At 31.6% G+C, this 57,671-nt stretch carries 56 protein-coding genes and 1 pseudogene (2 of these 57 cut by a window edge); 30 read left to right on the plus strand and 27 right to left on the minus strand.

Annotation, left to right across the window (positions count from 1 at the left end; genetic code table 11):
- Window positions 1–572 carry the final stretch of an IS4 family transposase gene (locus tag SM9_RS09220; RefSeq protein WP_058739858.1) on the plus strand. It extends 742 nt beyond the left edge of the window, so the window shows 572 of its 1,314 coding nt (coding positions 743–1,314); its start codon lies off the left edge, out of view; the stop codon is at window positions 570–572.
- A 325-nt stretch (window positions 573–897) separates the two neighbouring features.
- The gene (locus SM9_RS09225; protein WP_058739859.1) at window positions 898–1,623 is read left to right on the plus strand and encodes a DUF4012 domain-containing protein; all 726 of its coding nucleotides are present in this window, start codon (window positions 898–900) and stop codon (window positions 1,621–1,623) included.
- Between the two features lie 88 nt (window positions 1,624–1,711).
- On the opposite strand, the gene SM9_RS09230 is transcribed toward SM9_RS09225, so the two are convergent.
- Genes SM9_RS09230 through SM9_RS09255 form a run of 6 tightly spaced genes read right to left on the minus strand, consistent with a single transcriptional unit; the run spans window position 1,712 to window position 6,298 of the window.
- Window positions 1,712–2,368, minus strand: coding sequence for a flavodoxin family protein (locus tag SM9_RS09230; protein WP_058739860.1), 657 nt, complete (start codon window positions 2,366–2,368; stop codon window positions 1,712–1,714).
- A complete protein-coding gene (gene sucC / locus SM9_RS09235) occupies window positions 2,365–3,480 on the minus strand; it encodes an ADP-forming succinate--CoA ligase subunit beta (RefSeq protein WP_058739861.1) in 1,116 nt (371 codons plus the stop codon). The genes SM9_RS09230 and sucC overlap by 4 nt, the downstream gene beginning before the upstream one ends.
- 12 nt (window positions 3,481–3,492) lie before the next feature.
- Window positions 3,493–4,038 (minus strand): 2-oxoacid:ferredoxin oxidoreductase subunit gamma, encoded by a 546-nt coding sequence (locus SM9_RS09240; RefSeq protein WP_058739862.1) that lies wholly within the window; start codon window positions 4,036–4,038, stop codon window positions 3,493–3,495.
- Complete coding sequence (locus SM9_RS09245) at window positions 4,038–4,895, minus strand: 2-oxoacid:ferredoxin oxidoreductase subunit beta (RefSeq protein WP_058739863.1); 858 nt, start codon at window positions 4,893–4,895, stop codon at window positions 4,038–4,040. The genes SM9_RS09240 and SM9_RS09245 overlap by 1 nt, the downstream gene beginning before the upstream one ends.
- Complete coding sequence (locus tag SM9_RS09250) at window positions 4,896–6,026, minus strand: 2-oxoacid:acceptor oxidoreductase subunit alpha (protein WP_058739864.1); 1,131 nt, start codon at window positions 6,024–6,026, stop codon at window positions 4,896–4,898.
- 8 nt (window positions 6,027–6,034) lie between these two features.
- Window positions 6,035–6,298 carry a 4Fe-4S dicluster domain-containing protein gene (locus tag SM9_RS09255; protein ID WP_083495894.1) on the minus strand — a complete coding sequence of 88 codons (264 nt, stop codon included), beginning with the start codon at window positions 6,296–6,298 and terminating at the stop codon, window positions 6,035–6,037.
- Window positions 6,299–6,436: 138 nt separating this feature from the next.
- On the opposite strand from SM9_RS09255, the gene SM9_RS09260 reads away from it, so the two are divergent.
- On the plus strand, window positions 6,437–6,928 hold the full coding sequence (locus tag SM9_RS09260; protein ID WP_058739865.1) for a fumarate hydratase C-terminal domain-containing protein: 492 nt from the start codon (window positions 6,437–6,439) through the stop codon (window positions 6,926–6,928).
- 27 nt (window positions 6,929–6,955) lie between these two features.
- Here SM9_RS09260 and SM9_RS09265 read toward each other — a convergent pair whose 3' ends face one another.
- Window positions 6,956–7,690, minus strand: coding sequence for a peptidylprolyl isomerase (locus SM9_RS09265; protein WP_058739866.1), 735 nt, complete (start codon window positions 7,688–7,690; stop codon window positions 6,956–6,958).
- A gap of 143 nt (window positions 7,691–7,833) precedes the next feature.
- Between SM9_RS09265 and SM9_RS09270 the strand changes: the two genes are divergently transcribed.
- Entirely contained in the window at window positions 7,834–8,928 is a 1,095-nt protein-coding gene (locus SM9_RS09270) for a DUF763 domain-containing protein (protein WP_058739867.1), read from the plus strand.
- On the opposite strand, the gene SM9_RS09275 is transcribed toward SM9_RS09270, so the two are convergent.
- Together SM9_RS09275 and cobS are read right to left on the minus strand one after the other, a co-directional pair.
- Window positions 8,925–9,464, minus strand: coding sequence for a tRNA (cytidine(56)-2'-O)-methyltransferase (locus tag SM9_RS09275; RefSeq protein ID WP_058739868.1), 540 nt, complete (start codon window positions 9,462–9,464; stop codon window positions 8,925–8,927). The two genes, SM9_RS09270 and SM9_RS09275, sit on opposite strands and share 4 nt — an antisense overlap.
- Window positions 9,465–9,476: 12 nt before the next feature.
- On the minus strand, window positions 9,477–10,259 hold the full coding sequence (cobS, locus tag SM9_RS09280) for an adenosylcobinamide-GDP ribazoletransferase (RefSeq protein ID WP_058739869.1): 783 nt from the start codon (window positions 10,257–10,259) through the stop codon (window positions 9,477–9,479).
- 526 nt (window positions 10,260–10,785) lie between these two features.
- Here cobS and SM9_RS09285 point away from each other — a divergent pair.
- Window positions 10,786–13,161: a carboxypeptidase regulatory-like domain-containing protein gene (locus tag SM9_RS09285; RefSeq protein ID WP_058739870.1), complete on the plus strand. Its 2,376-nt coding sequence runs from the start codon at window positions 10,786–10,788 to the stop codon at window positions 13,159–13,161.
- A gap of 47 nt (window positions 13,162–13,208) precedes the next feature.
- Here the strand turns inward: SM9_RS09285 and SM9_RS09290 are convergent, their stop codons facing one another.
- Window positions 13,209–14,252 (minus strand): phosphatidylglycerophosphatase A family protein, encoded by a 1,044-nt coding sequence (locus SM9_RS09290; RefSeq protein ID WP_058739871.1) that lies wholly within the window; start codon window positions 14,250–14,252, stop codon window positions 13,209–13,211.
- 4 nt (window positions 14,253–14,256) lie between these two features.
- The gene (locus tag SM9_RS09295; RefSeq protein ID WP_058739872.1) at window positions 14,257–14,943 is read right to left on the minus strand and encodes a hypothetical protein; all 687 of its coding nucleotides are present in this window, start codon (window positions 14,941–14,943) and stop codon (window positions 14,257–14,259) included.
- A 76-nt stretch (window positions 14,944–15,019) separates the two neighbouring features.
- Between SM9_RS09295 and larC the strand changes: the two genes are divergently transcribed.
- Together larC and queC are read left to right on the plus strand one after the other, a co-directional pair.
- A complete protein-coding gene (gene larC / locus SM9_RS09300; RefSeq protein WP_058739873.1) occupies window positions 15,020–16,192 on the plus strand; it encodes a nickel pincer cofactor biosynthesis protein LarC in 1,173 nt (390 codons plus the stop codon).
- On the plus strand, window positions 16,185–16,862 hold the full coding sequence (queC, locus tag SM9_RS09305) for a 7-cyano-7-deazaguanine synthase QueC (RefSeq protein WP_058739874.1): 678 nt from the start codon (window positions 16,185–16,187) through the stop codon (window positions 16,860–16,862). Before larC ends, queC begins: the two co-directional genes overlap by 8 nt.
- Window positions 16,863–16,889: 27 nt before the next feature.
- Here the strand turns inward: queC and SM9_RS09310 are convergent, their stop codons facing one another.
- From SM9_RS09310 to SM9_RS09320, 3 genes are all read right to left on the minus strand, one after another.
- The gene (locus SM9_RS09310) at window positions 16,890–17,660 is read right to left on the minus strand and encodes an SDR family NAD(P)-dependent oxidoreductase (protein WP_058739875.1); all 771 of its coding nucleotides are present in this window, start codon (window positions 17,658–17,660) and stop codon (window positions 16,890–16,892) included.
- A gap of 327 nt (window positions 17,661–17,987) precedes the next feature.
- Window positions 17,988–19,697, minus strand: a complete 1,710-nt coding sequence (oadA, locus tag SM9_RS09315; RefSeq protein ID WP_058739876.1) for a sodium-extruding oxaloacetate decarboxylase subunit alpha — start codon at window positions 19,695–19,697, stop codon at window positions 17,988–17,990.
- A gap of 127 nt (window positions 19,698–19,824) precedes the next feature.
- The gene (locus SM9_RS09320) at window positions 19,825–20,919 is read right to left on the minus strand and encodes an inositol-3-phosphate synthase (protein ID WP_058739877.1); all 1,095 of its coding nucleotides are present in this window, start codon (window positions 20,917–20,919) and stop codon (window positions 19,825–19,827) included.
- 116 nt (window positions 20,920–21,035) lie between these two features.
- Between SM9_RS09320 and SM9_RS09325 the strand changes: the two genes are divergently transcribed.
- The 3 genes from SM9_RS09325 to SM9_RS09335 all read left to right on the plus strand — a co-directional run bounded on the left by SM9_RS09325 (window position 21,036) and on the right by SM9_RS09335 (window position 25,074).
- Window positions 21,036–21,878: a UbiA family prenyltransferase gene (locus tag SM9_RS09325; RefSeq protein ID WP_058739878.1), complete on the plus strand. Its 843-nt coding sequence runs from the start codon at window positions 21,036–21,038 to the stop codon at window positions 21,876–21,878.
- A gap of 9 nt (window positions 21,879–21,887) precedes the next feature.
- Window positions 21,888–23,447 carry a glycosyltransferase family 39 protein gene (locus tag SM9_RS09330; RefSeq protein ID WP_157064723.1) on the plus strand — a complete coding sequence of 520 codons (1,560 nt, stop codon included), beginning with the start codon at window positions 21,888–21,890 and terminating at the stop codon, window positions 23,445–23,447.
- 109 nt (window positions 23,448–23,556) lie between these two features.
- The gene (locus tag SM9_RS09335) at window positions 23,557–25,074 is read left to right on the plus strand and encodes a hypothetical protein (RefSeq protein ID WP_058739880.1); all 1,518 of its coding nucleotides are present in this window, start codon (window positions 23,557–23,559) and stop codon (window positions 25,072–25,074) included.
- 199 nt (window positions 25,075–25,273) lie between these two features.
- On the opposite strand, the gene SM9_RS09340 is transcribed toward SM9_RS09335, so the two are convergent.
- The 4 genes from SM9_RS09340 to SM9_RS09355 form a co-directional block, all read right to left on the minus strand.
- The gene (locus SM9_RS09340) at window positions 25,274–26,605 is read right to left on the minus strand and encodes an IS4 family transposase (protein ID WP_083495895.1); all 1,332 of its coding nucleotides are present in this window, start codon (window positions 26,603–26,605) and stop codon (window positions 25,274–25,276) included.
- Window positions 26,606–26,961: 356 nt separating this feature from the next.
- Complete coding sequence (locus tag SM9_RS09345; protein ID WP_058739882.1) at window positions 26,962–27,663, minus strand: tetratricopeptide repeat protein; 702 nt, start codon at window positions 27,661–27,663, stop codon at window positions 26,962–26,964.
- A 22-nt stretch (window positions 27,664–27,685) separates the two neighbouring features.
- A complete protein-coding gene (locus SM9_RS09350) occupies window positions 27,686–28,705 on the minus strand; it encodes an N-acetylneuraminate synthase family protein (RefSeq protein ID WP_058739883.1) in 1,020 nt (339 codons plus the stop codon).
- Window positions 28,706–28,713: 8 nt separating this feature from the next.
- Window positions 28,714–30,384, minus strand: a complete 1,671-nt coding sequence (locus tag SM9_RS09355) for a cytidylyltransferase domain-containing protein (RefSeq protein ID WP_058739884.1) — start codon at window positions 30,382–30,384, stop codon at window positions 28,714–28,716.
- Window positions 30,385–30,469: 85 nt separating this feature from the next.
- Between SM9_RS09355 and hypD the strand changes: the two genes are divergently transcribed.
- The 4 genes and pseudogenes from hypD to SM9_RS09375 all read left to right on the plus strand — a co-directional run.
- Window positions 30,470–31,516 (plus strand): hydrogenase formation protein HypD, encoded by a 1,047-nt coding sequence (gene hypD / locus SM9_RS09360; protein WP_058739885.1) that lies wholly within the window; start codon window positions 30,470–30,472, stop codon window positions 31,514–31,516.
- A 4-nt stretch (window positions 31,517–31,520) separates the two neighbouring features.
- Window positions 31,521–32,228, plus strand: a complete 708-nt coding sequence (locus tag SM9_RS09365) for a phosphoglycolate phosphatase (RefSeq protein WP_058739886.1) — start codon at window positions 31,521–31,523, stop codon at window positions 32,226–32,228.
- A gap of 4 nt (window positions 32,229–32,232) precedes the next feature.
- Window positions 32,233–33,540 (plus strand): TldD/PmbA family protein, encoded by a 1,308-nt coding sequence (locus SM9_RS09370; protein WP_058739887.1) that lies wholly within the window; start codon window positions 32,233–32,235, stop codon window positions 33,538–33,540.
- Window positions 33,541–33,608: 68 nt separating this feature from the next.
- Window positions 33,609–33,926, plus strand: a pseudogene (locus SM9_RS09375) (SseB family protein); the annotation flags it as partial.
- A gap of 6 nt (window positions 33,927–33,932) precedes the next feature.
- Here SM9_RS09375 and SM9_RS09380 read toward each other — a convergent pair.
- The 3 genes from SM9_RS09380 to SM9_RS09390 are packed head-to-tail and all read right to left on the minus strand — an operon-like array spanning window position 33,933 to window position 35,907.
- Window positions 33,933–34,184 (minus strand): hypothetical protein, encoded by a 252-nt coding sequence (locus SM9_RS09380; RefSeq protein ID WP_058739889.1) that lies wholly within the window; start codon window positions 34,182–34,184, stop codon window positions 33,933–33,935.
- Window positions 34,185–34,194: 10 nt separating this feature from the next.
- Window positions 34,195–34,656 carry a GyrI-like domain-containing protein gene (locus SM9_RS09385; protein WP_058739890.1) on the minus strand — a complete coding sequence of 154 codons (462 nt, stop codon included), beginning with the start codon at window positions 34,654–34,656 and terminating at the stop codon, window positions 34,195–34,197.
- Window positions 34,657–34,683: 27 nt separating this feature from the next.
- On the minus strand, window positions 34,684–35,907 hold the full coding sequence (locus tag SM9_RS09390) for a molybdenum cofactor synthesis domain-containing protein (protein WP_058739891.1): 1,224 nt from the start codon (window positions 35,905–35,907) through the stop codon (window positions 34,684–34,686).
- Window positions 35,908–36,017: 110 nt separating this feature from the next.
- Between SM9_RS09390 and eif1A the strand changes: the two genes are divergently transcribed.
- The 3 genes from eif1A (at window position 36,018) to rhuM (ending at window position 38,538) form a co-directional block, all read left to right on the plus strand.
- Window positions 36,018–36,323 carry a translation initiation factor eIF-1A gene (gene eif1A, locus SM9_RS09395; RefSeq protein ID WP_058739892.1) on the plus strand — a complete coding sequence of 102 codons (306 nt, stop codon included), beginning with the start codon at window positions 36,018–36,020 and terminating at the stop codon, window positions 36,321–36,323.
- 31 nt (window positions 36,324–36,354) lie between these two features.
- A complete protein-coding gene (locus tag SM9_RS09400; RefSeq protein WP_058739893.1) occupies window positions 36,355–37,128 on the plus strand; it encodes a serine protein kinase RIO in 774 nt (257 codons plus the stop codon).
- A gap of 378 nt (window positions 37,129–37,506) precedes the next feature.
- Window positions 37,507–38,538, plus strand: a complete 1,032-nt coding sequence (gene rhuM / locus SM9_RS09405) for a RhuM family protein (protein ID WP_058739894.1) — start codon at window positions 37,507–37,509, stop codon at window positions 38,536–38,538.
- Between the two features lie 184 nt (window positions 38,539–38,722).
- On the opposite strand, the gene SM9_RS09410 is transcribed toward rhuM, so the two are convergent.
- Window positions 38,723–39,058: a HepT-like ribonuclease domain-containing protein gene (locus SM9_RS09410; RefSeq protein ID WP_058739895.1), complete on the minus strand. Its 336-nt coding sequence runs from the start codon at window positions 39,056–39,058 to the stop codon at window positions 38,723–38,725.
- The gene (locus SM9_RS09415; RefSeq protein WP_058739896.1) at window positions 39,048–39,341 is read right to left on the minus strand and encodes a nucleotidyltransferase family protein; all 294 of its coding nucleotides are present in this window, start codon (window positions 39,339–39,341) and stop codon (window positions 39,048–39,050) included. Before SM9_RS09415 ends, SM9_RS09410 begins: the two co-directional genes overlap by 11 nt.
- A 290-nt stretch (window positions 39,342–39,631) precedes the next feature.
- Between SM9_RS09415 and SM9_RS09420 the strand changes: the two genes are divergently transcribed.
- Both SM9_RS09420 and SM9_RS09425 read left to right on the plus strand, forming a co-directional pair.
- The gene (locus SM9_RS09420; protein ID WP_058740348.1) at window positions 39,632–40,573 is read left to right on the plus strand and encodes a bile acid:sodium symporter family protein; all 942 of its coding nucleotides are present in this window, start codon (window positions 39,632–39,634) and stop codon (window positions 40,571–40,573) included.
- A 350-nt stretch (window positions 40,574–40,923) separates the two neighbouring features.
- A complete protein-coding gene (locus tag SM9_RS09425) occupies window positions 40,924–42,084 on the plus strand; it encodes a KamA family radical SAM protein (protein ID WP_083495896.1) in 1,161 nt (386 codons plus the stop codon).
- A gap of 70 nt (window positions 42,085–42,154) precedes the next feature.
- Here SM9_RS09425 and SM9_RS09430 read toward each other — a convergent pair whose 3' ends face one another.
- On the minus strand, window positions 42,155–43,444 hold the full coding sequence (locus tag SM9_RS09430; RefSeq protein ID WP_058739898.1) for a dicarboxylate/amino acid:cation symporter: 1,290 nt from the start codon (window positions 43,442–43,444) through the stop codon (window positions 42,155–42,157).
- A gap of 81 nt (window positions 43,445–43,525) precedes the next feature.
- Here SM9_RS09430 and SM9_RS09435 point away from each other — a divergent pair, with 81 nt between their 5' ends.
- From SM9_RS09435 to SM9_RS09470, 8 genes are all read left to right on the plus strand, one after another.
- On the plus strand, window positions 43,526–44,074 hold the full coding sequence (locus SM9_RS09435) for a GNAT family N-acetyltransferase (RefSeq protein ID WP_058739899.1): 549 nt from the start codon (window positions 43,526–43,528) through the stop codon (window positions 44,072–44,074).
- A gap of 523 nt (window positions 44,075–44,597) precedes the next feature.
- Window positions 44,598–45,536 (plus strand): tetrahydromethanopterin S-methyltransferase subunit H, encoded by a 939-nt coding sequence (mtrH, locus tag SM9_RS09440; RefSeq protein ID WP_058739900.1) that lies wholly within the window; start codon window positions 44,598–44,600, stop codon window positions 45,534–45,536.
- 280 nt (window positions 45,537–45,816) lie between these two features.
- Window positions 45,817–46,437: a KH domain-containing protein gene (locus SM9_RS09445; RefSeq protein ID WP_058739901.1), complete on the plus strand. Its 621-nt coding sequence runs from the start codon at window positions 45,817–45,819 to the stop codon at window positions 46,435–46,437.
- Window positions 46,438–46,751: 314 nt separating this feature from the next.
- Window positions 46,752–48,452: a DNA topoisomerase VI subunit B gene (gene top6B, locus SM9_RS09450; RefSeq protein WP_058739902.1), complete on the plus strand. Its 1,701-nt coding sequence runs from the start codon at window positions 46,752–46,754 to the stop codon at window positions 48,450–48,452.
- A gap of 8 nt (window positions 48,453–48,460) precedes the next feature.
- Window positions 48,461–49,558, plus strand: coding sequence for a DNA topoisomerase IV subunit A (locus SM9_RS09455; protein ID WP_058739903.1), 1,098 nt, complete (start codon window positions 48,461–48,463; stop codon window positions 49,556–49,558).
- Window positions 49,559–49,659: 101 nt separating this feature from the next.
- The gene (locus SM9_RS09460; RefSeq protein ID WP_058739904.1) at window positions 49,660–49,932 is read left to right on the plus strand and encodes a metal-sensing transcriptional repressor; all 273 of its coding nucleotides are present in this window, start codon (window positions 49,660–49,662) and stop codon (window positions 49,930–49,932) included.
- Between the two features lie 60 nt (window positions 49,933–49,992).
- Window positions 49,993–51,861: a heavy metal translocating P-type ATPase gene (locus SM9_RS09465; protein WP_058739905.1), complete on the plus strand. Its 1,869-nt coding sequence runs from the start codon at window positions 49,993–49,995 to the stop codon at window positions 51,859–51,861.
- A gap of 32 nt (window positions 51,862–51,893) precedes the next feature.
- Complete coding sequence (locus SM9_RS09470; RefSeq protein ID WP_058739906.1) at window positions 51,894–52,106, plus strand: heavy-metal-associated domain-containing protein; 213 nt, start codon at window positions 51,894–51,896, stop codon at window positions 52,104–52,106.
- A 111-nt stretch (window positions 52,107–52,217) separates the two neighbouring features.
- On the opposite strand, the gene SM9_RS09475 is transcribed toward SM9_RS09470, so the two are convergent.
- On the minus strand, window positions 52,218–52,928 hold the full coding sequence (locus tag SM9_RS09475; RefSeq protein ID WP_058739907.1) for a DUF4013 domain-containing protein: 711 nt from the start codon (window positions 52,926–52,928) through the stop codon (window positions 52,218–52,220).
- Between the two features lie 236 nt (window positions 52,929–53,164).
- On the opposite strand from SM9_RS09475, the gene SM9_RS09480 reads away from it, so the two are divergent.
- Window positions 53,165–54,181 (plus strand): phosphorylating glyceraldehyde-3-phosphate dehydrogenase, encoded by a 1,017-nt coding sequence (locus SM9_RS09480; RefSeq protein ID WP_058739908.1) that lies wholly within the window; start codon window positions 53,165–53,167, stop codon window positions 54,179–54,181.
- A gap of 10 nt (window positions 54,182–54,191) precedes the next feature.
- Here the strand turns inward: SM9_RS09480 and SM9_RS09485 are convergent, their stop codons facing one another.
- Window positions 54,192–54,536 (minus strand): hypothetical protein, encoded by a 345-nt coding sequence (locus SM9_RS09485; protein ID WP_058739909.1) that lies wholly within the window; start codon window positions 54,534–54,536, stop codon window positions 54,192–54,194.
- 214 nt (window positions 54,537–54,750) lie between these two features.
- On the opposite strand from SM9_RS09485, the gene SM9_RS09490 reads away from it, so the two are divergent.
- Window positions 54,751–55,587, plus strand: a complete 837-nt coding sequence (locus tag SM9_RS09490; protein WP_058739910.1) for a TIM barrel protein — start codon at window positions 54,751–54,753, stop codon at window positions 55,585–55,587.
- Here the strand turns inward: SM9_RS09490 and SM9_RS09495 are convergent.
- Complete coding sequence (locus SM9_RS09495) at window positions 55,584–56,657, minus strand: metallophosphoesterase (protein ID WP_058739911.1); 1,074 nt, start codon at window positions 56,655–56,657, stop codon at window positions 55,584–55,586. The genes SM9_RS09490 and SM9_RS09495 overlap by 4 nt on opposite strands.
- Before the next feature lie 82 nt (window positions 56,658–56,739).
- On the opposite strand from SM9_RS09495, the gene SM9_RS09500 reads away from it, so the two are divergent.
- Window positions 56,740–57,671: the 5' portion of an AAA family ATPase gene (locus tag SM9_RS09500; protein WP_058739912.1), read on the plus strand. It continues 187 nt past the right edge of the window; only the first 932 of its 1,119 coding nucleotides appear in the window; its start codon is at window positions 56,740–56,742; the stop codon falls past the right edge of the window.

A 57,671-nucleotide genomic window follows, 5' to 3' on the forward strand; every position in this document is an offset into this window, starting at 1 on the left:
TAAAAAAATTCCACAACCCCTCATTAAAAGAAGAATATGGAAAAGAAGAACATCTAAATCTAAGAATACTAACCATTGAACTAGATAATGGAAAAACAGAAACATTATTAACAAACATTTTCAATAAAGAGTTCCAAATCGAAGATTTTAAAGAACTCTATAATTTACGCTGGGGAATCGAAACCAACTACAATACAATGAAAAACAGACTAAACATCGAAAATTACAGCGGCAAAAAAAGAATAACAATAGAACAAGACATATATTCAAAATTCCTAAAATATAACGTCTTTCAACATTACGAAAACTACTTCAACCTACTAATAAACAGAACGCAACGACAAAAAGGAAAACTTGGACTCTTCAAGGTAAATCAAGCACACTTAATTCGAAAATTAAAAAAATATTTGCCTATAATGATTTTAAACCCAACACCAGAAATAATACGAACTTACACAAAAAATCTGATAATTTCCTGCACGAAATCCCCAAACAAATCCACGAAAAAACAGACAACAAAAAGAAACCCTAAAAAACAGAGAAAATTCAATCTGAACTACAGACCAACATAAAAGGAAAAAAATATGAAATTAAAAATTAGGTTGACGGCATTGAAAATTTTTTAATAAGATATATGATAATTAATCAATTTATATCAAAAGTTGAATGAATGTTAAAATTAAAATTTTACAAAGATCACCGCATTATATTAAGAAACTGATAATGAAATACAATTTTTAAGCATTTAATTAATTTTTTATTTTACAAAAAAATAGAATTAAGGTTTTATTAAAAAAAGATTTATATAATTTAATCTAAATAGTATTATTAGTAAAAATATTTTACTCATTATTAAATTAATCAATTAATTCATTAAACTATAGGAATGTGAATTAAATGAAGAGAACTAAAAAACTAATTATAGCTATCCTTATTGTTATCCTTATAGGTCTACTAACAATAATTGCTGGCGCATTATTTGTTGGACCAAGTTTAACTGAAGAAAGCAAAAATGTACTTGTTTTAGCATCAGATAAAGGAGAACAACCAAATGGTGCAGTAGATATGGCATTTATGGTTCATTTAGAAAATGGTACTATTGCTAATTATACACCAATATATCCAGGAGGTATGACACACCCTTCACAATCAGAACCTGCGGGAACAGGGGTTGGTGGAAGAATGCTTCTACACGACTGTCTTTGGGATGGTGTGAAACCAGGTATGAAGTATGCTAGTGAAATTGTGGAATATAATACAAAAATGCATGCTGATGCAGTAGTTATTGTTTATACTGATGGAATAGATGCAATCATTAAGTCTATTAGTCCACTTAAAGTGGATGGTGTTGAAACTAACCTAAGTGCAGAAGATATTATTCGTGAAAACGATGCATATAACGGATATCCGGGTAACGGCAATGTTCAAGGAAACATGTCTAGAGGAGATGCAGTAATGGTTCTTGTTAAAGCACTTGCAGAAGCAGCTAAAGATCCTACTAAGAAAAATACAATGGTTCAAACTGCTTTAGACCAATATTCTAAAGGTAATATTATAATGACCCCAGAAGGATCATTTACAAGAATGCTTGCCACAAAAGGATTTGAAAATTTAGCGAATTGATGTCTTTAAAGAATAATTTCTTTAAAGAACTTTTTTATTTTAAAAACTTTTTTATAAAATTTATATATGTGATGGATTAATTAAAAAATTAGTCGCATGCTTTTTTTGCAATATTTTGACCAATTTCAAATGCGAATTGTAAATCTTGAGGAAATTGAGTTTCACGAATATGTCTTCTTTCTTTTTCATCAAAAATATCAGAAACATATCTTGAATAATCTTTAAATTGATAAGTTTCATGAACATAGAGATGTTCAGGTTTTGTAAAAATTCTTTCTAAAGTACTTTCATATTTATCAAAGAGTTCATGATAGCCCATCCTATAAGAAGCTTCATCATTAACATTCATTGTATAAATACATGCCAAAGGCATTCTTTTGTGATTAACTGTTTCAACATTACTGTACACTAGAAAAGGAAACATGAACCTTTCCAAAAAGCATCTCATATTCCCAGTCAAATCACCAAAATAAACTGGTGAGCCTAAAATTACACCATCTGATTGTGTAACCTCATTTAATATAGGTTTAAAATCATCATTATAGACACAACGTCCATAATGACGACCATTTATTCTTTTACAAGCAAAACAACTTTTGCAACCATTAAACGGAATATCATATAAATCTATTCTTTCAACTTCGGCCTCTGGAAGAATAGATTTAATTCCTTCTAAGGATTTATCCAGTAATTGTGCTGTATTAAAAGTTTTTCTAGGACTGCCGTTTATAGCAAAAAATTTCATTCTTTAGCCTTTAGTTCATTGCACAAATCAACTGCCTTTTTAGCAGCATTTTCCATTGAAATTTCGTATGGAATTCCTGCTTCCTCAAGAAGTTTTTGGCCTTCTTCTTCATTAGTTCCTGTTAATCTGATAACTATATGCACTTCCCTATCTGCTTGTTTTAATGCATTGATGACACCGCGTGCAACATCATCCGCTTTGGTAATACCACCTAAAACATTTAAGAATACCACTTTAACAGGATCATAATTTAATACAATATTTAATGCCTGATTAATAACATGTTCGGAAGCTCCACCACCGATATCTAAAAAGGTTGCCGGTTCTCCACCATTAAGCTTAATCATGTCCATAGCAGTTAGTGTTAAACCTGCACCATTACCAATTACAGCAATGTCTCCATCCAATTTAACGAAGTCAACTGCTTTTTTCTTATAATGCAACATGTTAACTAAATCCTGATGTCTGTATAAAGCATCATTTTCAACTTCCAATTTAGCATCAGCAGCGATTAAGCCATCAGGAGTCAATACTAACGGATTGATTTCAGCAATTTCACAGTCATATTTGTCAAAGACATTATATAGTTTCCAAATTACGTCACCCATAGGACCTATCAATTCAGAAGGAACTTCCATTTTACGTGCAATTTCACGAGCTTCATATGGCAAGAAATCAATTAAAGGCTGTGGATAATATTTAATGATTTTTTCAGGATTTGTTTTTGCAAGATTTTCAATTTCAACTCCACCCTCCTTACTTACCATAATAAGTGGTCTTCTTTCAGACCGGTCTATTGAGATACTTAAGAAATATTCCTGTTGAATATCAGCTTTTTCTTCAATTAATAAATGCTTTACTTTTTCGCCTTTTATTTCCATTCCTAAAATTTCATCAGCAACTTTTAAAGCTTCACCAGGATTATCTGCAAATTTTACACCACCAGCTTTACCTCTACCACCAGTTAAAACCTGTGCCTTTAACACAACTGGTACTCCCATTTCTGAGCATATTGCTACAGCTTCTTCGGGAGAGTATGCTACATGTCCTTCAAGAATTTTAATTCCTTCCTTATTGAATACCTTTTTTGCTACATTTTCGAAAAACTTCATTTTAACACCTAATTAAACTAAATTATATCCTGCCTCAAAAGCCTTAATATTTTTTTCTTCGGTTCCTGCGGGAACACTATCTTTAATTGCTTCAACAGCAGCATTTTCAGATATAATACCTGTAATTTTTGTAATTGCTCCCACCATAACAATATTAGCAACGATTTTAAGGCCGATTTCGTCATTTGCTGTTTTTGTTGCGGGAGCCTCATAAACTTTAATGTTATGTTGGTCTATGAAATCACGTACATCTTCCACATCAGTGGTGCCTGGATCAACAATTAAAGTACCGTCATCCTTTAAATCAACAATATATTTGATTAAAGCCTCATTAGACATTGCTACCAATATATCTGGACTTTGTACTTTTGGATAATCGATTTCATCATCACTGACAACGACTTCACATTTTGAAGCTCCTCCACGAGCTTCAGGACCATAAGATTGAGTTTGAACAGCTTCATTTTCATCAAAGATACTTGCAGCCTTACCCAAAATAATTCCTGCAAGAATTACTCCCTGACCTCCAAATCCACCTATTCTTATTTCAGTTCTCATTATAATTCCTCTTCATATGCTGAATTGATTAAAGTTTTTTTACCAAATTTCTCTTCACTGATTCTTTCAATATTTTGTGTAAACTCCTCTCTTTGGGAATTAGCAAATTCACCAACAACTATTTTTCCTTCCAAGTCTTTTTTCCTCATCCTATCAGCAGAGGATTTGAATACAGTATTCATTTTTAAAGTTACAGCCATAGCTGTTGGAGTTCTAAGTTTATTTTTACGACCATAATAAGTTGGACATTGAGTTACAACTTCAATGAATGAAAAACCAGGATTTTTTAAACCGTCCTTAATAGCTGTAACCAAACTTTCAATTTGAATTGTAGTCCATCTTGCAGAGTAGGTAGCACCTGCAGCAGCTACAAGTTCAGCCAAATTGAATGGAGTATCCATATTTCCATATGGTGCAGTAGTTCCGAAACTACCTTTAGGAGAAGTAGGGCTGATTTGACCCCCAGTCATACCATAAATATTATTGTTAATACATATTACGGTTAAATTAATGTTTCTTCTTGCGGCATGGATTAAATGATTACCTCCAATAGATGCACAGTCACCATCACCAGTGAATACAACAACATCCAAATCCTTATTGGCAGTTTTCAAACCGGTTGCAAAGCTTAAAGCTCTACCGTGAGTAGTGTGCAATGAATCACAATTCATATAACCCGGAATTCTTGATGAACATCCGATACCTGAAACCATTGCAATATTATCAAAGTCCATTTCTGCTTTTTCCATACCTTGAAGGAAAGCATTCATGATAGTTCCATTTCCACATCCCGGACAGAATATGTGAGGCAATCTGTCTTCTCTCATATATGGAGTAAATTTATTTTCTTTAGACATTTAATTTCCCCCTATTTCATTTATTTTAGATAATATTTCATCTGGAGTAGGCATCAAACCGCCAACTTGACCCATAAGATAAACATCAGCATCTCTTCTCAATACGCGGTCGACTTCATAAAACATTTGACCTAAGTTCAATTCAACGACCATGACTTTAGATGCATTTTTAGTCAATTCTTTTACCTGTTCTTCTGGGAAAGGCCATGGAGTATCCAATTTGACATAACCTACTTTTTTGCCTTCTGCTCTTGCTTTTTCAACAGCTTCTGAAGCGGACCTTACTGGAGCACCATAGGATACAATAACAAAGTCTGCATCTTCACAGTATTTGGATTGTACTGAACAGATTTTATCCCTGTTATTCAATACCTTATCACATAACCTTTGAACTAAAGCATCATGAGTTTCAGGATCATTAGTATCAGGATAACCTCTTTCATCGTGAGTTAATCCAGTTACGTGGATATTAAAGCCTTCACCGAATGCAGGCATTGGATTTGTTCCATTTTCAACATTTCTGAATGGCAAAAAGTTTTCCTTATCTTCAGGCATTTGCCTTGCGACAATTTCAATATCATCTTCAACAGTTATCTTTTCTCTCATGTGCCCAATGATTTCATCAGCCATTACAAACACAGGAGTTCTATACTGTTCAGCCAGGTTAAATGCTTTAATTGTAAAATCAAAGAATTCCTGAACACTGGAAGGTGATAACGCAATCGGTTCATAGTCTCCATGAGAACCCCAGCGGGCCTGCATCATATCACCCTGTGCGGCCATGGTTGGCTGACCGGTTGAAGGTGAACCTCTTTGAACATCAACAATGACAATAGGAGTTTCAGAAATGAATGCATATCCGATGTTTTCCTGCATTAAAGATAAACCCGGACCTGATGTTGCAGTCATTGATTTAGTTCCACCCCAGGAACCACCAATAATTGCTCCGGCTGATGCTATTTCATCTTCCATTTGAACAAATGATCCCCCTACTTTCGGAAGTTCACGAGATAAGGTTTCTGCAACTTCAGTGGATGGAGTAATAGGATAACCTGCAAAAAATCTACAACCTGCTTTTAGTGCACCTTTTGCACAAGCCTCATTTCCTTGAATAAAAAATTCTTCTGACATTTTAACACCTATTTCTTCCCGTTTGAAAATTTAGGATTGAATGAATTATCTTCTTTTCCAACCCACCAATTTTTATTAATATCAACTGTAATAGCTTGATCAGGACATATTACTTCACAAACTCCACAGCTAGTACATCTATCTTCAAAATTTACATAAGGAAGTAGTACTCCCTTCTTATTTGCTTCTGAAGATATTGCATATACGTTTTTATAACACATAAATAAGCAAAGGTGACAACCTTTACATAAATCCTCATTAATTATAATCAAATTTACAATCTCCTAAACAAATCATTAAATTATAATGTATAATATATTTGTGTTCAAACCTTTAAATAACTTATTGAAATTTTAATATTTAAATGAAATAAGAAATTTTAAAATAAATTAAAAACCATAAAAGAAATTATGAAAAAAATTACTACACCTGTCAGTGAAGAAGAAATACTTTCTCTTGATGTTGGCGACCAGATTTCCATTTCAGGCATTATGTACACTGGCCGTGACGCCGCACTGCCCCAACTTGTTGAATTAATCATACAAGACAAACTAAATTTTAATATAGAAGGGTCCGCCATAATGCATACTGCAGTCAGCAATGCAGGAATAGCTCCAACAACAAGTAACAAAGAGGAAATCGAATCAACGATTCCGTTTTTAAGTAAAAATGGAGTGAAAATACATATTGGAAAGGGAATGCTTCATGAGGAAACAATCAAATCATTAAAGGAAAATAATTCTATTTTTGTTATAACACCACCAGTAGCTGCATTATTGACTAGCAAAGTTATTGAAAAGGAATGCATTCTATTTGAAAATGAAGGAATGGAAGCTTTTTATAGGTTAAAAGTAGATAATATTCCCGGAATTGTTGCAGTAAGCAATGGTAAAAGTATTTAAAAAAAAGTAAAAAATTAAGAAGAAAGATTATTCTTCATCTTCTTCATCATCAGATTCTTCTCTTTTTTCGAAAGCATCTACGAAGTTTACTTTAGTAACTTCTTCAATGTTTTCCCAGATGTCTTTAGCTATTCTGAATCTTGCGAATGTAATGTCCATGTAGGATTGTTGATCGAATTTAGCCATTTCATCTAATTGAATGTCTACAACACCATCTTCAATGGAGATTTCAGTTTTTTCTAAGTCCACATTAGGATTGGAATAGTGTAACTCAATCATACTTTTGATTTTTTCTTCGTTGTCTTCGATGATTTCAGTTACTTCAACATCATAAATTAAGTCTTTTCCTGCTAATGGGTGGTTGAAATCAACTTTTACTCTTCCGCCGTTAACGGTTAAGATTCTACCTTCCCCACCTTCAGCCTGAATTCTCATACCTGGATATGGAGTCATGCCTTGTTTTTTGAATTCTTTCATAGGGATTAATTGTATTGCTTTAGGGTCACGTGGACCGAATCCATTGTCGCTGTCTACTTCAACAGTTTTACGTTCTCCTGCTTCAAGACCAACAATTTCTTTTTCAATAGCAGGTAATAAGTGGTTTCCTCCAACTACAATTGGGATTGGTTTGTAAGTTTTGTTTTCATCAAAAATTTCAGCTTCTTGAGCTATTTCATCATAAGTAGTATCAAATACTTCATCATTTTCTTTTATTTTACCAGTAAAATTTACACGAACAAAGTCGCCGTCTTTAATTGCCATAAATAATAACGCTCCTATAAATAATTAATAAACATTATAACATTAATAACTATATTTATACTACTTATTAAAGTTTTGTTTTGAAAAACTTATCAAATGCTCTCACAATATTTTTATAAATAAATAAAAAATAAAATATTATTATGCAAAGACGAGGAGCAGTCAATTTACCACTACATGGAGGGCATCCGCCAAGATGGCTATTTTCAAGAATGGTTGAGTTATCCGGAGCATTGACATCAGTCATTATTGAAGAATATAGCTTAAATGAATTTATTAGAAGAATATCCAATCCATACTGGTTTCAAGCATTCTCCTGTGTTTTAGGCTTTGACTGGCATTCCTCCGGAACAACCACCACCACAATGGGTGCTCTAAAAGAATCATTATCTCCCGAAGAGCATGGAATATATCTAAGTGGAGGAAAAGGTGCAAAATCTAGAAAAACCCCCGATGGAATTGCACATGCAGGAGAAATATTCAACTTGAAAACAAAAACAACTGAAAAATTAATTGAAACCAGCAAACTATCTGCAAAAATAGATAATTCATGCATTCAGGACGGCTATACATTATATCAGCACAATTTCTTTGTAACTGAAAAAGGAGACTGGGCAGTGATACAACAGGGAATGAATACAGATAACAAGTATGCCCGCCGCTATCACTGGATGGGGGAGGAAGTTGATGATTTGCTGATGGATCCCCATAGCGGAATATCATGTGACATGAAAACACCGCAAACACTAAACATGACTGACAAGCAAAGCAAATCCGCACAAAAAATTAGTGTTGATTTGATTAATGATAATCCTGACCATTTAAGGCAGTACTTCAAAAGAAAAGATAATCAAATGCTTTTGGAGGATTTTACAATGCCTGAACACCATCCTGTCCTAGACATGGACATATCAGATAAGGAATTTGAAGTTCTAAAGAATGCCTGGGAAATACAGCCTGAAAATTATGAAGAATTGATTTTGCTTCAGGGAATTGGTCCTAAAAAAATAAGAGCCCTTGCACTGATATCGGATTTGGTTTATGGAGAGCCTGCAAGCTGGAAAGATCCTGTAAAATACAGTTTCACCCACGGAGGAAAAGATGGTTTTCCATATCCAGTAGATAAAGAGGTTTATGACAATTCAATTCAAACGATAAAAGATGCCCTTGACCAGGCAAGAATAAAAAAAGATGAAAAATTGAAAGCCATTAAAAGACTGGATGATTTTATCTCTTAACGGTTTTCATCATGAATATTTACATTTTTACCATGAGCCGTTGGAATTACTTCCAATACAGGATTTTCAAATTCCAAATCAAACTCTTTACCATCCATCAATAAATGCTGGAATACTGCTAGAGAAGACACTTCAGAGTGGGGCTGTGTTGTAACTGACACATTCCAGTCAGCAGCCTTATAGACTTTTCCAGGGACTTTAGAACCCCCAACAATAATTAAAATATCACTGCCATCTTCCCTGATTTCAGGTGCTACTTCATGAGCCTGTGAGCCGTACATTGTCAAGTGAACTACTTTTCCACCTTCCTTTTTCCAGTTATTGATTACACCCATATAAGAATCAGTATGTTCTATTTCAAAATTACCCCCAAATCTCTTGGAAGTATCTCTTACATTATCCATAAGTTTATTGTCCTCTTCGCCTGCAAGATAAATTTTGCTTGCACCAAATGCACGGGCAGTTAAACATACATGAGTTGTGATACGAGTATCCCTTTTTAATCTATGATCCAATCTTAAAACATTAACATTCATTTTATCACCAAATTATAAAAAATATAAAGCTATTGACATGAACAGTAAAGCCATTAATCTCCCGACTTCATTACTCATTCCCAATACATCACCATTTGCAACACCAAAGTTTCTTCGGGCAATTTGAGATATTAAAAATCCAGAAATTATAGCTCCCAAAAGTCCAATTAAACCAACAATTCCACCCAACAAGAATGCGATAATTGCCACAATTATAGTTGACAATGCATAGTTAAATGAGTTTGTTGAAGATATGAAATAGCTTCCAATTCCCGGAGTTAAAGGCTTTGATGTTAAGGCAGTTGTTAAAAGTGAGTTTTTAGCCACCATTTCACAAATGATTATTCCCATGAAGAACTTATAATCCAAAACATTGCAAATTCCTGCAATTGTAATTGAAGCTACTATAAATAATGTCGCTATTCCACCAGCACCCACTGATGAGTCCTTAACAACACTAATCTTTTTTTCTGGAGTTCCATGAACCATGACACCATCAGCCATATCCATTACACCATCAAGATGATTATAACCCGTTATTAACATTAAAAATGCATAAACTAAGGCTGAAGTTAAAAATGTATTTAAATGCAGAATTTCACCACAGACAAATCCACAAACTGCAGCCAAAATACCAATAATCAAATGTAAAAATGGCCAGCACCATGTTAAACGTGTCATATATTCAATTGATGTGAAAACATTAATCGGGAGTATTGTCGAAAAAGTCAATAGCCCCAAAAGAGATTTGATGGGTGAAAATCCTTCTTCTGTAAAATAATCATCATCTTCCATTAACTATCCCCAATAATAATTTAAGTAAAATTATAAGTTAATTAAAATTAAAAAATAATCTTTAATATTTAATATGATATGTCATACTTTATATATTACATTTACTCCCAGTTAAGAAACAGCCAAAAAAGCAAACACAACATACAACAAAAAACTTGAAAAAGAATATTAATTATCACACCCCGCAAACCAATTTTGATTTAAATTTTCTAATCAATAATAAAAAATCTTCATTTTTAATCCGAAATTATATGAAACAGTTTTAAATATATTTCTTATTTTATAGTTTATGTAAGTAAAAACAATAAATTTTTAAAATAATCCACAATTAATAGAGAATGATTAAAAAATACTCAATAAAAATAATTATTTTTAGTAAAAGTTATATGTCATCATTCCATAATATATTATCTGTATATAATTTAGCTTATATGCAATCAAAATTCAAACGGATAGATGATTACAAACAATAAAATAAATAGGGGGCTTAATTACGAAACTCAATAAAAGTTTATTAATCTGCTTAATGCTTTTAGTTTCATGTCTTGCAATTAGTGCTGCAAGTGCTGCAGACATCAACAATACAAATGATGCAGTATTATCAGACACATCAGATCTTGAATTGAAAGCTATTAGCGAAGCAGATTTATTATCCAATAACACCAACAATATTGAATTAACCGTAAGCACAAATGCTACACCATACAATGAAAATGCAACCATTGAAGTTTCCATCGCAGATACCGATACTTCAAAAGATTATAATGGAAGTGTCGTACTCCTAGCAATAGATGGAAAAAATGTAAATAACATTACACTCAACAGTGAAGGAAAAGGATCATACATCATTCCTGCAAGTACCTATGAAGTAGGTACATACCATGTTGAAGGTGTTTACCAAACCGAAAATGATCAAATTATTATAGAAGACACTATTTTAAATATTACAAAAGTTACTCCGATTGTTAGCGTTGAAAATGTCACCGTAAAAACCGGAGAAGCAGTAACTATTCCATTCAATGTAACTGACAATAAAGGAAAACGTATTGCTGGAGGAGTTATTGTAACTATCTTCTGGGAAAATGATAGTCTAAGCAAATATGTTGAAATTGATGAAGGAAAAGGTGCTGCTGATTTCAATTTAGGAGAGTTAATTGGAATATTCAGCAATAGTAATGGTACATTTAATATTTCAAGCCTATTTAACGGAACCGGCATCAACATATCAAGCTTATTTAACGGATCAAGCATAAACTTAGGTAACTTAACTAACGGAACCAGTTTAAACATTTCCAGTTTATTCAACGGAACCAGTTTAAACATTTCAAGCTTATTCAACGGAACAAGCATAGACTTAGGTAGCCTATTAAACGGAACCACAATCGACATATCCAGCATAATAAACAGAAATTCAACATCCGACAGCACTGATGTATTAGGTGCAAGTATTGATATTGATACATCAAGTCTAATAAATGGAACCAGCATAGACTTAGGCAGTCTATTTAACGGAACCAGCATAGACATATCAAGTTTATTTAATGGAACCAGTATTGATACATCCAGCCTGTTTAACGGAACAAGTATAGACTTAAGTAGTCTATTAAACGGAACCAGCATAGACTTAGGTAACTTAACTAACGGAACTATCGACATATCCAGCCTATTAAATGGAACAAGCATAGGCAATACTTCAATTAACACAAGTGGAATTGCAGATGCCCTTTCAAAGATACTTAAAGATAATACACAAGTAACATTCAATTATATTTTTGTTCCAGGAACTTACAACGTAACTGTTACTTATTTAGGCAACAGAAATTATAATAAAGCTATAAATGATACCGCTAAACTCATCATAGTACCTAGAGCGAATATTACTGCAGATAATGTTATAATGCGCTATAAAGATGGTTCTAAATACATTGTTAATTTAACTGATTATGAAGGTAATCCATTGGCTAATGAAACTATAACTATACTCATTAACGGCCAAAGCTACAACAGAACAACCGACAACAATGGTACAGCATCCCTAGCAATTAATTTAGAATCAGGAAATTATACTGTTTCTGCATCATATACTGCTAAAGGAGATTACTTCACAAATACTGTAGAAAATAATATTACTGTTTTAACATCCATTGATGGTAATGACATAGTCAAAATGTTTAAAAACGACACACAATACTACGCTACTTTCTTTGACGAACAAGGAAAAGCATTGCCTAAAGATACAACAGTTACTTTCAACATTAATGGTGTAATGTATGAAAGAAAAGTTAATGAAAATGGTACCGCTAAATTGAACATTAACCTAGGAGCTGGTGAATATATCATCACTGCAACCAATCCTGTTACCGGTGAAAAACATTCAAATAATATTACAGTATTGTCTTATATCCAATCAAGCGATTTAGTGAAATACTATAAAAACGAATCACAGTATGTTGTTACAATATTAGGTAAAGATGGAAAAGCAGTTGGTGCTGGCGAAACTGTAACATTCAACATTAACGGTGTATTTTACACCCGCCAAACCAATGCATCTGGCCAGGCTAAATTAAACATTAATCTAATGCCAGGTAACTATGTAATCACTGCAGAATATAAAGATTGTAAAGTTTCCAACAATATAGAAGTCCTATCTATTTTAACTGCTACTGATCTTGTAAAATCAACTAGTGAAACAAAAGCATTCGGAGCTAAATTAGTTGACGGACAAGGCAATCCATTAGCAAATAAAACTGTTAACTTCAATATCAATGGAGTAACATACAACAGAGTTACTGACAGCCAAGGTATTGCAAAATTAAACATTAACCTACAAAAAGGAGAATACATTATAACCTCAAGTTATAATGGCCAAAACATTGCAAATACCATTACTGTAACAGAATAAAAATTAGTGGCGGGATGATTATTCATCCCATTTTATCTTTTTTTAGTTTAATCATCAAAAATTTTTGATACACAACCTGCAATTAAACCTGCAAAGACATTATCAACCATCGGAGGCAAATATGCCAATACTCCAGGTTTAACTGTAATATAGCGATTAAAATTGAATACTGCTTTTGTTCCTGCAATCTGATTTGAAATAGCTAAACCAAGCAATTCATTAGAATAAATATTATTATGACCTACAGCATTTATTTCACGTATTCTTCCAGCGGAAACATCCTGTTCTGTTCTAAATGCTGCCATTAATAACATGATTACATTAATATCAGACAATGCTTTTAATATTTGATTTTCCATTTTTTGTTTTAATTCTTCAGTTACATCAGCATCATCGACCAGTTCCATTCCAGAATCAATCAAATCTCCAATCAATATGCCTTCAGAGACAAGATAATCCAATATTCCGAAAGTCAAATCGAATTTTTTAAATGATTCATCCATAGAATTGATAATAGACTCTTCAATATTCAATTCATCAATGTCAATACTATCGAACTTAAGTTCATCATCTTTTGGAACATCACATAAAATAGCTAAAAATTCATTATTATCCAATATATTTGTGATATGGCGAGGCAAGTTTAAATTAGCCAAATATTTGGCCTTGATTTTTGAAACAGTTTTAAATATTTCAATCAAATCTTTTTTTGATAAAGCTTTCTTAATATACACAACATGGCTGATATCAAGTTTTGCATTTTCAAAACCTTTTGTAGAGTTTAAAACTTGCAGGTTTTCAGTGAAATCCTGAAGGATTAAATCATTTGAGATGAATGTATATAAAATCAAATCCCCATAGGATTTTCTAAAAAAATTTATTGAATCTATTTCATGAGCAATATACTTTCTAGTTTCCTGATTAAGCAATGGTTTTGATGCACTTTTAGAACTGTTTTGTGATTTAATAATATTGACATTTTCAACAATATTTATTCCATCACTATCTGCAAAGTCGCTGACTGCTAAAAAGTGGTCAGGATTGTTAATAAAAACCCCATAATCTTTTTCTGTAATATTTACTCTATTCATAGTTTCACCTCAAATCCGCAATACATGATATTTCGCCCAGTTCATCCTCATAGACAATGACCCTAACAATGTCTCCTGCATTTATACCAAAATCCTGACTTGGCTGATTAAGCAATTTAGCCAAGATATGGTCTTTTTTAAGTTCCATACCTCGAACCCACATGCCTTCAGGATTTAATCCTTCCTTAAAAAAATAAACTAAAAAATCATCAGGAAAATCCTCATTCCTACAGGAATCAAGTTCTTCGAAAAATCTTAGCATCTCTATTTCATCATTGTCTCGATAACTTTCAGTTTGTCTTATTGCATAATTAACATAATATTCTATATCAAAATCATTATTGATAAACAAATCTTTTAAAAAGAAGAATTCTTTATCGTTCAAAGTGTCTTTTCTAATTACCTGAAACGTATCGAAATTTGGACGATCATAAAGAGTAATTTCATCACCCTCAATCAATCCTGTTGTAACAAGTAAAAAAGAAAACCCCCGATCATAATCCAAAAATGGGAAAAGAAACATTGCATTTACTTTCCTATCAATGGATATTTTATCAAATTCTTCTTCAAAATTTTCTAAATCAATGTTTTCAATGTTAAATAATTTTTCCTGATATTCAGCATCTTTTTTTGATTTGACTATAATGGGAGTATACAATAAATCTCTAAAAGTTGCATTATTAAATAACATGAAATCACCAATACTATTAATACTATTTAAACAAAACTATTATTAAATGTTTATATGAAATTTAGGAGAATTATTTATGACAATAATTATTGACCCCCAAAGTAGTGGAATATCCGGAAACATGATAATTGGTGCATTGGTTGATTTGGGTGCTGATAAAAATGAACTGGAAGAAGTAATGAAAAAATCAGCAAAAATAATTGGAGAAATTAATGTAATATTTGACAAAATTAATAAAAAAGGTATTGATGCTACATATTGCCATGTTGAAATGCTTGATAAAAAAAGTCATGTTCATTATAATGAATTAGTCGATAAAATAAATGCCCTAAATTTAGATGAAAGTATTAAAAAAACATCTCTTAATGTGTTTAAAAGAATAGCTATTGCAGAGTCAAAAGTTCATGGAAAAAATTTGGATGAAATACACTTTCATGAAGTTGGTGCAAGCGATGCGGTGGCAGATGTAGTCGGTTCAGTTTGGGCATATTATTCCCTGAATTTAGATAAAGAAAAGATAATTGGCCTTCCTATATCTGTAGGTGGAGGCCAGGTAAAAACTGCCCATGGAATTCTGCCTGTTCCGGCACCGGCAGTTCTGGAAATATTGAACGGACTGAACTTTAAGGGAGGGCCTGTTTCAAGTGAACTTGCAACACCAACAGGATGTGCGATTTATGCTGAGTTGTGTGATGAAATAAATGAATTTATTCCTCTGGTTAAAGCTAAAAAAACAGGTTATGGAGCAGGAAGCAAAGACTTTGACCACCCAAATGTATTAAGAATCATCCAAACAGAAGATGAGAATGAAGATGATAAAATTGATGTTATAGAAACAAACATTGATCATTTGACCGGTGAGGAAATAGGTTACCTGTTTGATGTTATAATGGATGCAGGAGCATCTGATGTGTCAATAACACCAATCATCATGAAAAAGAATCGTCAAGGAAGTTTGCTGAAGGTAATTTCCAAAAAAAGCAAACGTGACGAAATAGTCAACTTGATATTTAAAGAAACAGGAAGCTTGGGAATAAGAATCGCTCCAAACATTCACCGAGGACTTGCAAAACGAGAATTCATAAAAAAGACTTATGAAATAGAAGGTAAAGAATATGAAGTTACCTTCAAAATAGGCTATGTTAATGGTGAAATAATTTCCAAAAGGCCAGAATATGAGGATTTAAAAAGAATAGCTATTGATAGCGGTTTGAGTTTAAGAAAAGTTAAGGAGATAATTCATGAATAAAGCAATAGCAGTATTTTCAGGAGGGCTTGACTGTACCGTGGCAGCAAGCGTTTATGCAAAAGACTATGAAATTCATGCAATCACATTCAACTATGGACAAAAGGCATTTGAACAGGAATTAAAAGCATCTCAAATAATCTGTGAAAAAATGGGATTTAAACACCATATAATAAATCTTGATTGGTTATCTAAAATCAGCACATCAAGTTTAAACACATCAGAAGAAATTCCTAATGTTGATTTTAAAGATTTGGATGATGCTGAAAAGTCAGCCGAAAGTGCCAGCAGCGTATGGGTTCCTGCAAGAAATACTGTATTTACATCAATTGCCGCATCATATGCTGAAAGCATAGGTGCTGAGATAATAATCGTCGGATGGGATAAGGAAGAGGCAAATACATTTCCAGACAATTCAAAAGAATTTTTAAAAAGTTTTAATGAACTGTTTAAAGTTGGATCACCAATAGACATTGAAATTAAAGCACCTGCCATTGATTTGGATAAGGATGAAATTGTTAAGTTAGGTTCTGATGTTAATGCCCCGATGGAACTAAGTTATTCATGTTATAAAGGAACCGACATTCACTGCGGTGTTTGTGAAAGCTGCATGAGAAGAAAAAGAGGATTTAAAAAAGCAGGCATAAAAGATTTGACAATATACGAAAAATAAAAAAAGAAGTGTAATTGAAAATTACACTTAAATAGCTGTCCAACCACCATCTACACAGATTAATTGACCTGTACAGAAGCTTGAAGCATCAGATGCTAAATAAATTGCAAGACCGTCGAGTTCACCAGGTTCACCGAGTCTTCCCATAGGACAATATGCCGCAATCAAGTCCATGAATCCTTCCATTTCAATACTTTCAGTGGTAAGTTCAGTTGCAAATACTGCAGGACCAATTGCATTAACAGTAATATTATATTTTGCCCATTCAACAGCTAAGTTTTTAGTTAAGTTCATTACTCCACCTTTTGCTGAGGAGTATGCGGAAATTCCTCCACCCGGGAAGATTACACGTGAGTGAATTGAACCAATGTTGATTATTTTACCATAGTTTTGTTCAATCATTACTTTTCCTACTTCAGCACAAGTGTAGTAAACACCACTCAAATCGATTTTGATGTGTCTATCCCATTCTTCTGTGCTTTGATCCATTACAGGTTTGTTGTTACCCATACCAGCAGCAGTTACTAGGATATCGATTCTTCCAAAATGATCCACTACTTTTTTAACAGATTCAGCGATGTTTTCTGGGTCTCCGACATCTGTTACTGCATACATTACTTCTACACCATATTCGTCTTCCAATTCTTTTTTGTTTTCTATGAGTCTTTCTTCTCTTCTTGCAAATAATGCTAATTTAGCTCCTTGACTAGCATATGCTTGAGCAATTTGCCAACCAAGACCGGAAGATGCACCAGTTACAAGAGCGACTTTATCTTTAATGTCAAAGTAGTTTTTCATCTTTTAGTCTCCTTAAATCATATTCAAAGTTTTTTATAAAACATTGACAATATTAATTTTATACCATGAAATATATAAATTTGTCTAATCAAACTCTAATAAAATAATTATTTATTCAAATGTTAGGTAAACAAAAATTAAAATTTTTAATAAAAGTTATTGAAAAATATAATTTTTTATGAAAAAATTGAATAACAAATAACATGAAAAAAACAAAAAAAGAATATTTTGAAAAAAAATACAGAAAATACAAAAAAAGCCAATATAAATAAACAGAAAGAAATTATTTTAAAAAAAATATATAAAAAAAGTGAAATAAAGGTTATCCTATTGGATAACCATCAAAATATCTCCAGCACTAACCGCATCACCAGGTTCTACGAAAATTTCTTTAACGACACCTTCAACTTCAGATTGAATATCGTTTTCCATCTTCATAGCCCCAATTACTGCAATTGTTGAGCCAACTGATACATTATCTCCAACATTGACATTTAATTTGATTACCATACCTTGCATTGAAGATAATACTCCTCCTTCAACAGGAGTGAATGGACCTTTTTCAGTTTCTTCAATTTCCATAAATCCTGTAGGCATGATTTTAACTTCAAATACATCACCATCAACTTCAACGTTATATTGTGTTGGAATTCCAATTTCAGTATCATCTGCAATAGATGGTGCTTTGAGCTCTTCTTCAACAGCTTCCCCTTTAAGGAATTTAGGAGCTATTGGAGGATATAATGCATATGTTAATGCATCCTCATCAGATTTAACAAATCCTTCTTCCATACCTTCAGACTTATACTTATCAAATTCAGGTTCCAATAAATCAGCAGGCCTGCATGTAATTACTTCTTCATCACCAATGATTCTTTTAGATATTTCAGGATCAACTGGTGCTGGAGGTTTACCATAATTACCTTTCATATATTCTTTTACTTCATTGGACACGGTTTTATATCTTTCCCCACCTAAAACATTCATAACTGCCTGAATACCTACAATTTGACTTGTCGGAGTTACGAGTGGTGGATAACCCATGTCTTTTCTTACACGAGGCATTTCCTCAAGAACATCATCATATCTATCTAAAGCATTTTGTTCTTTAAGCTGTGAAATAAGGTTTGAAAGCATTCCACCAGGAATCTGGTATAATAAAACATCAGCATCAATACTTTCTGCTATCGGATCAAGTAAAGTTGCATATTTCTCTTTGATATCATCAAAGTATTCTTTAATGTGTGTTAATTGTCTTAAATCCAATCCAGTATCATAAGGAGTCCCTTGCAGTGCTGCAACCATACTTTCAGTAGGTGGCTGTGATGTTCCCCAGGATAATGGTGAAATTGCGGTATCTAATATATCAACACCTGCCTGACAAGCAGCATAATAACTGATTGGAGTCATACCGCTGGTACAATGACAGTGCAAATCTACAAGCAAATCAGTCTCTTCTTTTAATTTTGATACCAAATCATATGCTGCAGTTGGTGTGATTAAACCTGCCATATCTTTAATAGCTACTGAATCACAATCAAGTGCTTCTAAATCTTTTGCCAAATCAACAAAGTCATCTAATGTATGAACCGGACTGATAGTATAACTAATAGTTCCTTGTACATGAGCACCTTGAGCCTTAGCAACTTTAATAGCTTTTTCCATATTCCGAATATCATTTAAAGCATCAAACACTCTAAATATATCCACACCATTCTCATAGGATTTTTCAACAAATTTTTCTACAACATCATCAGGATAATGTTTATATCCTACCAAATTTTGTCCTCTTAAAAGCATTTGAATAGGAGTATTGTTAAATTCAGATTTTAAATTTCTTAATCTTTCCCAAGGATCTTCATTTAAATATCTGATACATGTATCAAAAGTTGCTCCTCCCCAAGCTTCTACTGAGAAATAACCAACTTTATCCATTTCTTCAGCAATAGGAATCATGTCCCTAGTTCTCATCCTAGTTGCAAGTAAAGATTGGTGAGCATCCCGAAGTGCGGTTTCAGTAAATCTTACTTTTGCCATTTAATAAACACCTCTTTATTATTTTATATAAAAAATTTTGAATAATTTTCATTGATTATGTATTAATATATATCATTTCATATATTAATAAATTTGTAAAATTTAAAAAAAATAAGATATTGAAAAATTATCTTTCTAAATCGCCAGAAATGAATTTTTCAACATTATTATATGCTTCATCATCAGTGTATTGAATTGGAGGATGTTTCATAGTGTAAGAAGAAATAGAAGTTAATTGTCCACCAATACCTCTTTCTAAACCAATTTTACAACATCTGACTGCATCAATTACACAGCCAGCAGAGTTAGGTGAGTCTTCAACACTTAATCTGAGTTCAATGTTCATTGGAACATCCCCAAAGGTACGTCCTTCCATTCTGAGGAAACATAATTTATTATCATTTTGCCATGGGACATAGTCACTAGGTCCAATATGAATATCCCTATCTTCCATTCTTTCTTTTAAAACGGATTGGACAGCTTCAGTTTTTGATTCTTTTTTAGAATCCAATCTGTCCCTATTGAGCATATTAAGAAAATCAGTGTTACCACCAGTATTAATTTGATAGGTCTTATCTAACTTTACACCCCTATCCATAAATAAACTAGCTAGTGTTCTATGAGTGATAGTAGCACCAATTTGAGCTTTGATATCGTCTCCAACAATAGGTATTCCTTTTTCTCTAAATTTAGCATCCCATTCATCATCACTTACAATGAATACTGGCATGCAGTTTACATAAGCGACACCTGCATCCAAAGCGCATTGTGCATAATATCTCGCAGCCTTTTCAGATCCGACAGGCAAATAGTTTACAAGAATTTCAGCACCGCTTTCTTTTAAAACTTCAACAACATCAACAGGATCTTCATCACTTACGACAAAAGTATATTCATCATCATAATTAGACATATGTTCTGCAACACCATCTAAAACATGACCCATGCTTACTTTTGCATCATATTTTGGAATATCTTTTTGGAAAACGGTTGTACAGTTTGGTTTGGCAAATATTGCTTCATCAATAGTTTTTCCAACTTTCCTTTCATCAACATCAAAAGCAGCTACAACCTCTATATCACTAGGTTTATAACCACCAATATCCCAATGCATTAATCCTATTGCATCTTCAGGGTTTTTTCCATCATAATAATGAATTCCTTGAATAAGTGAACTTGCACAGTTACCTATTCCAACAATTGCTATTTTAATCTTGTTCAATTTAACACCAGCTAAAAAGTAATAATATAAATTTAATAAATAATATACTAATATATGTATTACTTCACATAGTTTATATAATTATTGTTTAATGATATAATTTAAGGAGATATGCAATGAATCCATATATAGAAATACTTAGGCCAGGAAATGTGATAATGGCAATGATTGCCATCATACTTGTAGCTATAGTAGCACATTCAATTTCCATACCAATAATACTTGCAATGTTAGCAGTATTTTTTGAAATAAGTGCTGGAAATGTGATTAACGATTATTTCGATTATAAAATTGATTTGATTAATAAACCAGAAAGACCCATACCCTCAGGAAGAATAGGTCTTAAAACTGCTAGAAACTATGCATATATATTGTTTTTATGTGGAACAATATGTGGATTTTTAATTAGCTATCTAACCAATAACTGGATTCCATTTATCATTGTTCTGTGTGCAGACATTATACTTTACATATACGCTTACAAACTCAAGTCTACACCGTTAATAGGTAATTTAACTGTTGGATTTATGACCGGATTGTGCTTTGCATTCGGTGGATTTTCTATAGGCACACCACAAATGATTTATACTTCAATATTTTTAGGATTCTTTGCATTTGTAATGACTACTGCCCGTGAAATAACAAAAGACATTGAAGATATTGAAGGAGACAAAGCAGAAGGTGCTAAAACTTTTCCAATACTTTACGGAACTAAAATATCTGCGATAATAACATTTATCTTAATTATCCTGGATTGTGTTTTATGCCCATTACTATACTTCCAGCACATATTCAGCATATTGTACTTAATCATAATATCCATTGCAGTTATACTCTTCATTTATGCTGGAATATTACTTATTAGAAATCAGAACACAGAAACTGCATCCAAAGTTTCAAAATATTTAAAAATTGGAATGCTGATTGCATTTGTTTCATTTGCAATAGGATCATTTTAAGTGATTATTATGAATTTCAACATAACCGATAAAAAAGAAATAATATTGATTACTTTAATAAGCTCAATACTTGTTGCTTATTACATTAATTTCAATAATAATTTGGGAATATACTGCTCAGATGTTTATGTCTATCTGTTAAATGCACTATATTTTGCAGGAACAAACATCCACTCAACAAAATCCATTTATTTATCCCCAGTAGTCTGTTTTTTAACATCCCTGATTTTTGATTTGGGCTATGTTGACAAAGTTGCAATTTTTATATCAACAGGAATACTTGCAATAATCGGAAACATAGGTCTTTATTTACTTTTAAGATTAAGATTTAATAATTTATTAAGCTTTACTGGAACAATAATTTATACAACACTTGCACTCAATTTAGCCTGGCTTGCAAACGGCAGCCTGGACATACCCGCAGTAACATTCACCATTTGGGCAGTATACTTTGCAATACTGGCCATCAAAAAAAATCCAAAATATTATATAGCCCTATTTCCTTTGCTTGTTATAGGATTTTTCACAAGGTATACCGTTGGTTTGATTTTACCGCCATTATTTTTATATTACGTCCTTGAAAATTCATTTAAGATAAAACGTGAAGAAATTAAATTCATTGCAATAGGACTGATTATGGCAATCCTATTATTTGCAATTATTTTTTCAACCATAAACTACATGGGTAACGGATTTATTGCTTTCGATGGTTTGCTTTCAAGCGGAGTTAGCGGTAACCTTGGATCTACACATGACAACTCATATAATCCCGACCTTGGATATTATCTAGTGAATATGGGAAATTTCATTTCTTCATCAAATACGACATTTGTTGCCAAAACTCCATCACTGGCAAATCCAACAATACTTTCAGGATTAGTATTTCTGATTTTGATTATTGGAGCAGCATTATGGGTCAGAAGAACGAATTTTGATATAAATAAAACAAAAACTGCAGGAATAATAATTTGTTTAATAGCATTAGTTACCTTTACTCAATTCAGTTCAACAATTACAATCATCCTAACAATGATTGGACTATTCTTAATCGGAAAGGACAGCAAATATAAAATGGCAATTTTTATGCTGGCATGGATTTTAAGCTATTTCATTTTCCAGTCATACTATATAGTAAAAGTTAACAGATACATCATTCCAACATTTCCTCCATTAATCTATTTTTTAATGGTGAGCATTGATGAGATTAATGCTAAAATAAATAGGAAAAACATTCTGCCAATAATATTAATTGTTTTGTTTTTAATTCAAGGATTTGCATTCACATACACATTCGAACAGACAGATGAATTCAACTCACCTGAGCTGATGACAAATTACATTAAGGAAAATATAGATAACTGGAGTGAAATCCAAATAGGAAACTACAATATACGACCATACTATTGGTATTTAGGCCTAAACTCACCGGGAATTGAAAGCGGCAATACACAGAAAATTATAGACAGCAATGTTAGTTATTACATCTCGAATCATCCTCAAAAGAACTTAACGAATTATACTGAAATCAAAAATATTAATGATCTTTATTTATACAAAAGAAATGGATAAATACAATTTTTTTGATTTTCATATTCGCAATATGATGATTAAAATGAATATATTTAATAATAAAAAAATATCATATCTAATAATATAAAGGCAAATTAAAGAGGATATTATGAAAGTTGTATGTTGTAAGAACTGTGGTGCTAAATACCAACTCGATGATAATGACGATATTACATCATTTGAGTGTTCTTCATGTGCAGGTGACTTAGAACTTTTAGAAAATTATTCTAATGAAAACTCACAAGGTCACGGTATATTAAGTTCAATAAAATATGATAATTCACAAATTGTTCAATGTGAGGATTGTGGATTGAAATATAAAATAAAGGCAAATGACAATATACTGGACTACGAATGTGACAGCTGTGGAGGTTCTTTAAGATATCTTGATTCTGAAATGAATAAAGAATTAGATGAATATATTGATGAAAGAAAAAAAGAACTTGCTGAAATTAGAAAAAATCAACAGGAAACACCTGATGAGGAACAAAGTGCTGAAAATCAACACTCCATAAAATCCATTACTAATAAACTTGAAACTTTCTTTTCAGAAGATGAAATGCAGAAAATTGCAGAAGAAGAGCTTGAAGAAGAAAAATTACAAGTTGAATATGCGCCAAGAACTGCAAGAACAACAATTCCAAAACCGGTTTTATCAAAATTTGAAAAAGAATTTGCTGTTCCAAAATCCAATGATTATAATATATTAAAAAATTTCTTAAAAGATGAATTTTTTAAAGGCATGAAAGTATATTATCAGGACATACCTGAAAGAGAATCTTCAGGAATACTTGGAAACTTGAAAAGTAAATTAGTAATTAACGAACCAGGAGACGGAATCGTTTCAACTGATAGATTAGTTGATGATGGACCTGACTTTGACATGAAGAATTTATCAACAGATCACTATATCATCATTGCAGGTATTGTAATATTTATTTTAAGCATAATAGAAGTCATATTAGTTAACAGTGGAGTAGGACTTGCAGCCTTATTAATTGCAATCGTCATTATAGCATTTGGATTTTATAGAACTAAAGATACACAGGAAACTACTGTTAGGACAAGAATTATTAGGGAACACTTGTTAACTTTACCTCAAGAGTATTATGTATTCTATAATGTAAAAACCCCAACTTCACCTGCTGGAATTAACCATGTTGTTGTTGGACCTACAGGAATCTATGCACTTCTTTCCCAAAAATATAATCCTAAAAATAGATTAAATTCTGAAAATGAAAATATTGAATTGATTAAATCTGCTGAAGCAGATGAAGCAAAATTCGAAATTGCAGATGTGGGAAACAGAAGACGATTTAGATATACAACAAAACAAGCAAAATTTTCACAAGATAATGCCATAAAACAAAAAGCATTAACACTAGGCGAAGATTTAATTAATTTCCTTAATGACAATAATATTAGAAACTGTTTTGTAGAGCCCCTAGTCGGTTTTATTAACAATGAAGTTGTTGTAATAAATATGCCTTTGACTGATGAAGACTTATTTATTGATGAATTGCTAAATACTATTCAAAATAGTACTATTAAATTAAATTCTGATACAATAGATAAATGTGCAGTATTGCTTAGCAAATACTCTGCAGATTGTTCTTCAGAATTTTAATTTTATTTTCTTTTTTTAATCATTCCTAGAAACTTAATATATTTTTGGATGAAATTTTTCATCATAATTGGTTTTTAATAACATTGTTATATTATTTTGGTATGGATAATTGATTTTTCGTAAGTTTTTTATATTATTTGTGAACAAAAAATTAAACAAGATTTAAAAACTCACTAATTTTTGTGTGTTGAATTGTTGATTAGTGTGTTTTTTTCTTGTTTCCCGGATGTTTGTTATTAACATCTGGGGTTTTTCGCTCTTTTTCATCATATTGATGTTCTTCGTATTGTGTTAGTTCTTTGGATGCTTCTTTTATTATAAAATCGATTATTTCTTCTCTTTTTGTTCTCGATCCAAATAGTATGTCAAAGAAGAATAAATAGATATTTCCTATTATTTTTGCGAAATTCGACTGATAAATTATTTTTTTATCTTTATTTCTGGGTGTTCTTGTTATATTGTTTTCTGCGTGGTTTTTTATGGTTATTGCTAGGTTATAAACGAATATATGTGCGTAAAAATCTTGTTCGATTATTTGTCTTCGTATTCCGCTGAAATCTTCGATTTCGATGAGATTTTTTAATCTATCGAATCCTGTTTCTACTGTCCATCTTTTTGCATATAATTCTTTTAAATCTTCTGTTGAGAATTCTTCTGGTGTTAAATTTGTTGCTAGTATTTCTGGTTCTTCATTTCCAATATCTATTAATGCTATTCTTATTTCTAATCGTCCCATTTTTCTTGCTTTTTCTTTTAAATTTTCATCATCAAATTTCTTTAATCTGTTGTTTGTCATGTTGATTTGTATTATTTCATCATTGGTTTTCATTTGTTTAATTTGATGTGCAAATACGTTTTTTGGTAGTCTTATTAAAAATTTTGAGTTCAAATCAATAGTTTTTGCCATTAATTCGATTGATGGATAACCCCTGTCATAAATTGTAATTAATTTTGTGATGTCTAATCGTTGTTTTAAGTTATTTAGATGTTCTATTGCTAAATCAATTTCATTTACTACTGTTTCAACAATTTTTACAGTTAAAATATGTTTGGAATGCACATCCAATACGCATGAAACTCTTGCACGAATTCTTTTTTCTTTTAACAAGTTTTCATCACCAACAGGAAATTCTTCACGTGTTAAAGTAACATTTGGAAGATCAACAATACTCCCATCACACGCACTGACAATATATCCTTTAAATTTTGAAAATCCTGGAAATTTGTTATATAATTCATCAATAAAACATTCATACATGTCAATAAACACTTTAGGGTCAATAAACATTCTCTGTTTTCCAATTCCCTGACTCGAAATCGTTTCAAAATCTTTCTTCATCCACATAGTAAAAAATCTAATCGTTTCAATATAACTAGTACAGCTCCTTTGGGAAAGAATAAATGCAGTATATTCTTTTTGAGTCATTTTTCTATCCCTAATAAATCGATTATCTTCAGTAATATATCTTTTTGATATAAAACACTCAAATAATCGAAAAAAATTTTTGATAAACCTATCAAAAGAATACATAAAATACTCCTCCAATTAACTAAATTCGTAATCAAAAAACTTCAATTACATATATAATTATATATAACTCATAATATTTAAAATAAACTATTAATAATTATTAAAATAAGATATAAATAAATTAAAAGTAATTAAACAAGTATTAAAATAAATAACGTTTGATTCAATTAAAATAAATAAAAATTAGATGTTTTCAATATTGAAAACATAGTTAAAAATAAGTTAAATCCTTAAGTTTCTAGGAATGTTTTTTAATGACAAATTAAATTAATAGTTTAATATAAAAATAGAATAATTCTAATACTAAAATCAATAATTATTAATCGAACAATTTATTCGAGCATATCATCTATGAATCATTCTTCTTTTAATTTTTTCAAACAAAAATCCCATTTAGTCTTTGATGATGCACTAAGAGGAGAAATAATACTGGCTTTTTTAAAAAATTTGTCTGCTTCCAAATAATCTTTTTTATCAAAATAAACTAAAGCCTTGCCATTTAATGCATCAAAGTTTTTATCATCTATGTTTAAAACGGAATCATAGACATCATTCGCATAATCCAAATCCCCTTTTAAAAATGATGCCCTTGCAATATATTCTCTAGCTTTAATATTATTTTCATTAAGAGCCAAACTGTTAATCAACTCTTCAATAGCTTCATCATATCTTCCTACATTAATTAAAGCTCTTCCTTTTAAGTAGTAAGCTTCCCAATTCCTTTCATCTATAACCAGTGCCTTATTACAAAGATGTATTACTCTTTGATTATCTCCAGAATTTTCTAATTTTTTTCTGGCACGGTAAATATAGAATTCATCCCTATTCAATGCCTTTTTAGAATTTTTGGAAAAATCATCAAATGCATCCCCAATATCAATATCATCCAACATTTCTAAAGTATTATTTTTTAAATGATTCATATCATCCAAAAACTGATTAAAAATAGATTCAACAAAGTATTCAGTATCTTCAGGATTTTTTAATTCATTTCCACATTCGGGACATACTTTTTCATAGCCTTCCAATTTATAACCGCATTCATGACAAAATTTCATGTTCACCACCAAAAATTATTCATTATCCAATCATGTCAAAATCAATTAATGTATCTTTTGAAATATCCACCAAAGCGGTTTTACCAATAACTTCATTAATTTTTGCAGGAGCTATTCCAGTTCCCGGCATTTTAAATGCTATTAAATCAGCCGTAATTTTTTCACCTTTTTTAATATCCTGAATTAAAACAATAGAACGTCTAGATTCACGCTTTGAAGAAGACTCGCAAATCAAAGGTTGTTTGTTTTTCATTCCACTAATCTGAGATAAAAAACCAATATTTGTTTTGAAAATCATCACATCCTCCGGATCCATAGAATGATTATGGTCATTTCCTGGAAGAGATTTATCTAGAGTAAAATGCTTTTCTATAATTCCTGCACCATAATTATAGGCAGTAGTTAAAACAAACATGTTTAAATCAGGTTTAGTGTGATCAGAATATCCTATCTCATAATCAGGAAAACTTTGAGCCAAATCCTTAATCATTGCCAAATTAGCATCCTTATATTCTGTAGGATATGCCAATACTGAATGCATAATGGCAATATCTACAGTTGATACTTCTTCAATAGCCCTGACAGCTTGTTTAACTTCATTTAATGTTGCAGCACCAGTTAACAACAACATAGGTTTATTTTTCTTTGCAATATATTGGATAAAAGGAATATTTGTTAAATCAGATGATGAAATTGGATAAATATCCATAAATTCATCCAAATAATCTGCAGATTCAAAATCTAGTGGTGTTGATAAAAATCTTATTTTTAACTCATTACAATAATCAGACAATTCACGAAACTCTTCCCGTCCGAATTTATCATATTTTTTAAATAAATCAAACTGATCAGTAGATTCTGCAGAAATAATGTTTTCAGTTTTGTATGATTCAAATTTAACAGCATCAACACCAGCTTTTTTAGCTTCCAAAATCATTAGTTTAGCCGCATCTATTTCAGAAATATCTTCCTTTTGAGCGATATCATAGTAATTAACACCAACATCAGCAATTAAAAATGGCTTTTTATAAAAAATATTCATTTTTTCACCTAATGATTTTGCTCGAATTGACGAGCCCAATATTTCTGTTCAACAGCAGACCAGATATTTTCAAATCCATGTTTCAAATCAACGCTTTTCATCAAATTACTCATATTTTGCCTTAAATCAAAATCCTGCCAAACAATTTTAAACTGTTTTGTAATATCTTCATTGGATAATGTTTCTGCAAGGCCCATGTTAATAAATCCGTTTTTATGAGACCCGAATTCATGTGTTTGTTCTCTTCCATTCTGACAAATGCAAATACATGGTGTTCCAACAGCACAGACTTCATACATTTTTCTGCCGGCAGATGAAAATACTATGTCCGCACGTAGCATGAACTCACTGATGTTATTTACATTAGTGTAAACCTGAACATTGTTGTTTGATTCATATTTTTGAATGAATTCATTTTTATTTTCATATCCCAATGGTAAAATTACATCAATTCTTCCAGCAAAACCACTATCCAAAACAGAGTCCGCTACTTTTTCAGAGAGATTATTTATATCATTTCCACCAAATGCAAGCAAAACAGTATTCACATCAGGACCTACAATTTTTGACGGCTGAAAATAAAATTCGTCTCTCAGCACATAATATTGATATCCGCTAAAGATATTTCCAAATCCACCATTATGCTCGTATAAAGTATCAAATACAACATCCGCATCTTCAGACCCGGAACCAAGGTCTTCAAAGTTAATTACAAAATAACCTGCTTCCTTTTGACGGCAGACATATTCTTTAGTAGTATCCAATATATCATTCACAACAATATGGGGATTGAATTCATTTAATAATGAGAATAATTCGTCTTCGCCATCATAGACCTTGAAAGGGTAATTGAAACCTTTAACAATATCAATGCCCAATGAAGAATTTTCATCAAGTAAAAATAAAACATCATCACTCAATAATCTTGAAGCAAGAGAAATGCAGCGATAAATATGACCAATGCCTATTACGTTATTTGCATTAACTACCATAGCAATTTTTTTCTTATTCAAATATTTTTCAGCAACCCACCAGTCTTCAAATGATGTAATATCAATACTCTCTTCACGAGAAACTTCAATCAAATCGACATTATTACCCAAACGAGAATTAGGGGTTATGAATGAACGCCTTGTTGCAAAAATACCTCCAGTTTCAATATACTCTTTAGGAAGATATTGCTGATTAAGCCTTTCAGAATATAATGGGAAAAAACGATTATCCTTTTCATTAAAACCCCAACTCAAATGCTTATCCCCAATGACGGAAATAACAGTATCAATATCAAAATTTTTAAATTTTTCAATAGCTTTGTCAAGTGTTTCAGTTCTTAAAAGAGGTGATGTTGTCTGGAGCGTTATTACAATATCATACTCATCAAAAGCTAGTTTTTCTTTTTGAACAGTTGCATCAAAAACTACTGGGTCAATTGGAATCTGGTCTCCGGCCAAATCGGGAGAACGTCTAATGACACTAGCTCCAAATTTTTCAGCGATCTTTGAAGTTTCAGGGTCTTCAGTTGATACTACAACATCATCAACATACTGTGAAGATTTTGCTATATTGATTGCATAATAGATTAATGGCTTATCAGCGAGTAAACGAATATTTTTGCGGCGAATTCTTTTTGAACCACCTCTCGCAGGAATTACTACCAATATTTTATTGTCGTTAAACATGTTAATCACTAGGTATTATAAAAAAATTTAATTAATATCTATACTTAATATTAATATATTATAATATTAAATCTTTGGTGTTAAAATGAAAAATATGTCAAAAGAACTATTGGATAGAATTAATAAATTAGCAACACCCGTTAAAATAATGCACGTATGCGGTTCACACGAACACACTATAATGGAAAACGGTATTAGAAGCCTGTTACCTGATGAAGTGGAAATTGTAGCAGGTCCCGGTTGTCCCGTATGTGTTGTTCCATCCCGTGAGATAGACGAATGTTTGGAGTTAGTTGAGAAAGGAGTGACAATAACCACTTTTGGAGATATGTTAAGAGTGCCTGGATCAAACGGCTCCCTTGCAGATGCTAAAGCTGAAGGCGGTGATGTAAGAATCGTTTATGGAATAAATAAAGCTATTGAAATAGCTGAAAAAGAAGACAATGATGTTGTATTCATGGCAGCGGGCTTTGAAACAACTGCACCTACAACAGCTGCTGAAATACTTGCAACACCACCTGAAAACTTCTCAGTATTATCCTGCCACAGATTAATACCTCCAGCAATTGATTTTTTAATCAATTCCGGACAAACAAGTTTAAACGCATTGATTCAGCCAGGACATGTATGTACAATCATTGGAACTAAACCGTTTGAATATTTTTCCACTGATTTCGGCATTCCACAGGCCGTAGCAGGATTTAATCCATTAGATATTTTAATGTCAGTCTATATGATTTTAAGACAAATACATAATGAAACACCAAAAATAGACAATGAATATGCAAGAGCAGTAAGGGAAGAAGGGAATGAAATTGCAACAGAAATGATTGATGAAGTGTTTGATGTTGCAAGCAGAGAATGGAGAGGATTTCCTAAAATACCAAATTCAGTTTTAGAAATCAAAGACGAATTTGCAGAATTCAATGCCCGTGAAAAATATGATATAGAAGTTAAAGACGTTAAAGAGGCACCGAAAGGATGTATCTGCGGACCTATTTTAAGAGGCCTTGCAAGACCTGAAGACTGTAAACTATTTAGAAATGAATGTAATCCACTTCATCCGATTGGAGCATGTATGGTAAGTAAAGAGGGAACCTGCAATATTGCACACAGATATTCAAGAAGGTAGAATCATGAAAATAGAAGCAATAGCTGTAGATATAGATGGGACAATAACTGATGATACTAGAAAAATTTGCATATCCGCTATTGAATCATTGAGAGCGGCAGAAGAAAAAGGAATTCCAACAATAATTGTTACAGGCAATGTAGTCAATTATGCATATGCTGCTGAAGTTCTGATTGGTTGCAGCGGAGGGCTTGTAGCTGAAAACGGTGGAGTAATTTTTAAAGAAGGATACAACAACAATGCTGTTGAAATATTGGTAAACAGAGAATATATTGAAAAAGCCGATGAACACCTTAAAAGAAAATTAGGTGAGGAATACAACAAACATGCATCACATGACAATAACTATCGTGCAACCGAAGTTGTATTTTACAAAACAATTAAACGAGAAATCATAGAAGAAGCACTCAAAGATTATGAGCATGTTGATGAATTAGAACTCTATGATAGCGGGTTTGCTATTCATGTTACAGACAAACGTGTCAACAAGGGAAGTTCACTCAAAAGATTATGTGAGAAGAACGGCATAAATATGGAAAATGTAATGGCTATCGGTGATAGTGAAAACGATGAGGACTTTTTAAGGGAAGTTGGTGTAAAAATAGCTGTTGGGAATGCTGATGAAACACTGAAAGAAATCAGCACATACACCTGTAAAAGAAACTTTGGTGATGGAGTGGCCGAAGCTATTGAGAAATTTGCATTGAGATGATAATATGATTTATGAAATAGCTGATAAATGTGTAAAAGAAGTTGAAAAGCTATCTGACAACTGGGAAATATACCTTGCCAATAGTGAAAGTATTGAAGTTGAATCCAAAAAGGATATTTTAAACTTCGCTAAAGAGGAAATTGAAAACGGCATAGGAATTAGAATAATTAAAGATAACAAGATTGGTTTTGCATACACTTCAGATTTAGATAAAATCGAACAAACTGCTAAAAAAGCTTTAGATAATGCTAAATTAAATAAAATTGATGAAAATTATGAATTTGCATCTGTTGAAAAAGTAAAGGATGTTAAAGGAACATATGATAAGAAATATGATGATTTGACTTTAGATGAATGCTGTGAATTTTTAGAAAATATTATTGAAAGAACAAAAGAAAACAAATGTGATATTACATCTTCAGGCTTTTCAGCTTCAAAAGGAGAGGAATTAATATTAAATTCAAATGGAGTATCCATTTATGACAAAGGCACTGGATTTGGTGGAAGTCTGTCAGTAAATATTGAAAAAGATGGACAATTTGCAACTGCATATGATTATACTGCATCCAGACATCTGGATTTGGAATACGAACAATTAACCGATGACGTGTGCAAATTGGCACAGGATTCACTTAATCCAAAAGCAATTGAAACAAAAGATTGTGATGTTGTTTTGGATTATTTTGCTGCATCAGGATTACTTTCAACATTTATCCAAGGATTTAACTCAGAAAATGTCTTAAGAGGAAGATCAATACTCCATGACAAGATTGGTTCACAAATAACCAGTGAAAATCTATCCATTATTGATAATCCATTACTTGAAGGAGCAATGGGAACCTGCAAAGCAGATGGTGAAGGAACAGTATCTAAAAAAACAGTACTGGTTGAAGATGGAATTTTAAAATCTTTCATATATGATATTTACAATTCCAACAAAGCAGATTGTGAAAGCACATCAAATGGATATAGAGGGTCATATTTAACAACACCAGACGTATCTCCTTCAAATTTAGAATTCAAATTTAAAACAAATGTTGGAATTGACGAAATTGATTCCGGAATAATTACAACAAGCGTCTTAGGTGCACACACCGCAAACCCTATTTCCGGTGATTTTTCTGTAGAAGCAAATAATGCATTTGTTATTGAAAACGGTGAAATCAAAGACGGCATCAAAAAAGCAATGATATCCGGAAATATTTATGAACTAATGGGTAAATGTGATGGAGTCAAATCTGAAATAAAACAAAAAGGATCATTTATTATTCCAAAAATCCTCGTTCATGACTTGAAAGTTATTGGACTATAATGTGATACCATGAACACGAGACTGAATGAATTACTTAACATCAATCCTAATGAAGCAACCAAAAAGACAATGATGCATTGATTGAAGAGTTGAAAACCTCCAAATTAATAATGCCCGTTGAAATAGAATCAGATAATGATGAAATTGATGAAAGTTTCAGATTCAGGCCAGTGAAAATCATGGATGAAAATAAAAAGACATTCATTCCATTATATAGTGATGATTCAGAGGTTCATGGCCACACATCCGCAATTGACATTTACACCAAAGATTTAGCCAATATGATTGAGGACAATCCTGAGAATATAAATGGTGTGGTGATTAATCCATTTAGCAAGTTTAATGTAGAATTGCCAATGGATTCATTTTTAAAAATATTTAAATAAGAAAATTTAAATCTTATTTAATTTTTTCTTATATCTTTCTACTGATGAGTCAGTGTAATCAGTCAGAATATGTTTTTCTTTTAACATATTATTTTCATCAAATAACTTTTCCTTTGAATTGATTGCACTATCAATGTCTTTTTCCAATTGATTTATTCTGGACTCAAAAAGTCTTTCTGATTTCATGATATTTACTCTAGTCTTTCTAGAAATCCTTTCAATTTCTTTATCAACATCAAATTTTTCTTTTTTGGCCATTATCTATCACCTACATTTCAATAATAGGCAACTGAATTTCAGTAATGAATTCATTTTCATTAGAACAGTTATGGAAACTTTTGATTAAAACCTCTTTTGGTGAACCTATAATATCGTAGTTATTAGCCTGAGAAACTTCAACCAACTCAGAATATGTATCTAAAATGTTATCCACCGGACCTTCATGAATTCCAGTCAGCATTTTATGTTCAACCATGTCAACGACACGAATTATATCCTTGTCATCAGCATCAGTTTTAATGACGATTCCTACATCATAAACTGCATCCCCTTCATTTACTTCATGTCTTGGTGAATAGTAAACAACAAACGGTTCACCTTCAACTTCAATTTCTTCTGCTTCAACCCATCCCATTAATTTAGAAACCAATATATCCAAATCTTCAATAGGTCCTTTATAATTAATTACTGCTAATTTTTGATCGGGAATGATTTTTATTTCATGTTCCATAATTACACCTTCAATATTAATTTTAATTTAATTGAATAAATAAACTTCTACTTCTTCTCCTTCATCCAACAATTCAACAGACTTTTCTACTTTCACATAACCATCGGCGGTTGATAATGAAAATATTGCACCAGAATCTTTAAATATAGGATGTATATCATCACCATCAACTTTCACAAGCTGATACTGCATACGGCCAACAGGAGAGTGGATTCTTCTAGTCATGACTCCCTTTACAACTTTTTTCTCGAAATCTTTTTTAATTCCAGAAAGACTGGTCAGAGGAGGTGCCACGAATGCATTGAATATCATTAAAGCAGATACAGGATTACCTGGCAAACCAATAACTAATTTTTCATCGATTACACCAACAATAGTTGGTTTTCCAGGTTGAACAGATATTCCATGAATATGAACTTCACCCAATTCATCAAGAACATGTTTTATAACATCTCCAAGACCTGCTGAAGTTCCGCCAGAACATAAAAGAATATCAACATCTTTTAAGGAATCCTGAATTTTTTCTTTAACTTGTTCATAGTTGTCACGGACAACTCCTAAAAATTTAGCATCAGCACCGCAGGACACAGCATCATTTTTAATCATGTTACCATTGACATCATAGATTTTACCGAACGGCAAATCCTCACCCTGCATAGTGATTTCATTTCCAGATGAAATTACTCCAACAGTAGGTTTTTTATATACTTCAATAGTTTTAAAGCCCTGTGACAACAATACTCCAATTTTACCTGGATTTAAAACATCACCTTTTTTAAGAATTAAATTTCCTTCCTCAATGTCTGAACCTTTTTTAGCAACATCCTGTGATGGAGTTGCTGTAGTAAGCAAATTAACTTTATCATCAAATTTTTCAGAGTACTCTACCATTACAACAGCATTTGCACCTTCAGGCATTGCTGCACCAGTACTTATTTCTACGCATTTTCCTTTTTCTACAACCTTATCTGTGATGGAACCCGCTTCAAGAAAATCAATGATTTCCAAAGTATTCGGTGATTCTTCACTTGCACCATAACTGTCTTCAGATAAAATTGCAAATCCATCTTTTAAAGCTTTATCAAAAGGTGGAAAATCCATTCTACTATAAACGTCATTGAATAATACTCTTCCATAAGCATCTTCACAGTCAATTTCTTCACTTTCAGGCTTACAGTACTTATCAAATAAATCTTGAATAATATCTTGTGCTTCATCGCACTCTTTTATTTTTAAAAATTCGGTACCCATTAAAACACCTTTTTATAAAATCCAATAAATTAATATATAGTATATTGATAAATATATAAATAATTTATATAAAATTGTGAAAGTTATCTTAAAATTTTGGAGGAGAGTATTTGTCTAAATCTAATAACAATAACCAACAAGAATATAGAAGAGTAAGAACTCCTAAAAAAGGAGAAATTCCTGGAGTAGTCGAACAAATTATGGGTCACGGTAAATTAAAAGTTAGATGTGCTGATGGCCATATCAGAATGACTAGAATTCCGGGAAAAATGAAAAAACGTATTTGGATTCGTGAAGGAGACGTAATCCTTGTAAAACCATGGGATTTCCAATCCGATGAAAAAGGAGACGTAATCTGGAGATACACCAAAACCGAATCTAACTGGCTTGAAAGAAAAGGTTACTTAAAAATGTAACCTCACCATTTACTTTTTTTTACTGATTTCAATGGATCCCAAAGTAGCAAAAGCTGACGCGAAGCACCAACAAATACACTCACAAAAAAGAAAAAAAGACAGTGAAGACAGAAAAGTTGGTAATGAAATTTTTGATAAATTAACCTTGGAAACATTGTATAAAATAGCTAATCAAGGATATATTGATGTTTTAAATGGAGCCATAAGTACCGGAAAAGAAGCCAATGTACTTACAGGCATCAATAAAAATGATGAATTTGTAGCTGTAAAAATATATAGGGTCGCTACTTCTGATTTTAAGAAGATGAATTATTATCTTCATGGAGATCCAAGATTCAATGTTAAAACCAAAAATAAACGTAAAATCATTTATTCTTGGGTTACAAAAGAATTTAAAAACTTAAAAAGATTATACGATGCGGGAGTTAATGTTCCTGAACCATATACAAGTTCCAATAATGTATTATTAATAGAATTTATTGGAGATGAAAATGGAAACCCCGCACAGCCTGTCAAAAATAAAAATCCAAAAAATCCTGATGAATTTTTCAACAAATTGTTAGTGGAGTTGAAAAAATTCGTCAATGATGCAAAATTAGTGCATGGGGACTTATCCAACTACAATATTTTGAATAATAATGAGATTCCCGTTATAATAGATGTTTCTCAATCAGTAGTTCTTGACAATCCAATATCAAAGGAATTGCTTGAAAGAGACATTAACACCCTCGTTAATGAATATACAAGATTAGGTGTGAAAACTAGTTTTGATGAAGTTTGGGAATATGTGAGCCCAAAATTTTAGATAATACCCTTAGGAATTCTAATTCATCACTAACTTTTGAAAAAAATAAGTTTAACCCATTTTATCATTAATGCATTGTCATCATCCACAATTTTTATTTGAAATTAACATGATTTAAAAAGAGAATATACATTTTTGCAAAAGTCATAAAAGTATAAGCTGAAAACTCAAACATGAAATTCATTAAGGAGTCATGTTTTAATGAACATATATGAAAATGGCAACTTATTTTATAAAGATAAATATCTTCTAATGAAATTCTACAAAAGACCCATCACCATGACTTAGCATATTACTTTGCAAAAGCTCTCTAATCTTTTATATACATTATAAACCTACATATTATTATAGCAATTAGGATACTCGGGAGCTTATAATATGAATAATGAAATTGTAAAAACATTATTATATACCAGTGAAGATGGGGCAGTGGCGATAAAGGTAATTATTGATTCCGAAAATGACACAATGTGGACTACACAAAAAACCATGGCAGAATTATTTGGTAAAAATATCAAAACCATAAGTAAACATTTAACTAATATTTTTGAGTCTGAAGAGTTGGTAAAATCGGAAGTTACATTCAATCCGAACGATTCCACTAATAGTGGAATCGTTATTATAAATCCTGATGCTAAAACACAGCCAATATTATACAACCTGGATGCCATTATCTCTGTTGGCTATCGTGTAAACAGCAAACAGGCAACACACTTCCGCAGATGGGCAACAGGCGTGCTTAGAGAGTATATTATAAAAGGTTTTGCACTGGATGATGAGTTACTGAAAAAAGGCTCAAGATTCGGGAAAGATTACTTTGACCATTTGCTTTCAAGAATCAGAGAAATACGTGCATCAGAAAGAAGATTCAATCAAAAAATCACGGATTTGTATGCAACAAGTGCAGATTACAATCTGGATGCTGATGAAACAAAAGACTTCTTTGCCACCGTACAGAACATGCTACTCTTTGCCATAACCGGTCAAACCGCTGCTGAAATCATAAAATCCCGCAGCGACAAAACTAAAGTTAACATGGGACTGACAACATGGGAAGATGCTCCCCATGGAAAAATTCTACAGGCAGATGTGGTAATTTCAAAAAACTACTTAAACGAAATGGAATTGGATTCACTGAATACACTGGTTGACGGTTTTTTAACATTGGCCGAGACAAGGGCAAATTCCCAAAAACCAACATTCATGAAAGACTGGAAAACATTGCTTTACGGATATCTTGAATTAAGCCAATTGCCACTATTGGAAGGAAAAGGCAAAATTTCAGCTGTTGAAGCAAAAACTTATGCGATTAACGAGTATAATGAATTCAGAATAAATCAAGATAAGAATTATGAATCTGATTTTGATAACCTTATCAAATCCATCAAACGGATGGAAGGTAAAAAATAATACGTATCTGGAGAATACTCGTCCCCAGATACTTTTAAAATTTTTTAAAGAGTTTAGGTTTAGTGGACATATAATGTATTGATATGACATATTAAGTACTATATTACTTATAATAACAAATGTTACACAGAGAAGTAAATAAAACATCTTTCCTACGGGAATATGTGAGCCCGAAGTTTTAAAACTATAATAATTTTTCCAGATATTCCTTAAGTTCTGGAAGCTCAACTTTCATAGTTTCCCAAACCAGATGCTCAATAACATTTTCATAATCATGAGCATGAATATTTCTCATTGCCTTTAAACTATTCCAAGCTATTTCAGGATGCTTGTCTTTGAACTCATCAGACAATCTGCCAATATACTCCCCAATTTGGATAATATTAAACGCACATGCCCTTTGGTAATGATCATTGGTTAAGTATTCATTAAAATCATCACCAAAATACTCAATGTCACTTGCTGTCGCTTCACAGTATTCTATGATTTTCTTAATATGTTTTTCATCTTTAGCGTTCATAGATTATAACCACATCTTTTTTGATTTTGTTTAAAAATTCCTTATTATGACTGCATGATGAAACCAAATCAACATGACATTTAAATTCATCTTCCAAGTCTTGAACAAAAGACATATATTTAATTAAAGAAGTCACATCCCCATCATCCATTATGAAGTCCAAATCACTGTCATCACTTGCCTCATTTCTAGCATAAGATCCAAAAAGGCATAACCTATTAACCCCATGCTTAATGGCTATTGGAATGGTTCTTTTTGTGATTTCTTCAATAGTAAATATCATTAAAAACACCTAATGAAAATTAATCTGATTAATATTTACTTTTAATTTTATATTAAATAAATATTTTTTTATGCACAAAGTTAATTAAACAAATAATCCAAACTTTATTCAGACAAATGTTACAGAAAGTATTAGTAAAACATCTTTCTTACAGGAATATGTGAACCCTAAATTTTGAATTCATCACTAATCAAATATCATGACATTCCCCATAGACAACACCAATTTACAAAAGAAGTATTTACAATATAATCAATACATTTTTAATGTTCAAATCAAAAATTAATATCATGAAAAGGATTTTTGAATTAGTCGAAAAATATTTTTTTATAATAATATTGGTGGCAGTAGCTATTTCTTTAGTTTATCCAAATTCATTTAAATGGGTTTTAAGTGAGTATAATGGCATCAACATTATCAATTTACTTTTAAGTATTGTTCTTTTTACAATGGGAACCACATTAAAAGTAGATGACTTCATTAATGTGTTCAAAAATCCTAAGGCAATTGCGGTTGGAATTTCAGCGCAATATATTATAATGCCCATCATAGCATTTGCTCTTGCAAGCGCATTTTCTCTAGATACTGCATTGACAGTGGGACTCATTCTTGTTGGAACAGTACCTGGAGGAACCGCGTCTGACGTCATTACTTTTCTTGCAAAGGGAGATGTGGCATTATCCGTTTCTTTGACTGCGGTTTCTACTGTGATTTCACCCATATTAACCCCATTAATCACATTATTATTAATAGGTAATCAAATTCATTTCAATCCAGTTGACATGTTCATTTCGATTGTTCAAATAGTAATTGTCCCAATTATTTTAGGTTTAATCTTGAATTACAAATTCCCTGATTTTTGTGATAAATTAAAAATTTATTTACCAACAATATCATCTATTGTGATTTGTTTAATCGTAGCAGGAGTAATTGGTGCCAATAAACAAGCCATTTTAACTTCATCCACCATAATATTCATTGTCATTTCACTGCAATATCTAATTGCAATGTTACTTGGATTTGGAATTGGTTACTTTGCAGGAATGGATAGAAAACAGAGAATTACAGTAGCTATCGAACTGGCATTTCAAAATTCAGGTTTGTCAACCAGCCTTGCAAAAACTCATTTTCCAAACCTATCCCAAGCAACAGTTCCCGGAGCACTTTATTCTGTCTTGCAGAATTTTGCAGGATCAATTCTTGCCTATGTATTCAGAAAATATCAATCTTAATTGCAAGAATAGACATATTCTTCATGTCAATGCAAACCAATATTTTTTTATTCTTTCATTGGTTGGCAAAATCCTCTATTTATAGAAGAATTCTTTTTAAATTTTTTTCAGGATTTTCAGGAGTTTTCTTAATGAAAATTAGACACTTTTCAAGAATTCAAAAATAATAATATGTTAAATTTTTAGAAAATACATTACCAAAAAACATTTTTTTACAAAAAAATATATTAATATATAAACAAATTATATATAATTAAAAAAATTATAAAATATGGGGAGATAGCATAAACACAAATAGAAAAAAATCATTAATTCGCTCAAATGAACTCGATAGAATTGCGATTAATGATATGAAACATAAAACAAAAATTAGATTAGGATTCAGTGAGTTTTCTAAGAAATTATATGTGGATACAAAAAATAAAATTCTAACAGAATTAAATGCAAGTGAAAAAGATTGGAACAATCCCAAATGGCAATTAAAAAATCGTATCAGCGATGTAAGTGAAATTTCAAATTACATTAATCTTACAGATGAAGAATATGAAAATATAAAAGATGTCAGTGAAACATACCGATTTGCAATAACACCGTATTATTTTTCATTGATTGATTTTGAAAATCCGAATTGTCCAATTAAATTGCAGTCAATACCAAATATTAAAGAACTTGATGAATCAGGCCAATTGGATCCCATGAATGAAGAACAATCAAATCCCTCCGGAAAAATCACCCGAAGATATCCCAATAAATTAATCATCAATGTTACTAATGCATGCCCCATGTACTGCAGACACTGCCAGCGCCGCAGATTGATAGGCGGATTTGATAAAAATACCTCCAAAAGAGCTATCGATGAATCAATAGATTTTATAAAAAATAATCCTACAATCAGAGAAGTATTGATTACTGGAGGAGATGCATTATTATTATCAAATAAACGATTGAAAGAAATATTTAATAAATTATCCGGTATTGATCATGTGGAAGTATTGAGGATTGGTACAAGAACATTGGCAACACTACCATTTAGAATAAATGATGAACTGGCCGTTCTGCTTAGAAAATACAGGGTGAATATTTCAACACAATTCAATCATGCCTGTGAAATTACTCCTGAAGCTGTTCAGGCAATTGATACACTTGTCGACCATGGAATACTTGTGAGAAACCAAATGGTATTATTACATAATATTAATGACGATAAATATTGCATTCAAAAAACTAATGAAGAATTGCAAAAATACCGAGTAATTCCATATTATTTATTCCATCCAAAAGATATTAAAGGCACCAAACATTTCCAAGTGGATATTTCCAAAGGTTTAGAAATTATGAAGCATTTGGAAGGCAGAACAAGCGGCATGTGCAAACCTACATATGTATATAATTCACCGCTTGGTTTGGGCAAAGTTCCTTTAGTACCAATGGAAAATATCGAACATGATGAAAACGGATATAAATTCACAACATGGGAAAATAAAATAGTTAAAAAAGATTATATGGAATAAACGGAAATATTTTTTTAATTTATAAGAAAAGAAATATTGCATTTTATAATAAATGCAATATCCATTAATCTCATATAATTTTTGTCTCTTTTTCTGCTTCCTTCTTGCCATTGAAAATATCAATGTCCATGGCTTTATTTCTAAATGAAACAATCATTGAACAAATTGCATCACCAGTGACATTGACTGCTGTTCTAAACATATCGAGAATATGGTCTATTCCGAAAATTATACCAATTGCATCAATCGGCAATCCAATTGAATTAAATACCATTGTTAATGTAACAAGTCCGACAGAAGGAACACTTGCTGTTCCAATTGATGCCATCACAGCAGTGAAAATTACAGTCAATAATGCAGAAGTGCCTAAATCAACACCATATGCCTGGGCTGCAAACATTACAGCAACACCCTGCATAATAGCAGTACCGTCCATATTTATTGTAGCACCCAAAGGAATTGTAAATGAAGACACATCACGTGACACTCCCATTTCAGACAGTTTTTCTATATTTAAAGGGATAGTTGCATTGGATGTTGAAGATGAAAATGCAAAAAATATGACCGGCATGAATTTTCTAAAGAAGTGGATTGGATTTAATCTTGTAAATATCACAAGCAAGGATGGGTAAACTACAAATGCCTGAATTGCCAAACCTATAAGAACACAAACAAAATATTTGGAAAGAGGCAATATTCCTTCTATTCCCAAACTTCCAAATGTTTTTGCCATAAGACAAAATACTCCAATAGGTGCAAATTTCATAACAATGGAAGTCATTTCCATCATAATCCTATTACCCTCTTTGAAAAAATCATTGAACAATTTCGTTTCATTTTTTAATTTAGCCAAAATAATACCAGTTAAAAGTCCAAAAATTATCACAGGCAACATGTCCCCATTAGCCAATGAATTAAATGGATTATCTGGCACAATATTTAAAACAGTATCAGCCATCGTTTGATTAATAGCTACATCAGCAGTTTGAACTACATGAGACATGTCCAAACCCAAACCGGGTTTAATTAAAATGCCTATGGATAAAGCAACTGTTACTGCAATTGCAGTTGTAATAAGATAAATCAATATTGTTGTTCCACCGATAGAACCTAATGTCTTAATATCTGAAATCGAAGCTACACCAACAACAATAGAACAAAAAACAAGAGGAACAACAAGCATTTTCATTAATTTAATGAATAAGTTACCACCCAAATAAAAAACATTCTCCATTAAAATTACATCTTTTATAAATGGGTTATGAACCCAAAAATTCAATATCAAACCGAAAATTAGGCCCAGTACCATACCAATTAATATCCAGTTACCTAAACTAATACTTCTTAATTTGTTTATCATTAAACATCACACATATTTAATATTTGAACATTATATTAAATAAAATTTATATGTATCGGACACTAAATAGAATTAGAAAACATGAAAATCAGAAAATCCAAACCTCAGGATATTGGCAGAATAATGGAAATATATGGCATTGCAAGAGATTTCATGGAAAAACATGGAAATCCAAATCAATGGGGGGCAACTAACTGGCCACCAACAGAACTGATAGCCAATGATATTGAAAATGGCAATAGTTATGTTTGTTCAAACAACAACAAAATCATAGCCACATTCTTTTTTGTACAAGGTAAAGATATTGAACCAACATATGCTGAAATCACTAACGGTTCATGGATTGATGATGCACTCTATGGAGTTATACACAGAATAGCTAGCGACGGAACTAAAAGAGGTGTCGGATCTTTTTGTATCAACTGGGCTTATGAACAGTGCAATCATCTCCGCATCGATACTCATGTAGATAACTTAATTATGCAGAACCTTTTAGAAAAACTTGGATTTATTCATTGCGGTACTATTTATGTAGAAAAAGATAATTATCCAAGATTAGCTTATGAAAAACAAGAAAATAGATTAATTATCACTAATTTTAAACAATATGGCAAAAAACTTATTTTTTAATGATAATTTTTAACCTCCGAAATAATCATATTAATCTAAAAATATGATGTATAAATGATAATTTATTGTAATCTTTTAAACATATGATATGCATTATTTTATAAAATAATATACTACCAACATATTTAAATAACAATTTTTTAATTATTTATCTTTTATAAAGCATAATAATAAATTAAAATTATTATTTTTAAAATTAATCCCCGAATTTAAAATGAAATCATAAAATCATGATTAATCATTAATAATAAATTATTTTTCATAATTTAAAACTATTTCAAGAAAAATAAAAAATAATAAGCTATTTTCAATTTTAATTAATAAATATTAAATAATTCTTTATTTGAGAACAGTATATTTTTTTATTTTAAAATTAAACATTCATAAATAAATTTAAAAAAATACTGAAAATAATATAGAAAAGTATAAATATATTTAAAATAAACAATTTAATAGATTCAACTTTATTTAAACTTAAATAGATTTGAATAAGTTGGATCAAAAATATAGAGGTTATTAAAAAATGTTTAAATTTGATAAAGAACAAGAAGTTTTTGACTTCGCTGGAGTCAAAATGGGTGGACAACCTGGAGAATACCCTACTGTTTTAGCAGGTACTATTTTCTATGGTGGACACAATATTCTTAATGATGAATTAACTGGTGACTTCGACAAAAGCAAAGCCGAAGAATTGGTTAATGATATGGCATCAATTTCAGACGTAACTGGAAACCCATATATTGTGCAAGTTTTCGGACAAACCGAAGAAGCACTTCCAAAATATATTGAATATATAGGTGAAATATGTGATGCTCCTTTCCTTATAGATTCAACATCTGGAGACGCCAGGGTTGCTGGTGCACAATATTCCGATGAGGTCGGATTAACTGATAGAGCAATCTATAACTCAATCAATATGGCAGCGGACAAATCTGAATTAGAAGCACTTGCAGATACCGATATTTCCGCATCAATCATTCTTGGATTCAACCCAATGAATGCTACTGTAGAAGGTAAAATGAACATGTGGGAAAACGGGGACGATGGTGCATATGAAAAAGGTTTATTAGAAGTGGCTGCCGAATGTGGTATTGACAAATTTATGATGGATACCGCTGTAACTCCATTAGGACAGGGTGCGGGCATTGCTGCAAGAACTTCCTTTGCAGAAAAAGCTAAATGGGGATATCCTGTTGGATCAGGAATACACAACGTACCATCCGCATGGGATTGGTTAAGAGAATATAAAAAACAAGGAAATAAAACCGCATTTACTGTATGTGATATCGGTGCAAATATTGTACAGGTAATGTGTGCAGGAGACTTTGTTCTATTTGGACCTATTGAAAATGCAAAAATTGCATTCCCTGCTGTTGCACAAACTGATATGTTCATATCAGAAGCAGCAAAACCATTAGGTACTGAACCTGTAGATTTCCACCCTATGAACAATTTGTTATAACTTATCAAAAGTTTAATCTATTTTCAAACCTCAACATCAATTTGTTCTTAATATCTTTAATAGATATTAGACAAATCTTAAAAAATATAATCCAAAAATACCAAATTAGCACCGGAAACATCCGGTGCTTAATACCTATCAACCAAAAAAAACATTAATTTTAATTACTGAATAATATCCTTACTGATTTTAGCTACCAATCCCATGAAAAAATAATACTAAAAACAAGTATAAATAGAATTTCAAACAAAGAATATAATAATTAACGAAGGTGATAAAAATGCCTGAAACAGATTATTTAAAAATACCTCAAAATAGAGTCGGTGCTTTGATTGGTCCTAATGGAGAAGTGAAAAAATCCATTGAGAAATTAACCGGCACAATACTCGACATTGATAGTGATGATGGGACTGTTTATATCACTCCCCGTGAGGATATGGAGGATCCTTTAGGTGTTTGGAATGCTAATCATATTGTAAAAGCCATTGCACGTGGTTTTAATCCGGAAGTTGCAAAAAAGTTAATTCACGACGACATCTATCTTGAAATCATGAAATTGCCACTATATATCGGAAAATCCAAAAAGGCATTGGCAAGATATAAAGGCAGAATAATAGGCAAAAATGGTAAAACCCGTGAACTCATTACTGAATTAGCTGAAGTGGATATGGCAGTTTATGGTAAAACCGTTTCATTAATTGGTGAAATGGATAATGTTATGGTAGCTAAAGAAGCAGTAGAAATGCTTTTAAACGGTTCCAGACACAAAACAGTTTATGCATTTTTAGAAAATAAAAAAGAAACACTAAAACTTAAAGAATTTAAAGACCTCGTCGGAATCCATGACGATAAAATTGAGTTCAAAGACGGAATTGAATTCGACGAAGAAACATTAGAGTAACATTATTATATGTTACTATTTTACTTTTTTTATATGCTATTATTACAACACCATTAAAATAATTACATAAGAGTAAAAAATTATAAAAGTTAATAGCAAACTATTATATACTTCAACCAACATATATAGGTAACATAGTATAAATACTATATTTTCAACAATTTTTATTATTATTTTATTGTATATTTTTCAACAAATTAGCCAAGGTACTGTAAAAATATTACTTATCAAATGCTCTCGGATGTTATTTATATACTTTTAAAATTAATAATTTAATTATAAAAAAATATTTAAAAATTAAAGGAGGACACATTTTGGTACAAACTGATGCAGGACTTGATTGGCAAAAGGATTTCCAACACTTAACACCATCAGAGTTCTTTCGTAAAAATAAGCAGATGTTAGGTTTTACCGGTAAAATTCGTTCATTAACTATTGTTTTCCACGAATTGATTACAAACAGTTTTGATGCAGCCGAAGAATCTGGAATATTACCTGATATCGATATTGAATTAAAACGTGTTGACAAAGAACACTACATATTAAGACACAAAGATAACGGACCAGGTATTCCTGAAGACTATGTAATGCAGGTATATTGTAGTATGTTTGCAGGATCCAAATTCAGAAACATCCAATCCAGAGGACAACAGGGTTTAGGTTGTAGTGGTTGTGTATTATTATCACAAATGACTACAGGTAAACCTGCCCGCGTAATTTCATGCTATAAAGATGGAGATGAAATTAAGGGAGTTAAAATGAAGTTCCAAATGGATGTTAAAAACAATACCGGAATTTTAATGGAAAGAGAGGATTATGCTGGTGAGTCAACCGGTGTTTGTATTGAATTGCAATTTAAAGAAGTTTCCTACTCAATGGCGGAACAAGGTGCATTCGAATACATCAGAAGAACCATGATTGGAAACCCTCATGCAAAAATCACATTCAGAGACCCGACCGGACACAAATATATCTTCAAAAGAGCAGCAGATGTTGTTCCTACACTCCCAAAAGAAGTATTGCCACACCCTAAAGGTGTAAGTGCAGACGATTTAATGACAATGGCACAAAATACTGATAAAAGAAGATATAAAAGTATGTTAACCGCTTCAATGTCAAGGATGTCTAATAAAAGAGTAGATGAAATAGCTGAGATGACAGGAATTGACATGAACAAACGTCCTAAAGACATGACATTTCCAGAAGCAGAGGCTATAGTTCAATGCTTTAAGAAAATGAAATTCATGGCTCCTCCTACCGACGGTCTTATACCAATCGGGTCAGAGCAAATTGAAAAAGGTATGAAACAAATCCTAAAACCCGAATTTGTAACAACAATTACCAGAAAACCTGTTACTTATGCGGGTGGGGTATCATTCATTATCGAAGCAGGACTTGCATACGGTGGAGATTCAGGAAGAATCGTTAATGAACAAAGAAAATCAGAAATCATGAGATTTGCTAACAGAGTTCCATTGACTTTCGATGCAGGAAGCTGTGCTATTACCGAAGCTTTAAAAAGTATAGACTGGAAACGTTACGGTCTTAAAGATTTAGATAATACTCCGTTAACTTTATTCGTTAATATTATTTCTACACAAGTTCCTTACCTTTCCACAGGTAAACAAAGTGTTTCTCCAGAACCTGAAATTGTTCAAGAAATCAGACAGGCTACAATGAAATTAGCTCGTCAATTACAAAAACACCTCAGAGCAAAAAGAGCAGCAAAAGAAAAAGAAAAACGTTCCAAAGTATTTGAAGAATATGTTCCAGTTATTATCGAAGAAGCTGCTAAACTTGGTGAAACCGGAGTCCCTGAATACCAGGAAGTCCTTGCTAAAGTAACCAAAAGGGCTCTTGCAGAATTACTTGGTGAAAAAGTTGAGGAAGAAGAGGAAGAAGAAGAACTTGATGCAATCATCATGGAAGAGCTTGATGAACACGGATATGCAGTAGATGAAGAGCACAGTAATCTCAACTTCGATGAAGATGAAGATGAAGAGGATATTGAATAGGTGATTAGATGGCTGATGAAGTAAAACAAGAAGGCAAATCACATAAAGAGCTCAGAAAAGAATATACATTTAACAAATTAAAAGGTTTAGGACAAGAAATTATTGAAGAAATTGAAAAACAAAAAGTTCCATCCCTTAGAGTTCCATCAAGAGGAACCGGAAACATCGTATATGATGATGCTAAAAGATACTATGTTTTAGGAGACAGATACGGTAGAAGATCTCTTGGTAATGTTAAGCAAATTAGAAAATTAGGTCAAATGGTATATGTTGCAAACTTCTGTAAAGATTTAGTTGCAAGAGAAAAAACAGCTACCATCAGGGAAATGTATTATGTTTCCGAAGGTTGGGGAATCAGCTTTAAAACGCAACAGGAATCAAACATTGTTGGAGAAGACTTGGAAGTTACATTAGGTACTACACGTGAAGATTTAGGATTAATGCCTGAAGAAGACGGTGCATCCGTTTACGGAGACATCACCCTTTTAGATGATGATGTTGAAATTAATGCTGCAAAAGCCGGAAAATCAGGTTATACAATATCTCCTACTATCGATCAGGTAGAGTTCTTGGATCATGGTGTTGAAAGAGTTATTGCTGTGGAAACCATGGGAATGTTCCACAGGATGGTTCAGGAAAATGCTCACGACAGATTCAATACTTTAATTATTGGACTTAAAGGACAAGCTGCTCGTGCTACAAGAAGATTCATTAAAAGAGTTAATGAAGAATTAAATTTACCTGTTTATATCTGTAACGACGGAGACCCTTGGGGATTCCACATTGCACAAGTTATTATTTCTGGAAGTGCAAAATTAGCTCACGTTAATCATGATTTAGCAACTCCTGATGCTAAATTCATGGGAGTAACAGCATCTGATATTATTAATTACGATTTACCTACAGATAAACTTAAAGATGTTGACGTAATGAGGTTAAAAGAGCTTTCTAAAGACCCAAGGTATAAAAACGATTTCTGGCAAACTGAAATCAAAAAGATGCTTAAAATTGGTAAAAAAGCAGAACAGCAATCTTTCTCAAAATATGGGCTTGAGTACGTTGTAGATACTTACTTCCCAGAAAAATTAGAACAATTGGAAAATTAAATCTAAAATTTTCCTTCTTTTTTATTTTTTATAAATTTTTTTAAGACAAACTTTATATACTATTTTTCATATATACCCTAGTAGGTATAGGTTGTGATATTTTGAAAAAATGTATGGATAGTGAAAATCTGCATAGAAGACTTAAAAAAATCATTGGTCAAATCAATGCAATTGACCGTATGATTGATGAAGATATTCCCTGCGAGCAAATATTGATGCAAGTTAATGCTTCTAAGTCTGCACTACATAAAGTTGGGCATATTATTGTAGAAGGACATTTGGAACATTGCGTTAAAGACGCCATTGATGAAGGAGATGCAGATGATGCATTAGGTGATATTTCATCAATTTTAGAATACTATTCAAGAATTTAATTTTTTTTAAAATTAGACATATACCATAAGGGGTATACCTATACCATGGGGCTGTTTAAAATGAATTTAAAGTTTGGCAAAAGTGAAATCAAAGACATAATATTCATTGCAGTTTCAGCCATGAGTGTAATATTAAGTTTTGTACTGAATATTAATTACTTATCCTGGATTGCAATAATATTATGTGGAATTCCAATATTTAAAGATTGTATCGAAGGATTAATAACAGAATTCGATATTAAAGCAGATTTACTGGTAACAATAGCAATTATCGCTTCAATTATGATTGGAGAAATATTTGCTGCAGGTGAAATTGCAACAATTATGGCAATTGGAGGATTTTTAGAAGAATACACAATGGGTAAAACTCAATCAAAAATCGAAGAACTTATTAAGATAACACCACAAGTTGCAAGAAGAATTAAAAATGGAATCGAAGAGGAAATAAATGTTGAAGATGTTAAAATCGGAGATATCCTAAAGGTTCTTCCAGGAGAAAATATCCCTACCGATGGAATAATAGTTAAAGGTGAAACATCAATTAACCAATCCACATTGACCGGAGAATCATTACCTGTAGATAAAAAAGAAAATGATGAAGTATATAGTGGAACTACAAATCTTTATGGATCTTTTTCAATGAAAACAACAAAAGAAAGTGAAGACAGTTCCCTTCAAAAGTTAATCAGATTAGTTAAGACATCTTCACCAGAAAATGCAAAAATCGTTAAAGTTGCAGACAAATGGGCAACAATGATTGTAGTGATTGCTTTTACAGCAGCAATATTAACATACTTATTTACATTTGAAATAACAAGAAGTGTAACCATATTAGTAGTTTTCTGCCCATGTGCATTGGTTTTGGCTACACCCACAGCAATATCTGCAGCAATTGGAAATCTAACAAGCCATGGTATTTTAGTTAAAGACGGAGCATCAATAGAAGAACTAGCTCATGTAAATGAATTAATATTTGACAAGACAGGAACATTAACACACGGAACACCCAAAGTAATTGAAGTTGAGTCAAATGATAAAAATATGCTAAAATTACTTGCATCTCTAGAATCTCAATCAGAACATCCCCTATCAAAATCAATTGTAAATTATTATAACAATAATGACTTATATGAAGTTGATGATTTTAAAATGTTAATTGGAAAAGGAGTAATTGGAAAAATAAATGGTTCTAAAATAATAGCTGGTAACAAGAAGCTTATGAGTATAGAAAATATTCATATTGAAAATGAAAAAGAAAATAATGATAGATCAATTGAAATTTATGTTGCAAAAGATGAAAAGATTATTGGAAAAGTATCTTTATCAGATACATTACGCAGTAATGCCAAAAAAACAATTAAAAAGTTAAAAAAACTAAATATGAAAACAACACTGCTTAGTGGAGACAACGAAAAAACAGGAGAAATCATTGCCAAAAAAGTAAATGTAGACAATTACAAATTCAATTGCCTTCCTGAAGACAAAACAGAATACATTCGCCAAAGACAACTAAAAGAAAATAAGGTTGCCATGATTGGAGATGGGATAAATGATGCACCATCCCTTAAAAAAGCCAATGTCGGAATAGCTATGGGAAGCATAGGAAGCGATTTAACAATTGAAGCGGCAAATATTGCACTGATTAATGATGATATTAAAGAAGTTCCCCATTTGATTGCAATATCAAGAAAAACATTGAAAGTAATCAATATAAATATCGCATTTTCTTTAACATTAAACATTATAGCAATGATATTAGCCATGTTAGGATTATTAGACCCCATTGCAGGAGCATTGGTTCACAACATTGGATCAGTAATTGTAATAATATATTCATCAACATTAATGAACTTTAAACTTTCACGAAATGAACTGGAAAAATCAGAAAAATTAGGTATGACTAAACATTTAAATAAATCAACAACATAATATTAAATATAAATAAATAAGGAGAATAAAATATGGCAATTGAAGAAAAAGAAGTAAAAGTTGTAGGAATGCACTGTAATTCATGTGTAAACGCTGTACAATTATCATTGACTGATGTTGATGGTATTGAAGATGCTAAAGCAGATTTAGATACCGGAATTACTAAAATTAAATTAGATACCGACAAAGTTTCTGATGATGATATCAAAGAAGCTGTCGAAGAAGCAGGATTTAACGTAGAATAAATCCTTCATTTTTATTTTTTAAAATATTTTAACCAACACCAAAAATAGCATATAACAAACTCATTTTACCTAAAATAGAAAAATCAAAAAAAGAAAAAATAAATGGTTTATTTATACATTTGAGTATAATAAACCGGTTGCTCTAGCAACGAAGAATACTAGGTAAACACCAACAATACCTAATATTACTCCACCAACATATGAATTCCATCTAGCAATTAATGCAGCAATGAAAATTAATATGAAAGCAATTACAAAAGCAATGACAACAAATATTAAAAGGTTGAGAATACCTACTCTAGATACATCACCAATAGCTTCACCAATAGCTAAAGCATAGCCTATGTCTTCAGTTTTAGCTAATCTACATTGAGCCATGAATTGTGCTAATGCGAAAATTACATACAAAATGAATGTAATTACAAGCATAATCCAATCTCTGAGGAATATTGATAAAACTGAAACAATAATGAACGGAATAATGTAATATACTATAGATACCACAAACATTTTTAAACCATTGAGTAGTTGCCTTACAGGATCAATAGCTGGACCATCAGGACTTCTTTGAATACCTGATTTAATAATATCCAATTGATAACCAGAAATGAAAAAGGATACGACAAGAGCTACAACAAATCCTACAAATCCAGAACCAAGAACAGTAAATACATTATTGGAATTCATTCCTAAAACTACACCTGCAAGTGCTCCACCAATAGCAATTCCTGCAATAATTCCTAAAACAATGAAAATTATTAATGAAACGATGTTATTGATTGGGAAAGATAATGCATCACCGAATATATCACGAAAATCCATGTTTTTTCCTCCTTAAATTAATTTAAAAAAAACTCGATAGAGAGTCATTTAGTAGTATATTATTACTACTATTTAAAAGTAATATTTAAAATAAGAAAATATGTTTAATTTATCAATGAATTATAATTTTAAAACATATTAAACCACCATTCCAATTAAATATCAAATTATATATAATTAAAAAGATAAATTTTAAAACATAGAATTAAATTCTAAATTTTTAAAAAGGGATTGAAATGAAATCTGTTGCAATTAATGGATATGGAACAATAGGAAAAAGAGTTGCTGATGCTGTTGCAGCTCAAGATGACATGAAAGTAATAGGTGTAAGTAAAACTAGACCAAACTACGAAGCAAGAACTGCTGTTGAAGAAAAAGAATACCCATTATACATTGGAATTCCTGAAAGAGAACAAATGTTTAAAGATGCAGGAATTGAAATTGCAGGTACTGTTGAAGACATGATTCAAGAAGCAGATGTTGTAGTTGACTGTACTCCTGGAAGTATCGGTCCGCAAAACCTTGAAATGTATAAGAAAGCTGGTGTTAAGGCAATTTACCAAGGTGGAGAAGACCATGACTTGACTGGTCTTTCATTCAATGCAATTTCCAATTATGATGATTCATATGGTGCAGATTATACTAGAGTAGTTTCATGTAACACAACAGGTCTTACCCGTACATTATCTACTATTGACCCAATAGCAGATATTAAAAAAGTAAGAGCTGTAATGGTTAGAAGAGGATCAGACCCATCTGAAGTTAAAAAAGGTCCAATCAACTCTATCGTACCTAACCCTCCAAAAGTACCTTCTCACCATGGCCCTGATGTAAAAACCGTTATGAAGGGCATTGATGTTACTACAATGGCATTACTTGTACCTACAACATTAATGCACCAACACAACATTATGGTAGAAATTAATAATGAAGTTGAAACTGAAGAAATTGTTGAAGCTTTAGAAAAACGTTCAAGAGTTATTGTTGTTGATGCATCAGAAGGTCTTGGTTCAACTGCAGAGTTAATGGAGTATGCTAAGGAATTAGGTAGAAACAGAAATGACTTATACGAAATTCCAGTATGGAGAGAATCCATCAATGTTGTAGGCAATGAACTGTTCTACATGCAGGCAGTACACCAAGAATCAGATGTAATACCTGAAAATATTGATGCTATTCGTGCACTTCTTGAAATGGAAAGTGACAACGAAAAATCAATAGCAAAAACTAATAAAGCAATGGGAATTTTATAATTCCCTCATTTTACTCTTTTTTTATTTTCTTAACCTCATCAATTGTTAAATCCAAAACATCTGCAATTATCCCAATATCCAAATCCACCAAAGTCAAATATTTTGCAAATTCAATACTCTGAGATTTATCAAAATTAAATTTTAATCCTGGACGAAAGAAATAATCCAAATCCATAAGATTCAATAATCTTTTCATTACATAAGGCTTATTAACATCTTCTTCATCCAATGCTACAAAATAGAACAAAATTGAAGTAAATAATGCAGAATTTTTACTGCTTTTAGATTCATGTTTTGCTTTTTCCAACAAATCCATCATTTCATCAAAATCTTTTTTAAATTCTTTATTATCCATAATATCATAACCTTCATATACAAGGTTATATTTAATTTATCATATTTAAATTGTGTAGTTTACTTTTAAAACAATTTTACTTCTTAATTATAAAAATATAACCATTTTAAAAAATTATTAACTTAAAACAATATTATTTTAAGGTTATAACAATTCTAAAAAATTATCATCTCTTGTAAAAAATATAATTACTATTAAGAATAATAGTATTTTTATGAAAAATAAAGTCTTTTTTGGACCTGCCGGAAGTCCAGTTAATTATAAGGGTGCAGCATACAAAGCTCCAAAATACATTCAAAGAATTGGACTCGACTCTTATGAATACCAATCCCCATATGGAGTAAGAATTGGTGAAAAGTCTGCAAGAATATTAAAACAGGAAGCTGAAAAATTTGACATACTAATTTCAATGCATGGCCCATATTACATTAATTTATGTGCAAAGGAAAGTGAAAAAATTGATAAAAGCATTGGACATCTAATAGCCACAGCCCGTGCAGGCGAGTGGATGGGTGCTTATAGACTAGTATTCCACCCAGGTTTTTATACTAACCAGAAACCAGAAAAAGCAATGGAAATATCCAAACAAACGATTAATCGATTATTTGAAGAACTTGAAGCAGAAGGTATTGAAGATTTCACATTTGCTCCTGAAACTACAGGCAAAAGAACTCAACAAGGAAATATCCAAGAAATCGTGGAGTTATGTGCCAGTTTTGATCATTTTGAACCGACAATAGATTTCGCACATATCCATGCCCGTGGAAGAGGATATCTTACTAAAAAAGATGATTACAATTGCATCTTTTCAACAATTGAAAATAAATTAGATATTGACCGTCTGCACTGCCACTTCACCACCATCGAATATGGTCATGGCGGAGAAGTAAAACATCACACTTTAGATGAAAGTGATGAATATGGACCTCAAATCGAAGATTTATTGGCAAATCTTATTGATAACGGATGGAATGCAAATATTATTTGTGAAACTCCACTAAGAGATATTGATGCATTAAAGATGAAAGAATTATACGAAAGTATGATTTAATTTTTCTTTAATTTTAGAATTACTATTTCAGAGTCTGTTCCCCACCTTATTGGCTGATCCATTGAACCAACTCCAGTTGTTACATGCAGATAATGATTCAAATCATCCTTGAATAATCCAATATTATATTTGAAGATTAATTCAGATACCCATTTCAAAGGATAGAATTGTCCCCCGTGAGTGTGTCCTGACAATTGAATATCAAAACCTATTTTAGAATGCTTTGACCAGCCATAAGGCACATGATAATTAATTATATTGACTTTATCTTCTTTTATTTGACTTTTTAATTCATCATCACTAGGCATTTCAATATCACCAAAGCTAAAAGTCAACCCATAGATATTTAAATTATTTATTTCTATTGATTCATTATCCAAAACGATTATCCCCGCATTTTTACATGCAGCAACAACATTTTTAATTCCAGGATAATAGTCATGATTTCCAGGAGTGAAAATGATTGGAATTTTAACATCCCTTAACGGCAGAAAATCATCTTTTGATACGACTGAAGATCCATCAGCCAAATCTCCGGAGATAATGGCAACATCACAGATATCAGAAACATCATTTAATGCATCCCTAATTTGAGTTATGATTTTTTTATATCTTACCGCACCAAAGTGAACATCAGACAAATGAGCAATATTAACATCATTTTCCAAATCATCAAATTTAATTGTCTTTTCATTTATAATCAGTTTATGAGCTTTCCAATAAGCATGAACACCAATTAAAGGTACTGCCAAAAGCATTAGAAGACAAAGTGATAAACTTAATTCAATAAATTGCCCTAAAACATAAATTACAATAATATCAATTAAAAACATCAGTGATGCCCACATCCATGTTGTGGATATTTCAGTTAATAATCTTGTAATAAATCGGGTTTTTTTCTCTTCTGCAATCATAGGCACAACATTTAATATTCCCACAATAATTGTTAAAATAAGCAATGTTAAATCATCTAATGGATAAAATAACATGAAAATATACTTGAATAAGAAAAATTCAAAGAGCATGTAAAATGGTGTCATAAAAATTACTCTGCGTGTTCTGAAACTCATCAGCATTAACTCCAAAATTTTATATATTACTACATAATATATCTTAAATATTATTTAAAATAAAAATATGTTGAGTGATTTTTTGAAAAATAATTCTAAAAAAAGCGAACCTAAAAGTCAAAGCCAAAAATCAGCAGTCTTCACAAAGGACAACAAAAACAATGCACAATGTATTGTTTTAAAAGCTGTAGGCTACCCATTTGAGTTTGAAATGATGGAAAATAGCTTAGAAATCACTGATGAAGGATTGTTTGAACAGTATGCTCGTGACCAGTGGCTAGGCATGGAAGTCAATAGTGAAACATATCTCTTTGATCAAAAAATCATCCCCGATTTTGCATTCAAGGTAATATCTGCAGAACCTGAAAATTCAATAATTTCAGAAAAAACAAAAATAGAAATAATTATTGACAAAAAAAATAACAAAACAGATTTGACTGAAAGCACTGTTAAACTATCAGATGTTGTTGGTCAAACAAATGCAAAAAACAAAATTAAAGTTATTGAAAAATTTTTGTTAGACCCTGAAAGCTTTGGTGTGTGGGCTCCAAAAAATATTCTATTTTATGGTCATCCAGGTACTGGTAAAACCATGCTTGTCAAGGGACTTGCTGGAGAGGTTGAAGTTCCTTTGCATTTAGTTAAGGCAACTTCATTAATCGGCGAACATGTTGGTGATGCTGCATCTAAAATACATGATTTATTTGAAAAGGCATCTAAAAATTCACCATCAATCATATTTATTGATGAAATTGATGCAATTGCACTTCACAGATCATTCCAGTCATTGAGAGGGGATGTTTCTGAAATTGTTAATGCACTTCTAACCGAATTAGATGGAATTGATGAAAATAAGTTCGTCATTACTATTTGTGCTACAAATAACCCCTCTTCATTGGATAGTGCGGTTAGAAGCCGTTTTGAAGAGGAAATCGAATTCATCCTCCCAAATGATAAAGACAGATATGAAATATTTAAAAGAAACATTGAAACTCTTCCTATTGATTGTGATTT

Origin of the sequence: Methanobrevibacter millerae (genome assembly GCF_001477655.1) — an archaeon.
Lineage (GTDB): Archaea > Methanobacteriota > Methanobacteria > Methanobacteriales > Methanobacteriaceae > Methanocatella > Methanocatella millerae_A.

What these genes read in the sequence shown, in the direction of transcription:
- SM9_RS09225 (WP_058739859.1), top strand. Translation starts at nt 898, where the DNA reads ATGAAGAGAACTAAAAAACTAATTATAGCTATCCTTATTGTTATCCTT.
- SM9_RS09230 (WP_058739860.1), bottom strand. Translation starts at nt 2,368, where the DNA reads ATGAAATTTTTTGCTATAAACGGCAGTCCTAGAAAAACTTTTAATACA.
- sucC (WP_058739861.1), bottom strand. Translation starts at nt 3,480, where the DNA reads ATGAAGTTTTTCGAAAATGTAGCAAAAAAGGTATTCAATAAGGAAGGA.
- SM9_RS09240 (WP_058739862.1), bottom strand. Translation starts at nt 4,038, where the DNA reads ATGAGAACTGAAATAAGAATAGGTGGATTTGGAGGTCAGGGAGTAATT.
- SM9_RS09245 (WP_058739863.1), bottom strand. Translation starts at nt 4,895, where the DNA reads ATGTCTAAAGAAAATAAATTTACTCCATATATGAGAGAAGACAGATTG.
- SM9_RS09250 (WP_058739864.1), bottom strand. Translation starts at nt 6,026, where the DNA reads ATGTCAGAAGAATTTTTTATTCAAGGAAATGAGGCTTGTGCAAAAGGT.
- SM9_RS09260 (WP_058739865.1), top strand. Translation starts at nt 6,437, where the DNA reads ATGAAAAAAATTACTACACCTGTCAGTGAAGAAGAAATACTTTCTCTT.
- SM9_RS09265 (WP_058739866.1), bottom strand. Translation starts at nt 7,690, where the DNA reads ATGGCAATTAAAGACGGCGACTTTGTTCGTGTAAATTTTACTGGTAAA.
- SM9_RS09270 (WP_058739867.1), top strand. Translation starts at nt 7,834, where the DNA reads ATGCAAAGACGAGGAGCAGTCAATTTACCACTACATGGAGGGCATCCG.
- SM9_RS09275 (WP_058739868.1), bottom strand. Translation starts at nt 9,464, where the DNA reads ATGAATGTTAATGTTTTAAGATTGGATCATAGATTAAAAAGGGATACT.
- cobS (WP_058739869.1), bottom strand. Translation starts at nt 10,259, where the DNA reads ATGGAAGATGATGATTATTTTACAGAAGAAGGATTTTCACCCATCAAA.
- SM9_RS09285 (WP_058739870.1), top strand. Translation starts at nt 10,786, where the DNA reads ATGCTTTTAGTTTCATGTCTTGCAATTAGTGCTGCAAGTGCTGCAGAC.
- SM9_RS09290 (WP_058739871.1), bottom strand. Translation starts at nt 14,252, where the DNA reads ATGAATAGAGTAAATATTACAGAAAAAGATTATGGGGTTTTTATTAAC.
- SM9_RS09295 (WP_058739872.1), bottom strand. Translation starts at nt 14,943, where the DNA reads ATGTTATTTAATAATGCAACTTTTAGAGATTTATTGTATACTCCCATT.
- larC (WP_058739873.1), top strand. Translation starts at nt 15,020, where the DNA reads ATGACAATAATTATTGACCCCCAAAGTAGTGGAATATCCGGAAACATG.
- queC (WP_058739874.1), top strand. Translation starts at nt 16,185, where the DNA reads ATGAATAAAGCAATAGCAGTATTTTCAGGAGGGCTTGACTGTACCGTG.
- SM9_RS09310 (WP_058739875.1), bottom strand. Translation starts at nt 17,660, where the DNA reads ATGAAAAACTACTTTGACATTAAAGATAAAGTCGCTCTTGTAACTGGT.
- oadA (WP_058739876.1), bottom strand. Translation starts at nt 19,697, where the DNA reads ATGGCAAAAGTAAGATTTACTGAAACCGCACTTCGGGATGCTCACCAA.
- SM9_RS09325 (WP_058739878.1), top strand. Translation starts at nt 21,036, where the DNA reads ATGAATCCATATATAGAAATACTTAGGCCAGGAAATGTGATAATGGCA.
- SM9_RS09330 (WP_157064723.1), top strand. Translation starts at nt 21,888, where the DNA reads ATGAATTTCAACATAACCGATAAAAAAGAAATAATATTGATTACTTTA.
- SM9_RS09335 (WP_058739880.1), top strand. Translation starts at nt 23,557, where the DNA reads ATGAAAGTTGTATGTTGTAAGAACTGTGGTGCTAAATACCAACTCGAT.
- SM9_RS09340 (WP_083495895.1), bottom strand. Translation starts at nt 26,605, where the DNA reads ATGTATTCTTTTGATAGGTTTATCAAAAATTTTTTTCGATTATTTGAG.
- SM9_RS09345 (WP_058739882.1), bottom strand. Translation starts at nt 27,663, where the DNA reads ATGAAATTTTGTCATGAATGCGGTTATAAATTGGAAGGCTATGAAAAA.
- SM9_RS09350 (WP_058739883.1), bottom strand. Translation starts at nt 28,705, where the DNA reads ATGAATATTTTTTATAAAAAGCCATTTTTAATTGCTGATGTTGGTGTT.
- SM9_RS09355 (WP_058739884.1), bottom strand. Translation starts at nt 30,384, where the DNA reads ATGTTTAACGACAATAAAATATTGGTAGTAATTCCTGCGAGAGGTGGT.
- hypD (WP_058739885.1), top strand. Translation starts at nt 30,470, where the DNA reads ATGAAAAATATGTCAAAAGAACTATTGGATAGAATTAATAAATTAGCA.
- SM9_RS09365 (WP_058739886.1), top strand. Translation starts at nt 31,521, where the DNA reads ATGAAAATAGAAGCAATAGCTGTAGATATAGATGGGACAATAACTGAT.
- SM9_RS09370 (WP_058739887.1), top strand. Translation starts at nt 32,233, where the DNA reads ATGATTTATGAAATAGCTGATAAATGTGTAAAAGAAGTTGAAAAGCTA.
- SM9_RS09380 (WP_058739889.1), bottom strand. Translation starts at nt 34,184, where the DNA reads ATGGCCAAAAAAGAAAAATTTGATGTTGATAAAGAAATTGAAAGGATT.
- SM9_RS09385 (WP_058739890.1), bottom strand. Translation starts at nt 34,656, where the DNA reads ATGGAACATGAAATAAAAATCATTCCCGATCAAAAATTAGCAGTAATT.
- SM9_RS09390 (WP_058739891.1), bottom strand. Translation starts at nt 35,907, where the DNA reads ATGGGTACCGAATTTTTAAAAATAAAAGAGTGCGATGAAGCACAAGAT.
- SM9_RS09400 (WP_058739893.1), top strand. Translation starts at nt 36,355, where the DNA reads ATGGATCCCAAAGTAGCAAAAGCTGACGCGAAGCACCAACAAATACAC.
- rhuM (WP_058739894.1), top strand. Translation starts at nt 37,507, where the DNA reads ATGAATAATGAAATTGTAAAAACATTATTATATACCAGTGAAGATGGG.
- SM9_RS09410 (WP_058739895.1), bottom strand. Translation starts at nt 39,058, where the DNA reads ATGAACGCTAAAGATGAAAAACATATTAAGAAAATCATAGAATACTGT.
- SM9_RS09415 (WP_058739896.1), bottom strand. Translation starts at nt 39,341, where the DNA reads ATGATATTTACTATTGAAGAAATCACAAAAAGAACCATTCCAATAGCC.
- SM9_RS09420 (WP_058740348.1), top strand. Translation starts at nt 39,632, where the DNA reads ATGAAAAGGATTTTTGAATTAGTCGAAAAATATTTTTTTATAATAATA.
- SM9_RS09425 (WP_083495896.1), top strand. Translation starts at nt 40,924, where the DNA reads ATGAAACATAAAACAAAAATTAGATTAGGATTCAGTGAGTTTTCTAAG.
- SM9_RS09430 (WP_058739898.1), bottom strand. Translation starts at nt 43,444, where the DNA reads ATGATAAACAAATTAAGAAGTATTAGTTTAGGTAACTGGATATTAATT.
- SM9_RS09435 (WP_058739899.1), top strand. Translation starts at nt 43,526, where the DNA reads ATGAAAATCAGAAAATCCAAACCTCAGGATATTGGCAGAATAATGGAA.
- mtrH (WP_058739900.1), top strand. Translation starts at nt 44,598, where the DNA reads ATGTTTAAATTTGATAAAGAACAAGAAGTTTTTGACTTCGCTGGAGTC.
- SM9_RS09445 (WP_058739901.1), top strand. Translation starts at nt 45,817, where the DNA reads ATGCCTGAAACAGATTATTTAAAAATACCTCAAAATAGAGTCGGTGCT.
- SM9_RS09455 (WP_058739903.1), top strand. Translation starts at nt 48,461, where the DNA reads ATGGCTGATGAAGTAAAACAAGAAGGCAAATCACATAAAGAGCTCAGA.
- SM9_RS09465 (WP_058739905.1), top strand. Translation starts at nt 49,993, where the DNA reads ATGAATTTAAAGTTTGGCAAAAGTGAAATCAAAGACATAATATTCATT.
- SM9_RS09470 (WP_058739906.1), top strand. Translation starts at nt 51,894, where the DNA reads ATGGCAATTGAAGAAAAAGAAGTAAAAGTTGTAGGAATGCACTGTAAT.
- SM9_RS09475 (WP_058739907.1), bottom strand. Translation starts at nt 52,928, where the DNA reads ATGGATTTTCGTGATATATTCGGTGATGCATTATCTTTCCCAATCAAT.
- SM9_RS09480 (WP_058739908.1), top strand. Translation starts at nt 53,165, where the DNA reads ATGAAATCTGTTGCAATTAATGGATATGGAACAATAGGAAAAAGAGTT.
- SM9_RS09485 (WP_058739909.1), bottom strand. Translation starts at nt 54,536, where the DNA reads ATGGATAATAAAGAATTTAAAAAAGATTTTGATGAAATGATGGATTTG.
- SM9_RS09490 (WP_058739910.1), top strand. Translation starts at nt 54,751, where the DNA reads ATGAAAAATAAAGTCTTTTTTGGACCTGCCGGAAGTCCAGTTAATTAT.
- SM9_RS09495 (WP_058739911.1), bottom strand. Translation starts at nt 56,657, where the DNA reads ATGAGTTTCAGAACACGCAGAGTAATTTTTATGACACCATTTTACATG.